Origin of the sequence: Snodgrassella sp. (assembly GCF_024103505.1) — a bacterium.
In the GTDB taxonomy this organism is placed as follows: Bacteria; Pseudomonadota; Gammaproteobacteria; order Burkholderiales; family Neisseriaceae; genus Snodgrassella; species Snodgrassella communis.
This window is the reverse complement of sequence record NZ_JAGGIJ010000001.1, coordinates 173,015-230,685: the sequence shown is the minus strand read 5'-3', so window position 1 is coordinate 230,685 and position 57,671 is coordinate 173,015. Positions and strand designations below refer to the sequence as shown.

The window sequence follows — 57,671 nt, the reverse complement described above, 5'->3', positions numbered from 1 at the left end:
TGGCCCCAGTGCTTCCGGTAAAGGAACAGTGGCTGCACAAGTGGCCGCTATTCTGAACAGGGACTATCTGGATTCCGGTGCACTTTATCGATTAACTGCCTTATATGCTAGTCAACAGAATATTGACTGGGATAATGAACATGAGATTGCTACACTAGCGTATAAATTACCAGTGGTTTTCAGCACAGATTCCATTTTATTGAATGGTATGGATGTAACAGCTGCTATTCGCACGGAAAACATTGGCATGGGCGCTTCGGCTATTGCTGCTTTACCGGCGGTGCGGACGGCGCTATTACAACGCCAAAGAGATTTTTTAGTGCCACGAGGGTTGGTAGCTGATGGGCGGGATATGGCTTCAGTAGTGTTTCCGCAAGCAGAACTCAAAATATTTCTTACTGCCAGTGCACCAATACGGGCTCAACGACGTGCCTTACAACTGGGCTTAGCTACTGATGGAGCAGATTATCAGCGGATACTTACTGATATTGAAAAACGGGATCAGGCTGATCGCTCCCGTGCGGTAGCCCCTCTTAAACCTGCCAATGATGCAATAATCCTCGATACCTCTTCGCTTAACATTAAAGAAAGTGTAGAAAAAGTGCTTGATTGGTATCGAAAAATCTAAAAATAGGTTACAATTCTGGACTTTTGTGTATGGGTGTTCTGTATACTTGCTATGTTTGAAGGATATGAACCCTGTGCCAAATAATTGTTTTCATGTTTTTTTATGCTGATGTGTTGGTAATTTGCATCAGTAGATTTTAGTATTGCTGGCACAGTCAGGGTGTGCCGGTTTTGATTAACTAACTTCCGTATCCCCTGACGATACTTGTTTGAGAATATAAATATATGACTATGGAAAATTTTGCCCAGTTGCTGGAAGAAAGCTTCACCTTGCAAGAGATGAATCCCGGCGAAGTCATTACCGCAGAAGTTGTTGCCATAGACAATAATTTCGTCACTGTGAATGCCGGTCTGAAATCAGAATCTCTGATTGAGGTGAGCGAATTCAAAAATGCAGCGGGCGAGATTGAAGTTAAAGTTGGTGATTTTGTCACTGTAACTATTGAATCTGTGGAAAATGGTTTTGGTGAAACTAAACTGTCACGTGAAAAAGCCAAACGTGCAGCTGACTGGATCAAGCTGGAAGAAGCCATGGAAAATGGTGAAATTCTGTCAGGTGTGATCAATGGTAAGGTTAAAGGCGGCCTGACTGTAATGATCAACAGCATTCGTGCATTCCTGCCTGGTTCACTGGTCGATGTACGTCCGGTCAAAGACACCTCTCACTTTGAAGGCAAGGAAATTGAATTCAAAGTAATCAAACTGGATAAGCGTCGTAATAATGTTGTGGTTTCTCGCCGTGCAGTGCTGGAAGAAACATTAGGCGAAGAACGTAAGGCATTGCTGGAAAACCTGAAAGAAGGTTCAGTAGTGAAAGGTATTGTGAAAAACATTACCGATTATGGTGCCTTCGTTGATCTGGGCGGTATTGATGGTTTACTGCACATCACTGATCTGGCATGGCGTCGCGTTAAACATCCAAGTGAAGTGCTGGAAGTTGGCCAGGAAGTAGAAGCCAAAGTATTGAAATTTGATCAGGAACGCAGCCGTGTTTCTTTAGGTCTGAAACAGTTAGGTGAAGATCCATGGAATGGTCTGGCTCGTCGTTATCCGCAGGGTACCCGTCTGTTTGGTAAAGTAACCAATCTGACTGACTACGGTGCGTTTGTGGAAATCGAACAGGGCATCGAAGGTCTGGTACACGTTTCAGAAATGGACTGGACTAACAAGAATGTTCATCCAAGCAAAGTAGTTCAGATGGGTGATGAAGTAGAAGTGATGATTCTGGAAATTGACGAGGATCGTCGCCGCATTTCACTGGGCATGAAACAGTGTCAAGCCAATCCATGGCAGGAATTCGAATCCAATCATGAAAAAGGCGAAAAAATCAAAGGCGTGGTGAAATCTATCACTGATTTTGGTGTCTTTGTAGGCTTGCCTGGTGGTATTGATGGTCTGGTGCATCTGTCTGATCTGTCATGGAGTGATGGCGGTGAAGAAGCTGTACGTCAGTTCAAGAAAGGTGAAGAGGTTGAAGCCGTAGTCTTGGCCATTGATGTTGATAAAGAACGCATTTCTCTTGGCGTGAAACAGCTGGCTGGTGATCCGTTCAGCAATTATGTCAGCGTGAATGACAAGGGCAGCATTGTAACTGGTAAAGTAAAATCATTGGATGCCAAAGGTGCTGTTATTGCATTGGCTGATGATGTTGAAGGTTATCTGCGTGCATCTGAAGTTTCAAATGATCGTGTTGAGGACATTCGCAATGCCCTGAAAGAAGGCGATGAAGTTGAAGCTGTGATCACAACTGTAGATCGTAAAAACCGGAATATCAATCTGTCTATCAAAGCTAAAGATGCACAGGAAAACAGTGCTGCTTTGCGTTCATTATCTGCTAACAATGCCTCTGCCGGTACTACCAGCTTGGGTGATTTGTTAAAAGCAAAATTATCTGGTGAAAGCGAATAAGCGGTTATGACGAAGTCGGAGTTAATGATTCGCTTGGCGGAACTATATACTGCTAATAATGATAGTACTGTATTAAACGCTAAAGATGTTGAGCAAAGTATCAAAATTCTCGTTGATACCATGACTCGTGCTTTAGCTAAAGGCCAGCGAATTGAAATTCGTGGATTTGGTAGCTTTGATTTGAATCATCGCCCAGCTCGTATTGGCCGTAATCCTAAAACAGGGGAAAAAGTATCGGTACCAGAAAAATATGTACCGCACTTTAAACCTGGTAAGGAGTTACGTGAGCGCGTTGATAAATCACTGCCGTCTGCGGATAAATAATATTGTTTTTTTGAGATAGACGTTAACGCCGCAGTTTCTGCGGCGTATTTTTATTTTAGGATGGTCGAAAGTCTAGCAAATGTGCTAAGGTTACATTTTTTAACTTTTGCTATATACAATCTTGATTTCCGGAAGAAATTCTATAATATGACCACCACTTCCTTTGCTGCTCCCGAATTTAATAATCAAAGTCCTCTGATCTGGTATCAAACTGCACAACAGCAACCCGGTTTCATTCATGATGAGGCTCAGTTACGTGCAATCAAACAATTGGACAGGCTATGGACTGAGTTGATGATGTTTAAGCGTAAACGAAACCGCTTTTTAGGGCGTAGCTTACGCTCTCCACGCGCACCCAAAGGACTATATATGTATGGCGGAGTGGGGCGTGGCAAAAGTTTTTTGATGGATGTGTTTTTTGGCTGTTTGCCTTACCAGCGCAAACGCAGAGTACATTTCCATGCATTTATGGCAGAAGTACAACAACGCCTGAAAGATCATCATAGTCAGACCAATCCATTAAGTGCAGTGGCGCAAGACATTGCAAAAGAAGTCAGGGTATTGTGTTTTGATGAATTCCACGTCAGTGATATTGCTGATGCCATGATACTGGGGCGCTTACTTGATGGCTTATTTGAGCAAGGCGTAGTTATGATTGCCACATCCAATTATGCCCCAGCCGAACTTTATCCCCAAGGTCAGAATCGATCCAGTTTTCTACCTACTATTGCATTAATTGAAAAACAATTGACTATTCTGAATGTGGATGGTGGGCAGGACTATCGTATGCGTGTGCTAAAGCCTGCCGATGTGTTTTATATTCCGGCAGATACAGCCAGCGAAAAGAAGCTTGAACAACTATTTCATAAGATTAATGATCAGCAGCAGATAGTTGGCGGTGAAATTGAAATACTGGGACGAAAGCTGGTATATAAAGCCCTATCTGAAACTACAATCTGGTTTGACTTTAATGAATTATGTTGCGGCCCGCGCTCCCAAAATGACTATCTAGAACTGGCGAAGCGATTTCGCGTATTAATTTTATCTGGTATACCTAAAATGAATGGTGGCCAAATGGCAGAAGCGCGTCGGCTTACGTGGCTGATTGATGTGCTATATGATTACCGTATCAAACTTTGTGTTAGTTGTGAAGTTGCTATAGATGACATTTATACCGATGGTGATTTTGCAAATGAATTTACGCGTACTGCCAGCCGACTTACTGAAATGGGTTCGGAAGAATATTTGACTTTATTACATCAGACATTGGATTTAGATGAAGAAACCAGTAATGCAGGAAAAGATATTAAATAAAGCTGAATTTTGTTAAAATAGATAAAGCTGTTTTTCTGGCAATTTTCTGTGTCAGTATGTAAAACCTATATATTTAACATAATGGAAGAATATGACTATCGAACGCACTTTATCAATTGTTAAACCGGATGCCGTAGCTAAAAACGTTATCGGACAGATTTATAGTCGCTTTGAAAGCAATGGTCTGAAAATTGTTGCTGCTAAAATGAAACATCTTTCCAAAGCAGAGGCAGAAGGCTTTTATGCTGTACATAAAGAACGGCCTTTTTTTGCTGATCTGGTTAATTTCATGATCAGCGGACCTGTGATGATTCAGGTGCTCGAAGGTGAAGGTGCTGTAGCAAAAAACCGTGAACTGATGGGTGCTACTAATCCTAAAGAAGCTGCCGCAGGTACAATTCGTGCTGATTTCGCTGACTCTATTGACGCTAATGCAGTACATGGTTCAGACAGTCTTGAAAATGCCGCTACAGAGATTGCCTATTTCTTTGCTGCTGATGAGTTATGTGCACGCTAAGTCAAAGGTAAGTTTATAGAATTAGTCCACCTGAAGATAGGTGGGCTAATTTACAATTGAAATGAAAATGCAAATGGAATAATTGGAAAGTATGGCTGGATTTTGCATGTGAAATTCAAATGTTTGATTTCTATAATGAAATTTTTCAATAACACTTAAATCTTGGCAAATACATTATTTGTTTGAAGCGGATTGTTGGCAAAACAGGTTCTGAAATCTTACCTCATAGTGAAACAGTTTTGATAAAATTGGCACGCATATTCTCTATTTTAATTACTTCACTTAATTGGAAAATTAAATGGGCGTGTTATATTTAGCACTAAGTTGTAAATAAATAGCCAAAACAAATTCAGATTTTAGTGATTCTGAAACTGTAAAAGCTTAGATATACGTGATGGCAATGATTTTTTATTTAAGAATACAGATAATGGCTGGTATGCTACCAAAGTTCGGATAGACCCGATAATGATTAATGGTGCCAGTTTAACGTTATTATCCAAAAGGAAAAAACGGAGAGAAAACTTAAAAATTTATAGTATTTCCAGTCTGGTATAAATTAAATTATTGTATAAATTGTTGAATAAATTTGAATTATCAGCATAATGACATGTGTAAAAACTAATTGTTACTGCTTTTTCCCAATATTATTGTATTACCCTGATGAAGACCAACTTGCTAAATTTTGATTTACCCGGTTTAACTGCCCTTTTTGCTCAAATGGGAGAAAAACCTTTTCGTGCCAGACAAGTTATGCGCTGGATACATCCGGGAGGTGTAGCCGATTTTACTGATATGACTGATCTGGCCAAATCTTTACGCCATAAATTACTGGATCATGCCGAAATAAAGGTACCGGATTTACTGTTTGAGCAAAAATCTGTTGATGGGACATGCAAATGGTTACTTGATGTTGGTACGGGTAATGGCGTGGAAACAGTTTTTATTCCAGAAAATACACGCGGAACTTTATGTATTTCCTCTCAGATAGGTTGTGCATTGGAGTGTTTGTTTTGTTCTACAGGAAGGCAGGGATTTAATCGTAATCTGACTACTGCGGAAATTATTGGGCAGTTATGGTGGGCAAATAAAGCACTTGGTGTAACGCCTAAAGATGAAAGAGTCATTTCAAATGTGGTCATGATGGGAATGGGTGAACCTCTGGCCAATTTTGACAACGTGGTAACTGCACTGAGTATCATGCTGGATGATCATGGCTACGGTCTGTCGCGTCGTCGCGTAACGGTATCTACTTCAGGCATGGTGCCGCAAATGGATCGACTAAAAGAAGTCATGCCGGTTGCTCTGGCTATTTCGTTGCATGCATCTAATGACAAGGTACGGGATAAACTTATTCCATTGAATAAAAAATACCCACTTGGCCAGCTAATGGCAGCCTGTCAGCGTTATCTCGCTAAGGCACCACGCGATTTTATTACTTTCGAGTATATAATGCTTAAAGATGTCAATGACTCTGCGCAACATGCGCGCGAGTTAATCGAACTAGTTAAGGATGTACCGTGTAAATTTAATCTGATTCCGTTTAATCCATTTCCCAATTCCGGTTTTGAACGTTCAACAAGTGAGCGTATTCGTATATTTCGTGAAATATTGCAGGAAGTCGGTTTTGTTGTTACGGTTAGAAAAACTCGTGGTGATGATATTGATGCAGCATGTGGCCAGCTGGCCGGAAAAGTAAAAGACAAAACACAACGTCAACAGAAATGGCAACTTGTTCAGGGATGATTTGATGAAAAAAATAGGGTTAACTTTATTATTTGCACTGATATTATCTGCTTGTGCGAATCAAAGTATCAATAAAAAACCAACAGCCGCTCAGCGGGCTCGTGATGTTGCCCAGATTAAAACTCAACTGGCAATTGAGTATATGAAAACCAAAAACTATCGTCAGGCTGTAGAAGCTATTGATGAAGCATTAAAAAACAATAGTAGTTCATTTGATGCATGGTTGATACGAGCTCAGATATGGCAATATCTAAAAGAACCGGCTAAAGCTGAAGAAAGTTTTCAGCGCGCGCTGTCGATCGCACCTAATAGTGCTGAAGTAAATAATAATTATGGTTGGTTTTTATGTGATGCTTTAAAGAAGCCAAATGCTTCAATAGCCTATTTTGATAAAGCTTTGACAGATCCAACGTATCCTACACCAGAAACTGCTCAGTTTAATAAAGGTATTTGCAGCAGCCGTATGGGCCAATATCAATTGGCCAATAGTTATTTTGAGCGCGCTTTGGCTGCCAATCCTAATTTTATTGCTGCCAAAAAAGAAATGGCGCGTAACAATTTGCAGTCAGGCAGTGTATCAGAAGCCAATTATATGTTTAAGCAGTATCAAAGTCAGATAAATAAATTATCTGCTGATGATTTATTATTGGGGTGGAGAATTGAAAGATCATTAGGTAATACGCAGGCAGCCTATGAATATGAAGCTCAACTGCGTAATAATTTCCCTTACTCTGCTGAATTAGAGCAGGTTTCTACAGGAAAATTCTGATGAATGAGCAAAGCACAAATCCTGAATCCGGTTCAAATGCCGCAGCCACTTTAGGAACAATACTTTCACAGACACGAAAGCAAAAGGGCTTATCTGTCGGCGAGGTGGCTGAGCGCTTGAAATTACCAGCCAGACAGGTTGAGGCAATGGAAAGTGGCCGCTATAAGGGTTTGCCCGAAGCTGTGTTTATCAAAGGTTTTCTGAGTTCATATGCCCGATTACTTGAACTGGATGAGAAAGAATTAAAGCAATATCTGCAACAAATATTTCCGGCAGGCAATCAGCAATTAACTTCCGAGGTTAGTAAGGTAACACCGGAAGAATTGGATTTTCAGAACAAGTTACAGCGTCGCCATTTTCCACGCTGGCTAATTGTTGTACTTGTGGTCATTTTAATTGGTGCCGTGGTTTATGCTTGGCAACATAAATCAACCTCAGAAAACGCCAGACAGACTGCGACAGCTAGTCAGGAAATATCAGCACAAGCAACTTCTATCGGTGATATCGCAGCCAGTAATATCCGGATTGTACCGATGACAGCCAGTGAGCAAACCAGTACACGCGCCGCTTCCACTGGAGCAAATGCCAGCCAGACTGATGCTGGCCGTACTGGTAGAGAGGCTTCGCAATCTCTTGCAGAGAGTACAGAGGCACTGGTTATTAAACTTGAAAACAACACATGGTTACAAGTAAGTGACAGAAGTGGCAAAGTGTTAATCAAAGAGACTGTTGACGCGGGGAGTACACATCAGTTCAGTGGTGCTGCACCATATAAAATTATTCTGGGTAAAACACTGGGTGCCAGTATCCAGTTTGCAGGCAAAGATGTTGCTATCCCACAAAATAAAAAAAGAACAGCTGTAATAACGGTAGGTGGAAATTGAAATGACGCTGGCTGGAACACGCAGGAAAACACATCAGGTAAAAATTGACCACGTTGTAATTGGTTCTGATGAACCAGTACTGGTACAGTCTATGACCAATACCGACACGGCAGATGCTGAACAGACTGCCAGCCAGATTAAAGCTTTAGCTGATGCCGGTTCAGAGCTGGTACGGATTACAGTAAATTCACCTCAGGCTGCTGCCAAAGTACCGGAAATTCGACAACGTCTTGATGATATCGGCTGTAATGTTCCTTTGGTAGGGGATTTTCATTTTAATGGTGATCGTCTGCTCAAGGACTATCCGGATTGTGCGCGGGCACTATCCAAATATCGGATTAACCCCGGTAATGTGGGTAAAGGTGTGAAGGGAGATGAAAAATTTGCCTACATGATTCACACTGCTGCTGAATATGATAAAGCTGTTCGTATTGGCGTAAACTGGGGCTCTCTGGATCAGGCTCTGGCCAAACGCATGATGGACAGCAATCTGGCTTTATCAGATCCACAGCCCGCTGAAGCTGTCATGAAAGAAGCATTAATTGTTTCTGCACTGGAATCTGCACAGAAGGCAGAAGATCTGGGTTTGCCGGCTAACCGAATAATCTTGTCGTGCAAAGTATCCAATGTGCAGGATTTAATTGAGGTTTATCATAATCTGGCAGCACGTTGCTTGTATCCCTTGCATCTTGGTCTAACTGAGGCAGGTATGGGCAGTAAAGGCATTGTGGCTTCTACTGCAGCTCTGGCGATTTTATTGCAACAGGGCATTGGTGATACTATTCGGGTATCGCTTACACCAGAACCGGGCAGTGCACGCACACAGGAAGTAGTCGTGGCGCAGGAAATCCTGCAAACCATGGGACTGCGCTCTTTTACACCTCTGGTAACGGCCTGTCCGGGCTGTGGACGTACTACTAGTACGGTATTTCAGGAGCTAGCGCGTGATATACAGCAATATTTGCGTAAGCAAATGCCTGTCTGGAGACTGCGATATCCGGGGGTTGAAAATCTGAATGTAGCCGTTATGGGCTGTGTAGTTAACGGTCCGGGTGAAAGCAAACTTGCTGATATTGGTATTTCTTTGCCGGGAACTGGTGAAACTCCAGTGGCTCCCGTTTATGTGGATGGCGAACGGAAAACCACTTTAAAAGGGGAGCATATGGCCGAAGAATTTCTGGCATTGGTAGAAGAATATATCCATATCAATTATGGTGAGCAGGGAAAAAAACGGCAAACGGCAAAAGTTATTCCGATTACAGCTTTATAATTAGCATTACTGTGATGGCTATTAGTCGCTATACAGTTTCTTATGGACAATTAATTTAATTAATATGGGTCAGAAAATCCAAGCCGTTAAAGGCATGAATGATTTATTACCAGTGGCGCAGAAAGATTTCAAGCTGACTTCTGCGCTCTGGCAGGCATTTGAAGATGTGGTTGTCGCATGGACACGTAGTTTTGGCTACCATCAGATTCGGACACCAATTGTGGAGCAAACTGGCCTGTTTGTGCGCTCAATTGGTGAAGAAACAGATGTGATTGGCAAAGAGATGTATACTTTTGCTGATTCTAACGATAAGCTAAGTCTCAGCCTGCGGCCGGAAGGTACGGCATCTTGTCTGCGTGCGGTAGTTGAGCATAATTTACTTTATAATAATCCGCAGAAATTATGGTATATGGGACCGATGTTCCGGCGGGAGCGGCCACAAAAAGGGCGGTATCGCCAGTTTCATCAGGTAGGTGTTGAAGCACTCGGCTTTAATGGGCCAGATGTGGATGCCGAGCTGATTGCCATGAGTGCCAATCTGTGGGAGCGACTGGGTATTCGAGAGCATCTGACTCTGGAACTAAATACACTGGGTAATCAGCAGGAGCGGGCTGCTCACCGTACGGCGCTGATTGCCTATCTGCAACAGCATGAGGCTATACTGGACGAAGACAGCCGGCGCCGTATGCATACCAATCCGCTGCGGGTGCTTGATACCAAAAATCCGGATTTGCAGGCAATGGCCAATGCTGCGCCACGTCTGACAGAATATCTGGGAACTGAATCTCTGGCACATTATGATGCTCTGAAAAATATGCTGGATGGTCTGGGCATTCGCTATGTAGAAAACCCGCGTCTGGTACGTGGTCTGGACTACTATAATCTGACAGTATTTGAGTGGACAACAGACAAGCTCGGGGCGCAGGCTACTGTGTGTGGTGGTGGGCGCTATAACGGGCTGATTGAAGAATTAGGCGGTAAACCTGCTTCAGCAATTGGTTTTGCTCTGGGCATTGAACGTTTATTATTACTGGTACAGGAATTCGGACAGCTGGCTATTAATAATGCCCCCGATGTATATATTCTACATCAGGGTGAAGGCAGCAATCTGGTAGCCATGCAGCATGCTGCATTACTGCGTGCTGAAGGACTGAATGTTTACCTGCATTGTGGTGAACAAAGCTTGAAGGCACAACTCAAGAAAGCTGATGCCAGCGGTGCAGCAATCGCTGTTATCGTGGCGCAGGAAGAACAATTAAACAATACGCTGACAATTAAAAATCTGCGTACTCATGAACAACAAACTGTCGCTGCCAGCGCAGCCTTACAGTTAATCCAACAATGGAAGAAGGCATAATGGTTGTACATATTCAGGATGAACAGGAAGTAGCGAATTTCAAATATTTTTGGCGTCGCTGGGGGCGTTGGATTTTTGCGGTTTTGGTTGTTTTAGCTTTGGCCTATCTGGGCTATGTCCTCTACCAAAGCCATATACGCAGTAATAATGAAAAAGCGGCAGCAGTATTTGAGACGTTTGTGACGCAGGCAAAGACCAATAATATAGCTGAAAGTAAAAAAGCGTTGCGGCAATTACAGGAAGAATATCCCGATACCATGAATGCAACTCAGGCCACATTGATGATGGCAGGATCGGCTTTTGATGACGGTAAATATGATGAGGCTATTCGTCACTTACAATGGGTTAAAAATAAGCAGCATAATGATTTGTTGCAGGCAATCGTTGCCCAACGACTGGCTACCGTTTATTTACAACAGGGTAAATATAATGATGCTTTGCAGGCACTGGATATCAAAGTAACCGGCCAGTTTAAGCCAGTTTTACTGGAAACTAAGGGTGATATTCTACAGGCTCAGAAGAAAAATGCTGAGGCAGTTGCCGCCTATCAGCAGGCACTAAATCTGTTATCAAAGGACTCAGTACAACGTGAAGTACTTCAGATGAAAATCAGCAGTTTGAGCTAATCTGTTTAATGAAACCTGAAATCTCGGCCAGATCAATCTGGCTGGAATTTCAGGTTTATAGTTGTACTGAAAGCTTGCCGCTGGCAGGCTGTTGCTGTTTTACAGCAAGGCAAAATTATCTGAAAGAATCAATTATGAAACCAACGATTGTTCTGGTTGGTCGCCCGAATGTAGGCAAATCAACATTATTTAACCGTTTGACCCGTAGCAAGGATGCACTGGTTGCTGATTTGCCCGGCTTAACCCGTGACCGTCATTATGGGCATGGCCGGGTAGGCAGTAAACCTTATCTGGTAGTAGACACAGGGGGCTTTGAACCAGTCGTAGACAGTGGCATTTTGTATGAAATGGCTCGACATACACTACAGGCTATTGATGAGGCTGATGCTGTTATTTTTCTGGTGGATGGCCGTACTGGTTTAACACCACAAGATCAGATTATCGCTAATCGTCTGCGCCAGAGTACACGCCCGGTGTATCTGGCTGTAAATAAAGGCGAAGGCAGTAACCGGCCGGTTCTGGCAGCTGAATTTTATGAGCTGAGCCTTGGTGAACCTGTTGTGATCTCTGGGGCGCATGGTGACGGCGTCTATGAACTGATAGAAACTGTTTTGGAAACATTTCCTGATGAAGAAGAGGAAACTGAAAACCATCATCCGGTTTTTGCAGTCATTGGCCGGCCGAATGTGGGCAAATCAACTCTTGTGAATGCCATTCTGGGCGAGGAAAGGGTAATTGCTTTTGATATGGCCGGTACTACCCGAGATTCAATTCATATTGACTTTGAACGAGGTGACAAGCCATTTACCATTATTGATACTGCCGGCGTACGCCGGCGCGGCAAGGTTGATAATGCAATAGAAAAGTTTTCTGTTATTAAGGCGATGCAGGCAATTGAAGCCGCTAATGTTGCTGTACTGGTACTGGATGCCCAGCAAGATATAGCTGATCAGGATGCCACCATTGCGGGCTTTGCTTTAGAGGCAGGGCGCGCTCTGGTAGTGGCGGTAAATAAATGGGATGGACTGAGTGCTGAGCGCAAGCAGCAGGTAAAAAGAGACATTGCGCGTAAATTATATTTTCTGGATTTTGCCAAATTCCATTTTATTTCTGCATTGAAAGAAAAAGGAATTGATGGATTGTTCAGCTCCATTCAGGCTGCTTATGATGCGGCAATGATTAAGTTACCAACCCCGAAAATAACCCGTGTGCTACAAACTGCGCTGGAGCGGCAGCAACCTCCCCGTGCAGGGCTGATTCGTCCCAAGATGCGCTATGCCCATCAGGGTGGCATGAATCCGCCGGTCATTGTTATACATGGTAATGCCTTGCAACACATCAGTGATGCTTATACCCGTTATCTGACGCAAACATTTCGTAAAGCATTTCATTTACAGGGGACACCTTTACGTATTCAATACAATGTAAATAAAAATCCTTATGACGAAAAAGACGATAAACCTGCCAGACCCCTGCGGCGGGTAAAACTGAGTAACCGTATAGCCAAGCGTGAACAGGTTAAACAATCGAAAAAGCAGGTAAAGCGTAAAAATAAAGTCAGTTCAAAGAAAACAAATGCCCTGTAATGTGATAGGATTGGCTACGCTTTTCTAATCGCTGTACGCGGGTGCAGCTTAGCGACAACATAATCAAAAAAACGGAGTATCCAAATGAGCGCCAAAGGACAAATGTTACAAGATCCTTTCTTGAATGCACTGCGGAAAGAGTATGTGCCAGTATCCATTTATCTGGTTAACGGTATCAAACTACAAGGTCAGGTGGAATCGTTTGACCAGTATGTTGTGTTATTGCGTAACACTTCAGTAACACAAATGGTATATAAACATGCAATTTCTACAATTGTGCCTGCACGAGCAGTAAGTTTGCAGCATGAACCAAAACCTGCATCTGCAGAGTAATGTAGTTATTTTGTTTTAGTCAAAAGCCGTGGGAAACCACGGCTTTTGACTAATGGGTCATTGATTTGGAAAAAAGATTAATAACTATTACACCAACCAGTATCAAGCCAATACCCAGAATAGCAGGCATATCCAGCTTTTGCCCGAACTTCACCCAGGCTATCAGAGATACACATACAATGCCTACGCCAGACCATACTGCATAGGCAATACCCACCGGCATGGTTTTCAAAGTTTGTGCCAGACAATAGAATGAAATTATGTAACCCACAATTGAACAGATGCTGGGCATTAGCCGTGTAAAACCATTACTTAGTTTAAGCATACTGGTTGCAAATATTTCCGCCAGTATGGCTACCGCTAGAAAAAGCCATTGATTCATAGTGATCCTTTTTTGCTGCTTATGCGCTTAAGCATGGCAGAACATAGCTAAAAAAAGCCACTGTTCAGTCATATTGTATATAGCGCGCTGTAGTGTGGTTTAGTCAGTGTGGTTATCAGGCTGAAATATTGACAGCGTTGCCCGATAATAGAAAATTCGATTATCAGCACCCAAACAATGGATTACTGATAATTTCATTTCTGTGCTGCTATTTTTTACCAAAGAAAAAGCGGATTTATACCAGAATCCGCTTGCAAGCTAAACTGTTTTTGATGAGCCGTTGGCGCAAGCAGTTGTATACTATTGTATTCAGGCTGATCGCTTATGCTTCGTCTTCAACACCGTAGTATTTGGTACCAATTTTAATTGTTTCCCTGCCATGCTCACGGCGCCATGCATTGCTATCACGCAATGAGTAGGCACAGCCACAATACTCTTGCTGGTAAAACTGCTCACGTTTACTGATTTCAATCATGCGCTGGCTGCCACCACCTTTACGCCAGTTATAGTCCCAGTATGTAAGGTCGGGATATTTTTCTGCTGCGCGTTTGCCACAGTCGTTAATCTGCTGCATATTTTTCCAGCGGGAAATACCTAATGAGCTGGTAATAACCGGAAAGCCGTTTTCGTGTGCATATAAAGCTGTGCGTTCGAAGCGCATATCAAAGCACATAGTGCAGCGGATACCGCGTTCAGGTTCAAACTCCATGCCCTTGGCGCGTTCAAACCAATTATCCATATCATAATCAGCATCGATAAAGGGAATATTGAATTTTTCGGCAAAGGCTTTGTTTTCATCTTTGCGAATCTCATACTCTTTTTTCGGATGAATATTAGGATTATAAAAATAAATGGTGTAATCAATACCGGCGGCCAGCATGGCTTCCATGACTTCACCGGAGCAGGGGGCGCAGCATGAGTGTAGCAATACCTTATTTGCGCCATTGGGAGGAGTTAATTTGGGGCGCTGTACCGCTGTGGTAACTGGTTGTGGATTCATTGATGTGATTTCCTGTTATTCGATATTTTTCTGAAGAGATTTTAACAAAGCTGCCAGCACAACAACATAGCCGGAAAGAAAAAAAGCGTTCAGATATCTGAACGCTTGTATGAGAGGGCTGTTTTACAGCGCAGCTAATGCCTGCTCATAATCTGGTTCAGTGGTGATTTCAGCCACTAGCTGGCTATGTAATACCTGATTGTTTTCATCCAGCACAATGACAGCGCGGGCACATAAACCAGCCAAAGGACCAGTGCTGAGCTTAACGCCGTATTGATCTTGAAATTCAGGATGGCGGAATGTAGATAAAGTTTTTACCTGATCCAGCCCTTCAGCACCACAAAAACGTGCCTGAGCAAAAGGTAAATCAGCAGAAATACACAATACAACAGTATTGGACAGCTTGGCTGCGGCCGCATTGAAATGGCGTACTGACGCAGCACAAACACCTGTATCCACACTGGGGAAAATATTCAGCACTTTGCGTTTGCCGGCGAAATCTGCAAGTGATACTTCGTTCAGGCTGGCATCGGTAAGGCTGAATGCCGGAGCGGTGTTGCCTGCTTGTAGAAACTGGCCGCCTACTTCTACGGGTGTACCTTTCAGGGTAACTGTACTCATGATTGTATCCTTTGATGTTTAATCTGGTTAATAAGGTGTAGGCTTATTGTGGGCGATTGGCGGGTAACTGTCAAAGTTTATCTATGTTGATTATAGTTGTTAAAAAGCCGGCGCATAAGCAAAGTTAATTAATGCAACCAGCCAGTCAGCATGGCTGTTACAGATATTGCTGTATTCAGGCTGAATCAAACTGGCTATCAAGAAAAATCTTTAGATAGAAGCTCAGCGCCGTACAAAATGCTGCAAATCATAAGCAATACTATTTTTACTGCTGATATGACTGCTGCTTTCTATTTGCTGCCATTCATTGGTGTCAATTGCAGGGAAAAAGGCATCACCCATAACGCTCACATGAATTCTGGTTAAGCGCAAATCAGTGGCCAACGGCATCGCCTGAGCGTAAATTTGCGCTCCACCCATAATAATAATTTCCGGGCAATCCGCCAGTTGCTGAATCGCCTCTTCGATATTGTGACACAAAATAGCCCCGCTGAATTGCTGCTCTTGCTGCCGGCTAATAACATAGTTTGGCCGCCCCTGCAGCGGTTTCTTCGGCAGTGATTCCCAGGTTTTGCGCCCCATCACCACGGGCTTACCCATGGTGTAATTTTTAAAAAATTCAAAATCTTCAGGTACGTGCCAAGGTATACGGTTGTTTTCACCGATACAGTTGTTATCATCAGCCAATGCGGCAACTAAGGTAATTTTGTTGTGTTTATTCATACTGCTACTGGGGCTTTAATATGGGCATCTGGATGATAATCAGAAAGTGTGAAATCTTCAAACTGGAATGAAAACAGGTCTTTAATCTCGGGATTAAGGTGCATTTGTGGCAGCTTTTTCGGGCTGCGGCTTAATTGCAGCTTTGCCTGTTCGAAGTGATTGCTGTACAGATGAGCATCGCCCAGTGTATGAATGAACTCACCTACCTTTAAATCACATACCTGAGCAATCATCATCGTCAGCAAAGCATAGCTGGCAATATTAAATGGTACGCCCAGAAAAATATCCGCACTACGCTGATAAAGCTGGCACGACAGTTTGCCTTCGGCGACATAAAACTGAAACAGCGCATGGCAGGGAGGCAAAGCCATTTCATCTACTAAAGCCGGATTCCACGCTGAAACAATCAGGCGGCGGCTGTCCGGATTGGTTTTAATCTGTTGCAGCAGATTGCTTATCTGGTCGATATGGCGGCCATCCGGCGCAGGCCAGCTACGCCACTGATACCCATATACTGGGCCCAGATTGCCATCGGCATCGGCCCACTCATCCCAGATGGAAACATTGTGCTCATGCAAGTAGCGGATATTGGTATCCCCACGTAAAAACCACAGTAGTTCGTAAATAATGGAACGTAAGTGCAGCTTTTTGGTGGTGAGTACAGGAAAGCCATCAGCCAGATTAAAGCGCATCTGATAGCCGAATACCGAGCGGGTACCAGTGCCGGTACGGTCTGCCTTATCTACACCGTGGTCGAGCACGTGTTGCATTAAATCAAGATACTGTTGCATGCGGATTATCCAATACAAAATAGGGCAATTGTAACTTAAATTGATACAGGCTGGCTGATGCTGCTGTTTTTCACTGCCTGCCATGCTGCGGCAATCAGGCTGGCATTGTTATCTTTTAACAATGCAGCATCGGATAACATGCGCCGCCACTGGCGTGCACCTTGCAGGCCGTGCATCAGCCCCAGATAATGCCGTGCCATATGGCGTAAAGAATGATCTGGCTTGGCCAGTTGCTGCTGCGTATAGTCGATTAACTGTTCAACCAGCGCCTCATATTCAACGGCAGGCTGCCTGCTGCCATAGAATTCAGCATCCCAACTGCGCATTAGCATCGGATTATGATAAGCCTCGCGCCCAACCATCACCCCATCCACATATTGCAGATGCTGGCTGATTTGTTCATTGGTGGTAACGCCACCATTAAGAATAATTTCCAGATCAGGAAATTCCTGTTTCAGACGATAAACGTAATCATAACGCAGCGGCGGAATATCACGATTATCTTTGGGAGATAAACCCTCCAGCCATGCATTGCGCGCATGCACAATAAAAATACGGCAGGCTGTTTGCTCGCGTAATGTACCCACAAAATCAGCCAGTGGCTGGTAGGCTGTTTCTTTATCCAGTCCAATGCGGTGCTTGATGGATACCGGAATGGATACAGCTTCCTGCATCGCATTCAGACATTGCGCTACCAGCGCAACTTCGCGCATCAGACAGGCTCCAAAAGCACCTTGCTGTACCCGCGGGCTGGGGCAGCCACAGTTCAGATTGATTTCATTGTAAGCATAACCGGCGGCAATTTTTGCTGCCTGCGCCAAAGCTGTGGGGTCACTGCCGCCTAGCTGCAAGGCAACAGGCTGCTCCTGCGGGTGATAAGCCAGTAATTTATCGCTATTACCATGAATGATTGCATTGGCATTAATCATTTCCGTATACAGCCATGCGTTTCTGGTAATCAGTCTGGCCATGTAGCGGTAGTGCTTGTCTGTCCAGTCCAGCATGGGCGCCACAGACAAGGTTCTTTTCGGCTGAGGGCTGTTATCAGGCTGACAACCACTACCTTGCACAGAATCATCTGTACCGCTTAACCGTTTATTTTCTTGCATAATCCAGCATTCTTAAAACATCAGTGAAATCAAGCTGAGCCAGAAACTCAGCTCAGCCATTCCCCCGTATTTATTTTCTCATAAAGCTAGATTATACATGGCTTAACTAAGCAGCTTGCCTTTACTGCGTGCTAAAAATGAATCTTTGCATCAATCTCTAATTATTTAAGTAGTTTAACGCAGTGGCACTTGAGACTTAATCAACCTGATTTGTTTCCCTTGCTGTTTTTTCTTGAAATGATTTTGCAGCCATAATTTATGCTGTAATTTACACTGCGGGCCTAAATAAATATTATCAATATGATTTTCTACATTAGTGTATTCAACGTATAGACTAGTAGTGGACTGGTAGCCTTGAGGTTCTACAATATTTTTGTCACCAATATGAGTGATATAAATCATACGACATTCATCTTCATCTTCAAAAGCAGCATGTTTTATCAGGCAAGAAATAGGTAAAACAGTCAAACTAAGCAATTGCTTTAGATTTGGTATATCTTTTAGGTGTTTATTATTTAAAAGTTTACCCATTGATTTTCTTATTTCGTTCAATCTGGTGCGAATATCTTTGATCTTTGTCTTTTCATTTAATTCTTTAGTATATTTTAACCATTCTTTATCGATGGTAGCAGTTCCTTTTTTTTCGCCACACATTTCCAGATAAAACGATTGTTTATTGCGTTTGGCTAAAGCCATATATTCAGTTTTTGGGTCAAAATACAGGCAACGATATAAAGGCAGAGGATGAAGTGTATCGTTACTTTTATTTTCTGTTTGTATAGTCTCAAGTTCTATTTGTTCATTATTGACGGGTATAATAGGCTTAATGCTGTCTACTGGTGCTATTTCATTACTGATACTGCGTTCAGTATCCAGACCAAAAAAATTCTGATTAAAAGCAATACTTACGCCGGAGCCAGAGATATTATCTTCATTACCGTATAAACGGAACTGGTTTAAAGAATTATGATTAAAAGAAAAACTGGCTAAAAAACTTTTGATTTCATTATCCGAATTATTTGTAATATTTAGCCAGTTGGTTAATACCTGATTTTCACTGGGGTCATTCATAAAATCGACGATATTCAGCCGAAACTTACTGGGATTGTCTCCTTTAAGCAGATTAAATAAGACTGCCGGCTTGGTATAATGGGCAACGCGCCGTTCCGGCTCCTTTACCTCTGTGTCAGCATCAGGTGAGTTGTTTAGATTGAAAGAAACTAATAATCTATCTTTTATGTCATTAACTGACGTACAAATATTTTTAGTATTCACAAGAATTAAATCTTTTAAATTCTCTTTAATTGAATTAGAGCTAGGATTAATATCCATTAGTTCTAATATAACTCTGGCGGAAACATAAATATAAGACTCAGAAATGAAATATTTGATTTTATTATAATAATCTCGGGCTTTATCGCTGTCGTTTTTTTGAAAAAAATAAATGTTAGCCAGATTAAGCTGAGCTATAGAGTATAATTGCTGAGCATCACTTTTTAAAATTTCTGAAAAACAGGTTGCAGCATCTTTATAATTTTTTGTTTTATTTAGATAAAGACATCCTAAATTAAATTGTGCTCGAGGATAAAATACAGGAGAGTTTTTTTTAGTGATATTTGAATAGCAGCCTATAGCCTTAGTATAATTATGTTTTATATTGTTATAGATAACTCCTAAATTGAATTGAGCTAGAGGATAAAGTTCTGGAGAATTTTCTTTAGTGATCTTTAAGTAGCATTTCTCAGCCTTATCATAGTTGGTTTTTTTATTTAGATAAAGACCTCCTAAATTAAATTGAGCTGCTGAATAAAATTCAGGGGAGTCTGCTTTGGTGATATCTGACCAGCAGGCTTCACTCTGATCATAATCGTGTTTTATATTTCTATACAATTGTCCTAAATTAAATTTAGCCCGTGCATATTTTTCATTCCCATCGTCACGTGTAATTTGACGGTATTGCTCAATTAACGCATCAATATCATTATTTTCCATTACTAATCCTGTTTTAGCGGGTTTTAGGTTTTTGTTACTGTACTTTGGGTTATTGACTTATCTTGTTTAAATTTAACGAATAATTATATTTAAAAACCGTCTTAAATAAAACTGTATATGACTATTGTTGAGGTAGCAGGTTTTATCTTGCCTGAGAAAAAGCACTGTAGCGCGGCGATTATTAATATGTAATTATGGATAAGTGTTTGTTTAGGTTAATTAATTGTATGATTTGCTTATTTTGCAATGATATTTGTAATTAGCTGCAAAAGTGGGCTTTAACCATTGCAGGCGATTGATTGTCTCTCTATGATAAGTTTTTGAAGGATAAGAATTTAGCAGTAGTTTAATTTAATGCTGTTGTAAACAGTAAACAAACAGAATGGAGATGGTTATGAGTGACAATGGATTCGTTGATAAAGCTAAAGGCGAAGTAAAAGAAAACGTTGGTAAGGTAGTTGGTGATACTAAAACTCAGTCTGAGGGTATGGTAGACAAGGCTGTTGGTGGTGTAAAAGACGCCGTTCACGATATGTCTAATGCGATAGATGGCGCTGTTGATTCGATTAAGAAAAAACTTCAGGATTAATATCTGAAATGATAAATAAGCCGCTCAATAAGAGCGGCTTTTTGGTGATGGGCTTAAATATTTTAATTGATGGTTTATCGTCAATTTATTTCTGCTCCTCCAGATCTAATCCTTTTATTAAATCTGGATATTGATTAATGATTTTTTCAGTGGCATCCATAACAATTCGATTACGATACAGGATTAAGCTGATAAAAATCAGATCGATTCCAATCATAGTACCAAAAGCATAAGAAAATATTGATGGACCGATACTTGAACTCAAAATAGATAGCATTAGTGTTAGCAATATGGCCAGAATGAATATAAAAATAATTGACCATGCTGTGCTGCTCATAAGTCTTTTTAGCCGTAATTTTTTTTTCTTGCTTTTGTTTTTCAGTGAAAAGGGATTATGATAACAATAATTTAAATCGTTTTTATTCCATATAACTCGTCTGAGGCCTTTATGGTGAACTCCTTGTGCCACATAAAGATTGAATAAAAGCTCTATATCATCACTATGATTTTCTTCCCAAAAATCTATTTGGCTTAAATCCAGATACTTTAAATAGGGTATTGACATTAATGCCAGCTTTCTTTCCATGGGGCTGGCATTTTTATCATTAAGCTCTTTTCTGGTTGTTTTTAAGTACTCTGAAATTTTTTTCATATCGTCTTCAGACGGAAGAAATTGTTGTGAGAAAAATTCACGGATACAACTCAAAGAAAATATAAATATTAAAGATTTGATTATTGAAATAATATCCATTTTCAAATTTACGCTTAGTTAGAGATTGATTTATGTTTACGTGATTTAACTTTAAAATAAGAAGTTATTTTTGTCAAAGGTTATATTGATTTAGAGTGGGATTTATTTTGAAATTTGTGTGCATTGATTAACAGATTGCCAATCACACCAACGACTGTAAATGCCAACCGATAAATGGCAATCTGGTTGGTAGTGATGGCTATTTGTTTGGCCAAAAAACTTCTATATGAGTAAGGTTGCAAAATGGGTGATGATGGCCGCAGAAGCAATCATATGTACGAATTTTAAGTGTTTAAGGTGAATAATTGTTGCAAACTGCTTTTGTCCCAATCAGGCAGTGCCGTATGGCGGGCGGGATAAAGGCCAGAATAAATGCAGCAATGAAACCCAATAATCCCAGTAGTAAAAAAATAAGCATCCGTCTATGGCGCTGCTGATTTAGTTAAGAAGTATGCTGTATGTTTTGTACGGGATATTATCAATATTTGGTGCTTAGGCGTACTTGGGTTTGGTCTGTATGCAGTTGCAAGCCATCTGCAAGGCAAATTGGCGGGCAGGGAAGGTGCTAAGTTGATAGAGGCTGAATTTTATTAGTTAGCCTGCAACGCATCGGTACCTGCTGGCAATACAATGGCTAGAAAAAACTGTTGTAAATGATTCTGCTTAGTCGCCAGTAGTCTGTCTACGCTTAGTTGTGCTGTTAAAGCTGGTGTTGGGCGCATTTTATTGCTCTGGCTAAAAATCGGGCTTGTATCGGCGATGAAATTAGCTGTAATTAATCTATTTGGCTGGTTATTTATGCTGGTTTTGTTTGTTTGCGAAGAATAAGGGTTGTGGCTGGTTTTCTTTGTAAAGTGGTGATTGAGAATGGGAAATGGCTTTGCTGAATCATTTTTTCAGGATAGTCAGGTTTGATTTTAAGCTGATGTGGTTGCAATGTGATTATGTGGTAGGCTGATTTTTGATAGATAAGATTGATTGCTGGTTAAATATTAGGTTAATACCGGGTAGTTATGCTGAATTAGATATTTTGTCCAGACGGCGTATTTTGGCTGTCTGGTTGGGAGGGGTAAACGGGTGGATATTAAGGTTTTACGTTATTTTCTGGCGCTGGCCAGACAGGAAACTGTGACTGCTGCGGCCGATTATTTGCATATTACTCAGCCAACGCTGTCGCGCCAGCTTATGGAGCTGGAAGAGGAGCTGGGAAGTAAGCTGTTTATCCGGGGCAGCCGGAAGATTATGCTGACAGAAGAAGGTATGCATTTGCGCCAGCGTGCTGAGGAAATTCTTGATCTGGTACACAAAACTGAAGCTGAATTTCATCAGTCTGATAAAACGCTTAGTGGTGATATTTATATTGGCTGTGGTGAAACAGACGCTTTAAGGCCGGTAGTAAAGGTGATTAAGGCGATGCAGTTGGATTATCCGCATGTTCGTATTCATATTTATAGTGGTAATGCGAATGATGTGACGGAACGGATTGATAAGGGTTTACTGGATTTCGGGGTATTGATTGATCCTGTTCATCTGGAGAATTATGAATCTTTGTGTTTGCCGCAGAAAGATAAATGGGGGGTATTGATGAGAAAGGATGATGAGCTGGCTGAGCGTGATTTTATCCGACCGGAAGATTTATGGGATTTGCCACTGATTATGTCGAGACAGAAGTATGTGAGTGACGGTATCGCCAGATGGATCAAAAGGGATTATAACAAGCTTGATGTGGTTGCTACGTATAATCTGATTTTTAATGCGGCGTTGCTGGTGGAGCAGAATGTGGGCTATGCGCTGTGTCTGGACAAGCTGGTTAATACTAGTGGGGAAAGTAGGCTCTGTTTCAGGCCGTTGGAACCGCTACTGGAAGTTGATGTGAATGTTGTCTGGAAAAGGTATCAGTTATTTTCGCGGGTTTCTACTCTGTTTTTACAACGCTTGAAAGCAGGTATTTTGTAAGGCTATACCTGCACTTATAAGCGATGCTTAATGTGCAGGTTATAAATATTTATGAGGTGGTTTTAGTGCAGATTTGCCTTGAAGAATGAGGTAAGTTTGTTAAATGGTATCAGGTCAACGCGGTCGTATAGATCAACATGGCCGGCATTTTTGACATAGTAAAGCTCTTTAGGCTCGGCTGCACGGCGGTAAGCATCTTCGCTGAATTCTTTGGAATGGGCTTTATCACCGGTGATAAATAATAATGGCCGCGGAGAGATGGTTTCTATGTCGTTGAAGGGGTAGAAGTTCATGAATTTGGGGCTGCTGGTCAGGGTGGGATGGGTGGTTAATTCCGGTTGAGAGCCTGCCGGGGTAAATTCGCCACGTGCGGTGCGGTAAAAATCATAAAATTCATGGGCAATCGGGCTGTCTTTGGCGGTAATTTGCCCTTTATTAATGGTACCGCCGGTATATAAGGTTTGTCCGCCGGTAAATTCTATGTCACGCTGTTGTGCTGCCTGCTGTATGATTTGTTTTCTTTGTTGCAGGGTGAGTGAATGATTGAGGCCATTGCGACTTGCGGCCCCCATGTCGTACATGCTGACTGTGGCAATGGCTTTGAAACGTGGGTCGATTTTGGCGGCGCTGATTGCAAAACTGCCGCTGCCACAAATGCCGATTACGCCTATGTTGTTGCGGTCAACAAAAGGCTGGGTACTTAAAAAATCGACAGCGGCACTGAAATCCTCGCTGTACATGTCGGGCAATACGGCATTGCGTGGTTGTCCTTCGCTTTCTCCCCAGTATGATAAGTCGATTGCCAGTGTGACAAAGCCCTGTTCGGCCATTTTGGTGGCGTATAAATTGGCGCTTTGTTCTTTTACTGCGCCCATGGGATGGCCGACAATGATGGCCGGGTATTTGGTGTTTGCTGCTAATGTTTTCGGTGTAAACAGGTTGCCAGCCACTTTCATTTTATACTGATTGAGAAAGCTGACTTTGTGCATGGTTACTTGTTTGCTTTGATAAAAGTTATCTGCGTGGTTTGACATATTGGCTCCGATTGACAGTGGGGAAAACAGTCCGAAAAAACTGAGACATATGGTTATGAAAATTTTCTTTTTGAGATAAAGGCAGATGTTTTGCATGATTTGCAACTTTCTTTGTTGAATAGGGTGAAAAATAATTTATGAAAAGGGTTTGGCTGTTGTGCGGGTATGTTGTGCAAAGCTGGTTTTGATGAGTAGTAGTGCTGCGATAAAAATTAGTGCTGAACTTAAGAAAATTCCTTGTATGCCCTGATGGTCATAGATGATGCCGCCTATGGCCGCAGCTAAACCGATTGCAAATTGTATGGCGGCCACAGACAGGCCACCCATTATTTCGGCTTTGTTGGCCAATGTAATGGCTATCCATGTTGACCAGCCGACAGGTAGAAAACCAAACATGAACCCCCATGCAACAATAAGTGCTGAATCGGTAGCCAGATTGTTGTGGCTGAACAGTAATGTAACGGCCAGAATGAATAAAATGATGTGGCTGATTATCATGGCCAGTTTAAAGTGTTTATGCATTATCCATCCGGCGAAAATGGTGCCGGCAAAATTGCCGCTTCCGAAAATCAGTAACAATATGGATAAGGTATTAGCTGGCAGGGCTAGGGTATGTTGCAGAAAGGGTCTTAGGTAGGTGAAGAAAATATGGTAGCCGCCATAGCTGAAGATGGTGGCCAGCATTCCGGTGGCAACCCATGGCTGTTTTAAGAGTAAGAGCATTTGTTTGAAGTTGCTATCTGCTTGTGCCGGCAGGGCGGGTAATGTGAGGAGTTGGCAGATAAATGCGGCAACGCCTAGAAGTGCGGTGAGCAGGAAGATGCTTCTCCAGCCGATGATGTTGCCCAGATAACTGGCCAATGGCAGGGAAATGATGGTAGCCACGGATACGCCGGCGTAGACAATGCTGAGTGCGCGCGAAATATCCTTTTCCGGTACCAGTTGTATGGTGACGGCGGATGCTAATGACCAGAAACTGCCGACACATAATCCCAATATGCAGCGTCCGATAAGCAGCAGTATATAGTTCGGGGCAAAGGCAATTAATGTATTTGCTCCTATGAGCATGGCCGACATGATTAATAAAACTGTGCGTCTGTTGGTGGTTTTGGCTACGGATGAAAGGAAGAGGCTGGCTATTACGGCAAAAATACCTACTGCGCTAACTGTTTGCCCAGCCATGCCTTCGGTGATGTTCAGGGATTTAGCTATTGGTGTAAGCAGGCTAATTGGGACAAATTCGGCGCTGATGAGGCTGGTAACGCCCATAAATAATGAGAAAACGGCAAACCAGTGTGCTGTTGCTGGTGGCTGATGGGTTTGCTGCTGCATTATTGCTCAATCTCCGTTATTTGCTTTGTGCAATTGATGTGGTATTGGTTTTTTGGCAATTGTGTAGGCATTCACGCTGTTTTATTGTCTGTTTTATTCTACGATTGCTACTTTTACGCTGTTTTAAACAGTATAAGTAGCTAGAATTACTATGTAAAATACTTATATTTTATGGCTATTGATGCCTGAAAAGCATGGTTAGATAATTTTTTAGGGATGATTTGTACTGAAATTTGCTTGGGAGAGAGGAGTAAATGCTGGCGTTAGCTGGCTAAGATAAGTAAGTGAAGGTGTGAAAGATATTTCAATCAGTTTGTGGTTGGAAGTAAGGTTAAGAATGGAAATATTGCTGTTATTTTTCTGAATATGTGTTTTTTATTGCTGGTGGCTGGAATAAGCAGGGTTTTGGGACGATAGGATGCTGAAAAAGAAAAAGCCTTGTATGAACAAGGCTTTTGGGGGTTACGTTAATGTTGTGTGTGGCGCGTTATTCCCACTCAATGGTAGCGGGTGGTTTGCCGCTGACATCGTAAACCACTCGGTTGATGCCGCGAACTTCGTTGATGATGCGGTTGGAAACGCGGCCGAGTAAGTCGTAAGGCAGGTGTGCCCAGTGGGCAGTCATGAAATCGCTGGTAATCACGGCGCGTAATGCCACTACATATTCATAGGTGCGGCCGTCGCCCATAACGCCTACGGATTTTACCGGCAGGAAAACGGCAAATGCCTGACTGGTTTTGTCGTACCAGGATAGACCATCTTCATCACAGGTGTTACGCAGTTCTTCGATAAAGATGTGGTCGGCACGGCGCAGTAAGTCGGCATATTCGCGTTTAACTTCGCCCAGAATACGCACGCCCAGACCGGGACCGGGGAAGGGATGGCGATATACCATGTCTCGTGGTAGTCCCAGTGCGACGCCTAGTTCGCGTACTTCGTCTTTGAAGAGGTCGCGCAGTGGTTCCAGTAGTTGCAGGTTTAGAGTTTCCGGCAGGCCGCCTACGTTGTGATGGCTTTTGATGGCATGTGCTTTTTTGGTTTTGGCACCGGCGCTTTCAATTACGTCAGGGTAGATGGTGCCTTGTGCCAGCCATTTGGCGTTTTGCCGTTTGCCGGCTTCGCGCTGGAAGACTTCGACAAATTCGGCACCGATGATTTTGCGTTTGCGTTCGGGATCGGTTTCGCCGGCGAGTTTTTCGAGGAAATCGACAGAAGCATCGACGTGAATTACGTTTACGCCAAGGTTTTTGCCGAACATGTCCATAACCATTTGCGCTTCCTGATAGCGCAACAGGCCATGATCAACGAAAACGCAGGTGAGCTGGTCACCGATGGCGCGGTGAATCAGGGCAGCGGCTACGGAAGAATCCACGCCACCGGAAAGGCCGAGGATAACTTCATCGGTGCCAACCTGTTCGCGAATTTTGGTAATGGCTTCTTCGATGTAGTTAGGCATTGTCCAGCTTGGTTTAGCCTGACAGATGTCCAGTACAAAGCGGTTGATTAATTCGCGTCCCTGTTTGGTATGGGTAACTTCGGGGTGAAACTGTACGCCATAGAAGTGTTTTTGTGGGTTTTCGATGATGGCGTAAGGACAGCTAGGGGTGTGGCCAATGCTTTTGAAGCCTGCTGGCAGTTTGCTTACTTTGTCGCCGTGGCTCATCCATACATCCAGTGTGTTGGGCTGGTTGTCGAAAATACCATTGGTAAACTGGCTGTCTTCTGTATGCACCTGAGCATAACCGAATTCGCGCTGGTCGCCACCGCTGACTTCACCACCCATGGTGTGTGCCAGCCATTGCATGCCATAGCAGATGCCAAGAATGGGGATACCCAGATTAAGGATTTCCGGATTGGCCTGATAGTCTGATTCGTATACTGAATTGGGGCCACCAGACAGGATAATGCCTTTGGGGGCGAATGCCTTGATGTCGGCAATGGGCATATCGAATGAATGTAATTCACAGTAAACATGAGCTTCACGTACGCGCCGGGCGATAAGCTGGGTTACTTGTGAACCAAAATCGAGAATTAAAATTTTATCCTGATTCATGCTAGGCTCTTGACAGGTGTTTGAGTATGAAGCGAGTTATTTTAACACTTTTCTGCTTTTATTTCTGCAAGTGCTCTGTATGTGGAAGATTAGTATTGTGAAGAATAGGCTGTCTGGCTGGATAATATGATTTATGTGTTTATTTTATAGATGCTGTTTTTGCTGTTTTGTGAGTTGAATACTATTATGGCTTTTATCAGTTTCTCTTTTCGGTTTTGTGCCAGAGATTTCAGAATGTTGATAAACTGGCTATGATGGTTGTAACATTTTGTATCAAATAATTTTTTTCAAAATTGATAGAGGGATGAGCTTTTGGGTTTATGATGGGGTTGGTGGTAAAGTTTGTGCTGAACTCAATGGCTATGGTGTTGCGATACCTGTTGTGAATTTTTTGAATATAGGTAACTGATTCTAGATAGCAGATATTTATTTTGGTGTTTCTACGTAAATAGCCTTGGGCGTGAAATGAATTGGTTTGATACTGCGCCGTTTGTTTTTATATAGTTTGAAAGATATGATGGTACCTATTGCTGCTAATAAAAAATTACTACGCTGCAATCACTATCATTGATTGGGATTGGTAGTCTGCAAAGTAGGGATGTTAAGGCACTCTCGCTGGCCAAAACGGATAATTTTTTGCATATGCTTTAGAATTGCATTGCTATTTCTATATGATTTTCAAGTTTTTTGGTTGATAGCTTATGCTTTTGCTGGGTGTTATTTTTTCAATTAAAGTCTAGCTATTAGTTGTTGAAGAGGAAATATTTCTCTAGTGCATTGCTAATGAAGCCGGATTTATCGGCATTTGCGTGGACTTTCGCCCTTTAGTTCTTGGTTGGTGTGAAGATCGTAAATACGAATAGTGGCTTTGGGAAAGGATGCACATAGGGAATTTTTAACGGTGTAGATGCCTGTGCCATGTGCCAGCAATTTCATTTTAGGTAATAAATCTTTACCATTTTCATCCTGAGCAATGAGGCGGTAATCTCCGTTGACTGTTATGCAGCCGTTTAATATTAGCAGTCCTAAAAGAAAAGCAGTTTTTTCATCGCTAATTTCTCTTTTTTGTTTTTGAAAACAATGGTTATGTTGTACTTTTAAGTTTTATGTATAATATATTTTAACAGGTTTTGTGTAGTTATATATTGAAAAGATGTACTTTTTAATTTTGTTTTGAGTTGGGTATGTTTTCTATGTGGCTGTTATTTTATGCATAGGTGGATTAACAGGTATCTGAATTCTATTAAAAAGGGAAATTGAAAAACATCAATTTCCCTTTTTAATATTTTTTGATTTGGCATGAGTTAGCGAGCCTGTTTCATTAGCCGTTGTTTTTCGCGGTTCCAGTCTTTTTCTTTGCTGCTCTGGCGTTTGTCGTGCTGTTTTTTCCCTTTGGCTAAGCCCATGTCGATTTTGACATAGCCATGGCTGTAATGCATGTTGACGGGAACGAGGGTATAGCCACTGCGTTCTACTTTACCAATCAGTTTGTTGATTTCGGACTGTTTCAGTAGAAGTTTCCGCTGACGTACTGGATCAGGTTTAACGTGATTGGAGGCGGTGGGTAATGCGGTGATGTGGCTGCCAACTAGGTAGAAAGCACCTTTTTTCCACTGGATATAGCTTTCTTTGATTTGCACCCGGCCTGCACGAATGGCTTTGACTTCCCAGCCTTCCAGCACGATGCCGGCTTCTATCTGTTCTTCAATAAAGTAATCGTGAAAGGCTTTTTTATTGTTGATGATGCTCATATTAGTTTTCTGCTACGCTGTATTTTTGTGTCTATTTTAGCAGAAAGAATGGGTAATGGAGACAGATTACGGTTGAATGTGGCGAATAAATAAAAAACCGATTGGATTAATCGGTTTCTTATTTGCTTCAGTTGTCAATTTCCTGACGGTGGGTTTCAGGCAATAGTAGGACGGCTAGCATGCTGAGCACGCAGGAGGCGATCAAAAACCAGCCAACGTACACGGTGCCTTGTAAGCTGTATTCTTTAACTAGCCATGCGGCGGTAAAGGGTGTGAGTGAACCGCCCAAGATGCCGCCAAAGCTGAATGATATGGCCGCACCGGTATAACGTACGTTGGTAGGAAATATTTCCGGTAAATACGCTGCCAGTGGTGTCCATAGAATGCCCATAACGAATAAGGAAAAGGACAGAAAGATGGCTGCGACAGTTGTGCTGTTACAATTGATTAAATCACCGTAGAAATAACCGATTATGACGGTTAGGATGCCACCAATTAAAAATATTGGACGGCGACCGATTTTATCGGAAAGCCATGCTGAGACAGGCGAACCTAAAGCCATAAATACTATGGCACTCATCAGGATGAATAGGTAATCAATTTTGTTAAACAATGGTGCGCTTTGCCATGGATGCTGTGTGGTGGCATATTGCAGGGAAAATACTGTAGACAGAAAAAACAGGGTAAAGCATGACATGGCCGCCAGTGAACCAAGGATAAGCTGTTTGTAATGCTTACGGACGGTATCAGCCAGTGGCACTTTTACTGCATTCTGTTTGGCAACCATGCTGCGAAAGGCATTGCTTTCAATGATGGACATGCGTACATACATGCCGAGGCCAACTAGTACTATGCTCAGCAGAAAGGGAATACGCCAGCCCCAAGCCATCATTTGTTCGTTGCTCAGGCTTTTAGACAGGATAATAAATATCAGGCTCGCGGTAATAAAGCCGATAGGAGGCCCGATTTGTGGAAACATGGCGAAGAGGGCGCGTTTGCCTTTGGGTGCATTTTCGGTAGCCAGTAAGGCGGCACCACCCCATTCGCCACCCAACCCAAGTCCCTGACAGAAGCGCAGGATGCATAAACAGACTGGTGCAAAGATGCCAGCTTGTTGGTAGGTTGGCAGAAAGCCAATCAGGGTAGTGCTTATACCCATTATCAGTAAGGATGCAATCAGGGTGGTTTTGCGGCCGACTTTATCGCCAAAATGGCCGAATAGTGCTGCTCCAATGGGGCGGGCGATAAAGGCGATGCCGAAGGTCAGAAATGAGTGCATGACGGCAAGTGCCGGATCCTTGTTTGTAAAAAACAGGGTATCCAGTACCAGTGCAGCGGCCAAGCCATATATATAGAAGTCGTAAAATTCTACGGCTGTACCCACCAAGCTGGCAACGGCAACTTTAGTAGGGGAATTTTGGGTGATTTGAGGTGCAGATTCGGACTGCGATGCGGGTGTGTTTGTCATAATTATTTTGAGTTCGTGGTTGAAAAAGCTTGTATATGAAGTTGCATACACAAGCTTTTCTGGTACAAGCAAACTTAGGTAGTTAAACTAGTTTTTATCCTGATCAACCAGTTTGTTTTTGGCAATCCATGGCATCATGCTGCGTAACTGGTTACCGATGATTTCGATCGGATGCTCAGCATTCTGACGACGACGGGCAGTCATGGACGGGTAGTTGGTAGCACCTTCCACGATAAAGGATTTGGCATAATCGCCGTTTTGAATGCGTTTTAATGCTTCGCGCATTGCCTGACGTGAATGTTCATTCACTACTTGCGGGCCGGTGAAGTATTCGCCATATTCTGCATTGTTGGAAATGGAGTAGTTCATGTTGGCAATGCCACCTTCGTAAATTAAGTCTACGATTAATTTCATTTCATGCAGACATTCAAAGTAAGCCATTTCGGGAGCATAGCCGGCTTCTACTAGTGTTTCAAAACCGGTTTTGATTAATTCAACCAGCCCGCCACATAATACGGCCTGTTCGCCGAAAAGGTCGGTTTCGGTTTCTTCTTTGAATGTGGTCTGGATAACGCCGCCTTTGGTACCACCGTTGGCTGCTGCGTAGGATAGGGCAATGTCACGGGCACGGCCGCTTGCATCCTGATGCACGGCAATCAGGCTAGGTACACCGCCACCTTTGAGAAATTCACTGCGTACGGTATGGCCGGGGCCTTTGGGCGCAATCATGACTACGTCCAGATTTTTGGCGGGAATAATCTGGTTGTAATGAATATTGAAGCCATGGGCAAAAGCTACGGTGGCATTGTCTTTCAGATTGGGGGCAATTTCGTTTACATATACTGCCGGCTGAAATTCATCCGGGGTAAGAATCATGACTACATCAGCTGCTTTGGTTGCTTCAGCAACTTCGCGTACGTCATGGCCGGCATTTTCTGCTTTGTGCCATGAGTTACCATTTTTGCGTAAGCCTACAATTACGTTAACACCTGAATCTTTCAGGTTGGCGGCATGAGCATGGCCTTGTGAACCATAACCAATAATGGCTACGGTTTTGCCTTTGATTAATGACAGGTCGGCGTCTTTATCATAATAAACTTGCATGGTTATTCCTTTGGTTTAATACTTTGATTTTAAAATCAGGTTTTTGGTATGGCGTGAAGCCAGTTATGTTGTCAGAATGTCTGATTAAATACGCAACATGCGCTCACCACGGCCTATGCCGGCGGCTCCAGTGCGAACGGTTTCCAGAATCAGTGTTTTTCCTACGGTATCCAGAAATGCGTCGAGTTTGTTACTGGTGCCGGTGATTTCTACGGTGTAGGTTTTATCGGTAACATCGATAATATGACCGCGGAAAATATCAACCAGACGCAATATTTCATCGCGATCTTTGCCGGTGGCACGCAGTTTAACGAGCATTAATTCGCGTTCGACGTATTGGCTGTCATTGAGGTCGATTACTTTGATAACTTCAATCAGTTTGTTCAGCTGTTTGGTTATCTGTTCCATGACTAGATCGCTACCGCTGGTAACGATTGTCATACGTGAAAGGGTTTTGTCTTCTGTGGGCGATACAGACAGGGAATCGATGTTGTAGGCTCGAGCTGAAAATAGCCCTACGATACGACTCATGGCTCCGGATTGATTTTCCATCAGAATAGATAAAATGTGTCTCATGATGCACTCCGGCTATTCTGTTCACGGTCGCTGCCAGCGGCAGCTTGGGTTGTATTCATATGTGGTGGTAAAACCATTTCATCCAGACCTTTGCCATTGCCAACCATTGGATAGACATTCTGGGTACGATCGGTAATGAAATCCATAAATACTAGCCGGTCTTTGAGGGCAATGGCTTCTTTGAGGGCACTTTCTATATCGGCTGTTTTTTCAACTCGAATGCCTACGTGGCCATAGGCTTCTGCCAGTTTGACGAAGTCGGGCAGTGAATCCATATAGGTTTCGGAGTAGCGGTTGTCGTAGTATAACTCCTGCCACTGGCGAACCATGCCGAGAAAACCGTTATTCAGGTTGATTATTTTGATGGGCAGGCGATACTGATAACAGGTAGACAGTTCCTGTATGTTCATTTGGATGGAACCTTCACCGGTAATGCAGAATACGTCTTCCTCTGGTCTGGCTAATTTGGCACCCATGGCATAAGGCAAACCGACGCCCATTGTGCCCAGTCCGCCAGAGTTGAGCCATTGGCGAGGCCGCTGAAAGGGGTAATACTGTGCAGTAAACATCTGGTGCTGGCCGACATCGGAGGTAATGAGGGCATTATTGTTGGTAATTTTGGCCAGTGCCTGTATTACTTGCTGCGGCTTGATGTATTCGTCGGTGTTTTCAAACCACAAGCTGTTATGGCTGCGCCAGTTTTCAATGGTTTTCCACCATCTTTCCAGTGCGTTGCTGTTGAAAGCCAGATTTTGCTTCTGCCACAGGGCGAGTAAATCAGCAAGGACGTTTTTTACATCTCCAACAATCGGTACGTCTACTTTCACGCGTTTGGCAATGCTGGACGGGTCAATATCGATATGGATGATTTTTTTGCCATCATCGGTAAATTTATCTGCTACAGAGATAACGCGGTCGTCAAAGCGTGCGCCCACGGCCAGTACGACATCTGCATTTTGTAAGGCCAGATTGCCTTCGTAGCAGCCATGCATACCTACCATACCCAGAAACTGACGATTAGTGCTGGGGAATGCGCCCAGTCCCATCAGGGTAGATACACAGGGGATGCCTGTAGACTGGATTAAATCGGTGAGGATATTGCTGGCGTTACCCAGTACTACACCGCCGCCAAACAGGATAATCGGGCGTTTTGCCGCGGCCATTACCTGTGCTGCTTTTTTAATCTGGCCAGTATGTCCGTGGATAACCGGCTGATAGGAGCGGATGTTGATGTCTTCCTGCGGATAGCTGAATTTTGCCATTGCTTGAGTAACATCTTTGGGTACATCGATAACCACTACTCCGGGTCTTCCGGTACGGGCTAGCTGGAATGCTTTTTTTACGGTCTCGGCCAGTTCGCTGATGTGTGTTACCAGAAAATTATGTTTAACGCACGGGCGGGAAATGCCAACGGTATCTACTTCCTGAAAGGCATCGGAACCTATGGCCGGTGTGCCAACCTGACCGGAAATGACTACGAGGGGTACTGAATCGGAGTTGGCGGTGGCAATGCCGGTAATGGCATTGGTGGCGCCCGGGCCGGAAGTAACCAGTGCTACACCGATTTTTTCACCATTGCTGGCACGTGAATAGGCATCGGCAGCGTGTACTGCGGCCTGTTCGTGTCTGACAAGTATATGGCGAAATTTTTTTAATTGAAAAATGGCGTCGTAAATTTCGAGAACTGCTCCGCCGGGATAACCGAAAACATATTCTACATTTTCGGCCTTGAGACTCTGCACGAGTATTTGTGCACCTGAAAGTTGCATATCAACCTCTTATGTTCTAGTAGTCCGACTGACACGTTACCAATGCATCTTCATCCGGTAAGATTTAATAAATGTAAACAGCGATTTAAGGTACGCGAATGCACTTATTGTGATGAACTCTTGGTTCTGTGTCCGGTAGTCGGATTAGCAAGTTTGGGTTAGCTAAATGAGTCTTTACAATAAAGCAGGTATAGATGTTAAGCAAGTGCTAATTTCAGAAAAAATGTTACTTTTATACTTGCTTTGATTTATTTTATGCTCTTTTTTTTCGTATTTGGGAAATAAAATGCTAAATTTAGACAAATTTTGATGCTTTTCTGTGCTTATTTGTCTAAATTTGAATAAATTATATGTTTTTGATAATTATAGGATTTTAGACTTATTGTCCAGTTAATAGATGACAATGTGTGCTCCTGCTGCCTGTGCCAGTTGCATAAGTGTTGCGCTATTCATATAAGCATGGGCAAGGTGGGAAATATTAGCAACAATGGGCAGATGGGTAATTTGTCTGGCTTTAACAATGGCTTCGACGTCGAGCCGGTATGGGGCGTTTCGCTCCAGACTTAATGTTCCGGCTTCGCCAAGCATCAGATGGTGGTTGCCCTTAAGGGCGATGTGCTCCGCTGCAATCAGCCAGTCATCAACTTGATGATGTTTGTCTTTACACAGTACTACTGGGATGTTCAGACAGCCCACTTCGTTGAGTAAGGTACGGTTAGACATTAATTCTCCCCCCAGATAGATAATATCTGCTTCTGCCTGTAAGGCCGGTTCGAGCTGGCGTACATCTCTGATTCGTAACCAAACAGATTTATTAGCCTGATGTGCCTGTTTAATCTGTTGCTGCATGTTGATGCTGTGCTGTAATGGTGGTGTATAGGGTGATGCTGCTTGATAGAAGGGGTCGATAAATATGTTGGTGCTTTCTGGCAGTTGTGAACTGGTCATTGTGGCAACTAGCTGACATTGCTGTCCGCCAAACTGCTGGCCGCGAACGGTGATGATGGTGTCCTGTTGTTGTGTTTCGCGGCTGATGATGCGCCAGTCCTGTAGGATGCGTAATGCTTTTTCTACGCCGGCTAGGGCTTCAAGCTCACGGGGTTCGAATACTCTTTCATCACCGACTGCACCGATAATGGTACGTTCTTCGCCGTGTGATATGTGTTCATGCAATCCGCGCTGGCGGATAAAGGTAATAACGTTGTTGATTTGGGCTGCTGTTGCCTGACGCTGCATTACGATAATCATGTCGGTAATCCTTGAAAGCGGTTTGCTGATTGTCAGAAAAAATCAGGATGCTGACAAGTACTGCTTGATATGGATCAGGAATCAGTCTTTCAATTTAAGCTGTCGGTGATTATGGTAACTGTACAACAGTGATAGTAAACTATTGTTATCGATAAATAGGGTATATATTTTATGTGTTAACTTGGGTGAGAAAGGTTTGGCGAATTTCGTGACGCGGAATCAGTAAAAACAGTTCACTCAGGGACGGATAAATGAAAACAAGAAGACTGTTGTTTGTGTTGGTGGTGCTGGCATTGGTGGGGTTGGCGGTGTGGGTTAATATGCGCAGCCATACATCTTTACCAGATGGTTTTGCTGGCGGCAATGGTCGCATGGAGTTAAAACGGCTGGATGTGGCTACTTTATATTCTGGCCGAGTAGTGGAAATGAAAGTGGATGAGGGGGATATGGTAGCCAAAAATCAGGTTTTGGCTGAACTTTCATCTGATCAGACCAGTAGTAAGCTGGCGGCTGCGCGTGCGGATAAACAACGCGCACAGGAAAATGTAGCTAAAGCAGAGGCGGAAATTGCTGCTCAGCAACAGGCACATAAAGTTGCGCAGATGGATCTGGATAATACGCGCCAGCTCAGATCAGATGAGCTGGTATCTTCGCCGGAATTACGCCGGCGTTTGGCTGACCGCGATGCGGCTATTGCTAAAGTTAAAGCGGCGCAGGCGGCGCGCGCTGAGGCACAGGCCGCGGTGAAACAGGCGCAGGCGCAAATTGATGCTACTTCTTCCGCAAACAACGATATGCTGATTCGGGCGCCTAAAGCCGGCAGGGTTGAGTACCGTATTGCTGAAGCCGGTAATGTGCTGGGCGAAGGCAGTAAGGTTGTGTCGCTGCTGGACCCAACTGATGTAACGCTGTCAGTGTATTTGCCTACGGATACTATTGGTAAGCTTAAGCTTGGCGATGAAGCACGGATTGTTCTGGACGGGATGAATGCTGTCTGGCCGGCAAAAGTTGATTTTATTGATTCCAATGCCCAATTCACGCCCAAGTTTGTGGAAACGCTGAATGAGCGGCAAAAGCTGATGTATAAGGTTAAGCTGAAAATTCCACCACAGGTTGCGTTGCAATATAGTGGTTTGCTTAAGGGCGGCTTAACGGGTAATGGCTATATCCGTTTTGATAATAGTAAGGCGTGGCCGCAGCAGTGGCAGGTTAATCTACCCAGTGTGAAACAACCCGCCAAAGGTGTCTGAGATGGATAGTACTGCCAAAGCGCAGGCTGGCACAGGAGAAAACTGGGCTGTTGATTTACGCCATGTGTCCCATCAGTACCGGCAGACGGAAGCTTTGCGCGATGTGTCGCTGCAAATCCGGCGCTGTGCGACTGTGGGTTTGATTGGACCGGACGGAGTAGGTAAGTCGACGCTATTGTCGCTGATTGCTGGTGTGAAGATTATTCAGCAGGGCGAGGTGCTGGTTTTTGGTGACAATATGGCGAATAAGCACAGCCGTCAGTTGTTAAGTCACCGTATTGCATTTATGCCGCAGGGTCTTGGGCAGAATCTGTATCCGACTTTATCGGTTAATGAAAATGTTGATTTCCATGCACGTTTATTCGGTTTGCGCGGAGCGATGCGGCATGAGCGTATTACACGGTTATTGCAGGCTACGGGGCTGACACCCTTTGCCGACCGGCAGGCTGGTAAGCTGTCGGGCGGGATGAAGCAGAAATTAAGTTTGTGTTGTGCGCTGGTTCATAATCCTGAATTGTTGATTTTGGATGAACCAACTACTGGAGTTGATCCTTTATCTCGACGGCAGTTCTGGCAGCTGATTGATGAATTGCGGCAGGAAAATCCGGATATGACGGTTATTGTGGCCACTGCCTATTTTGATGAAGCCAAGCGCTTTGAATATTTGCTGGCGATGGATGATGGCCGCCTGATTGTTAATGCACCAACGCAGCAGGTTCTGGAAGAGACGCATACGGATACGCTGGAACAGGCTTATGTGAAAATGCTGCCGGAGTCAAAACAGGATAAGGCCGGCAGCTTAAAGTTGACGCCGTTTGTACCCGATAAGGATTCGCCACCGGCAATTGAGGCAAGAGATTTAACTAAGCGTTTCGGGGATTTTGTTGCAGTAAATAATGTGAGTTTTACGATTGAGCGTGGCGAAATTTTTGGCTTTTTGGGCTCGAATGGTTGCGGTAAATCAACCACCATGAAAATGCTCACTGGTCTGCTCGACGCTAGCTCGGGTACGGCTCAGCTGCTTGGACACACGGTTAATGCCGATGATATGACGACGCGCATGAAAATTGGATACATGTCGCAGTCGTTTTCTTTATATGAGGAATTAACTGTTCGGCAGAATCTGGTTTTGTCTGCCCGTTTATATCGCATGGATGCGGCGCAGATTGAGCATTCGGTGCAGCAATCTTTACAACAGTTTGATCTGGTTGAGTTTGCTGATATTCAGCCAAGTGAGCTGCCTTTGGGTATCCGGCAGCGTTTGCAACTGGCTGCGGCCTGTCTGCATCATCCTCAGGTATTGATACTGGACGAGCCTACATCAGGGGTTGATCCGGTGGCCAGAGATATGTTCTGGCATCATCTGCTTGATTTATCAAGGAATAATCTCACCACGATTTTTGTGTCCACGCATTTTATGAATGAGGCACAACGCTGCGACCGGATATCGTTTATGCATCAGGGACGGGTGTTGGCTATTGGTTCACCAGCAGAGCTATGTGCCAACAAGAATACAGATGATCTGGAAACTGCATTTATTGATTATTTGCAGGAGGCAGTAGATAAAAATCAATCTAATCAGCCAGCAGCAGCTAAGGATAATCAGCCACAGGAAGCGGGATTGACGCAGTCTGCTGCTAAAGCAATGAATGTTGATGGTCTGAATTATTGGCTACAGACGGTATGGACTTTTGCTGTACGTGAAGGTAAGGAATTGTTGCGCGATAAAATCCGCCTGTTTTTTGCTTTGTTCGGACCGGTTGTTTTGATGATGATGGCTGCGTGGTCAGTGTCTTTTGATGTGGAGCATGTCAAGTTTGCGGTATTAGATCGTGATCAGACGGTGGAAAGCCGTGCTTTAATCGAACATTTTCGTGGTTCGCGTTATTTTACTTTTACTGGCAATCTGCACAATGCCAGTGAAGTTGATCAAACGTTGAAAATTTCGCAAGCCAGACTGGTTATTGATATTCCACCGCATTTTGGCCGCGATTTAATGCGTGGTGATAAGCCGGAAGTGGGGTTTTATGTAGATGGTACCATGCCGTTTATGGCGGAGAATATTAAAAGTTTTATTCTGGTGATATTGAATCGCTATGCTACGGTTCAGTGGGCGCAAAAAGGCTTGCCGATTTCACTTCAGCCTAATGCGCAGATTGCACCGCGCTATTTATACAATCAGGATTTTAAAAGTATTTTTGCGATAACACCCGGTATGATTATGATGGCAATGATGCTGATACCCGTTATGATGACAGCGCTGGGTGTGGTGCGTGAGCGGGAAATTGGCTCAATTACCAATCTGTATACATCTCCGGCTTCGGTAAGGCAGTTTCTGATTGGCAAGCAGATACCCTATGTTTTTGTTTCCTTTATCAGCTATCTGATTCTGGTGTGGCTGGCTGTAGTGGTACTGGGTGTACCGGTACGTGGCAGTTTCTTTGCCATGAGTCTGGGGGCACTGGCGCTGATTTGTGCAGCCACAGCGTTTGGTTTACTTATTTCCAGTTTTGTTAAGTCTCAGGTAGCTGCGATTTTTGGCTCCGCTATTTTGTCATTGATTCCGGCACTGAATTTTTCCGGTTTGCTTTATCCTTTATCTACGCTAACTGGTGTGAATTACTGGTTTGGCTGGAGTTTTCCCACTGCATGGTATCAGTTAATCAGTCTGGGCGGTTTTACCAAAGGTTTGGGTTTTCTGGATTTTATTAACTACTATCTGATACTGCTGGCATTTTGTCTGGTGTATGTATTTCTGGCCGGCTGCTTGTTGAAAAAGCAGGAGGTATAAATGCTGCAATGGTTTAAAAATGTATGGGTACTGAGCATTAAAGAACTGAAAAGTCTGCTGAGCGATGTGGTACTGATTGCCTTAATGGTGGTGGTATTGTCTGTAGCGATATATTCAGTGGCCACCAGTATTTCTACGGAAGTACGTCATGCTTCTGTGGCGGTAATGGATGCTGACCACAGTGTTCTGTCTTACCGAATCCGTGATTCTTTGCTGGAACCGTACTTCAAGCCTCCGGTCGAGGTGAAGCGCGAGGAAATTGATGCGGCTATGGATAAGGGTGATTATGTATTTGTATTGGATATTCCGGCTAATTTTGAACGTGATGTAGTGGCAGGGCGTTCACCTACCATTCAGGTACTGGCTGATGCTACTTCGGTAACGCAGGCTGGTATTGGCTTTAATTATTTAAGCCAGATTATTGATACTGAGACACGTGGGTTTTTACGTCAGCCTGTGGCAACTGAGTTTTCGCCGGTTACGCCGGTGCTGAATATCCAGTTTAATCCCAATGGTGAATCCTCATGGTTTATCGCTACGATGAATGTGGTATCGAATCTAACTTTACTGGCGATTATTCTGGTTGGAGCAGCGGTAATCCGTGAACGTGAACACGGAACGATTGAGCAGCTGCTGGTGATGCCGGTACATCCCAGTGAAATTGTGATGGCCAAGATTTTTGCCAATGGCGCGGTGATTTCGGTTGCTTCGCTGCTTTCGCTATGGCTGGTAATAGAGGGCTGGCTGAATATTCCGATTAATGGTTCAGTGTCTTTGTTTAGTCTGGGGATGCTGATTTATCTGTTTTCGGTGGCTTCGCTGGGAATCTGGTTTGCAACGCTGGCACCAACCATGCCGCAATTCGGTTTGCTGTGTTTGCCGATATATGTGGTAATGCGTTTGCTTTCTGGTTCAGAATCACCACTGGAAAGTATGCCGGCTTTTTTTCAATATATAACTTGGCTATCACCAGAAACTCAGTTTACTCAGTTTAGTCAGGATGTGCTGTTTCGCCAAGCTGGGCTGAATATTGTCTGGCCGAAAATTATTATGATGACAATCATGGGTGCGTTGTTTCTGGCTCTGGCTTTGTCGCGCTTTCGTGGCATGCTGGCGCAGCATTCATAATGATTGTGCCAAACTTTCGGGAAGTAAGGTAATGAATAAAAAATGGTTGCCGCTATTACTGGCTATGGGCTTAATGGCAGGCTGTAGCAGAACTGATATTCAGGTGAAATCCACTGTAGCTGTCGCGCCTCAATTTGATCACAATGCTGCTGCCCGTGGCACGGTTGATATCAGCCACTGGTGGCAGAGCTGGCCAGATCCGGTATTGAATGACTTAATTAATTCAGGTTTAAAAAATAACCGCGATTTAGCCAAGATGAAGGCCAATATGCTTTCAGCCCGTGCCAGTGCGGCCATGGTGGAGTCGGATCTCAGCCCGCAGGCCGGAGTAGAAAGCAGTGGCAGCTTCCACCGCTACAACGGTGCCAATGCGCTTAAAGATCTTGATCTGCCGGGAATCGGTAATACCAAAGATTATTTACAGGCGGCCGGTTCGCCTTTGGGTGCCAATCGCAGTCGCTTGCATGGCAATACAGTGCAGGCGGGTTTTACAGCCAGCTGGGAGCCGGATGTATTTGGCCAGAAGCGTAGTGATGCAGATGAAATGTATTATCTGAGCCTGAGTGAAACGGAGCGCTGGCATGGTGCTCAGATGGTTCTCAGTAGTGAGATTGCTGATAATTATCTGAAAATGCGTGCTATGCAGCAGCGGGCGAAAGTAGGTGAGCACAGTGTAGCCACGCTGAAACAGTTGCAACGCTATACAGTAGGCCGTTTTCGCGCCGGTCAGGTTACAGCTTATGATGTCAGGGAAGTTACTGCCAAACTGGCTGGTATGCAGGCACAGATTGCCACTTATCAGGCGCAGGCAGATGTCTATCAGCGCAATATAGCGGTATTAATCGGCCAATCACCGCAAGGATTTACAATTGCCCCTGCAACTTTAGACATTTTTCAGCATATTCCTGCTGCACCAGCCGGGCAACTGCCACTGGACGTCATTACCCGCCGGCCGGATATCCGTACTCAGGAAAATATAGTGAAAGCAATGAGTGCGGGTCTGGCCAGTGCCAAAGCTGATCGATTACCTCGTTTTTTTCTTAATTTTTTGTGGCAAACTGGTCAGATACATTTAAATAACAATACATCATATTTAAAAAATGTTGGTGGTCTGCTTGATGCCGGAATGACGATTCCAGTATTTACTGCCGGCCGGATTAAACACAATATAGAACGAGCGGATGCGCAGTTACAGGCCACCATTGCCAAATATGATAATATGATTTTGCAGGCACTTGCCGAAGTGGATAATACCTATCAGATGCAGTTTAGCCTGTATAAACAAACTCAGTTAATGCATCAGGCGCAAACGCAGGCCGCCAGCCAGGCCAGTGCTGCTGAAAAATTATTTCGTTATGGCAATATGACGCTGGATCAAAGTCTGCGCGCACGTCTGAATGCAGAAGATTTGGACGATAAGCAGATTCAGGGTAGGCTGGAAATGGCACGTAATCTGGTGAATCTGTATAAAGCACTTGGAGGCGGCTGGCAGGTTAATGATGCACAATAGCAAGTATCCGCAACAGGATTTTATTTACGGAGTGCATTGATAATTTAGTAGAATAGATAGTGGAATTGCAAAGTAAGATTGATAAGGTTAAATAGTGGCAATAAGTTACACTGGTACTTTAATCAATAAACATTTGTATTATTGACAATTGCATGAAATATCTTGATACGCGTTTTAGATCTGGGAGCCATGAATGCCACTATGTATTACTCGATCCACAGTATGGCTGATGTTAACTTTAATTGCTATATTCGGATTGAATGCCTGTGCTACTTTGCAATATCAGCCTGTGGCTACGATTGATCACGTTGATGAACACAAGGGCTATCGTCTGCAAAACGCTTTACTAAACGATAAAACAGATAAAAAAGATAGTGTAATCGGTATTGTTATGTTTTCTGGTGGCGGTACCCGCGCAGCAGCCTTTGGCTATGGTGTTCTTGAATCGCTGAAAAAACAGCAGGTCAAAATAGATAACAGGCAAACCAGTTTACTGGATACAGTGGATGTGGCCTATGGCATTTCCGGTGGTTCGGTACTGGCTACTTACTTTGGTCTACATGGTGCTGAAACGATTCCCAGATTTGAGAAAAAATTTCTCAATCAGAATTTGCAGAAAATGTTAATCGGGCAGGTTTTTTCGATGGCAAACTGGTCGCGGCTGGCTTCTCCGGAGTTTGGCCGTGGAGATTTGCTACAAGAACAACTGGATTTACATTTATATCATGGTGCTACCTATGCCGATTTAAAGAATAAACGTCAAGGGCCGTTTATAGTAATTAGTGCTACGGATATGAGTCTGGGCAGTCGGCTGGATTTTACTCAAGAATATTTTGATTTACTTTGTCTGGATTTAACCAAGGTGCCTATTGCGCGGGCTGTGGCTGCTTCCAGTGCAGTACCTCTGGTATTTGCTCCGGTTACGTTCAACAACAATGGTGGCAACTGTCACTACCAGTTACCAAATGATATAGCGGACAGCAATAATGTGGATGCTACTGGTACAACAGAATTTCGTGCTAAGATGCGCGCGGCTTACCGCGCCAATCTGAAACAGTATCAGGACAGTCAGAAGAGGCCTTATATTCATTTACTGGATGGTGGGCTGACTGATAATCTTGGCTTGCGCAGTTTGCTGGATACAACCGAACTATATAGTAATAAAACGCTCTACGACCGTCTGGAATCAGCGAATATTCATAAAATCTTTATCATCAATGTCAATGCACAGTCACAGCGAAAAAGTGAAATTGACGGTAGTGCTAGTGTTCCGGGCACGGCGGATGTGGTTAAGGCATTAACCAGTATTCCTATTGAAAAGTATTCGGAAGATACGCAGAATCAGTTTCAGAAATATGCCGAATGGTGGAATGATAACCGTAGTGAAAAAACGCCGCGTCTCTATTATATTAGTGTGAACTTGCTGGATTTGCCACCTTCACCTTTACGGGAAAAGGTTATTCATATTCCAACTACATTTTATCTGGCTCATAGCGAAGTCAATAATCTGCGCAAAGCTGCTAAACAGTTGCTGGAACAATCTTCTGAGTATCAGCAGTTAATTAAAGACATTGGTGTGCCTGCTTCAGCAACTGCGACGGAATCAGATACGCCAGATGATGAAGTATCTGGTGAAGATGCAGATTCTGCAACGGATACGAGAGACACTGATATAGTTAATAAACCACAAAATGATCTGAATAATGTAGTCAATTTTATTAACACTGAATCGCTGCCGGTATTACGCTGATTTGCCGGCCAAAGCAATTAAACAGGCCGATATCGAAGCAGTTTGCATTTTGTGGTTGTCTTTGGCCAGAATTCAATAATTTTCTGCACAAAACATCATTACTAAAAAGCCTGAAACTTTTCTTTCAGGCTTTTTTAATTTCTTTTTGCCGGTAAGTATTAATGAGCTGGTCAGATTCACGACATGGTTATACTGCGTGAACAATAAAAATCAGAACCTGATCTAATCAATGTATGAATTATTTGATTAGTCTTGTATTGCCTGTTATTGATCAGTTCTACTGATAGATTTTACAGATCATTATGAAATTACATTGTGTAAACTTTATGTAGTAAATTGGAATCAATTGCTTACAAGCCAGTATGAATTGTTTAATCTACAATTTGTGTTAATTTTATTAGCATTTTCCTTTGAAAAAAACCAGATTTTGTTGTGATATGGACACAGAAACAAGAAAAAAAGACCAGCTTTTTAATTGAAATTCTTGTTTTGATTTCAATTTATTATGGCGTTTTTCTGGGTTGCGGAAACGTTTATATAGCTTAATATTTATTTATGCTAGGTATATAAATATATTTAAAAAAAAATGAATTATATGTTTGTATGCTTAAGCTACCATTAATAAGTTAATTTTTAAATTTTTATATTCATAGCATGTTTTTTTATCATCTTTATTTATATATTAATAAATTTTTCTAAACAAAGTCTTAACTTTTCTATTTTAAATCAATGCCAAAATCTCCAAATGCGTCTGTTGGAACAAGTGTGAAATTATTCTTACATATGAATTAAAAGTTACTGTTTTAATTAAATATATGCTTTTGGTTTTAACAAAATACTAAAGTTATCATTTATTTTCATACCTATGAAAATAAAGACAAAAATTAAAATCTCACAAGCGCAGACTAATCTACGTTCATTCAGGAGAAGGTAGACATATGTTGAATTGGGTTTTGACTAATATTCAGGAATCGCCGGTCATTCTGCTGTTTCTGTCGTTAAGTCTGGGTTATTTACTGGGCAGTATCCGCTTCGGTAAATTCCAGCTCGGTGGGGTTGCTGGTTCTCTATTGGTGGCTGTGTGTTTAAGTCTGCTCAATGTTCACATTGATTCTGGTCTTAAAGCATTGCTGTTCACTTTATTTATTTATGCAGTAGGTTATGAGAGTGGTCCTCAGTTTTTCCGTTCTCTGGGCGTAAAAACCCTGCGTGAAATTTTTCTGGCACTCTTTATTGCCATTACCGGTTTCATTACCGTCATGATTATGGCGCGTTTGTTCCATCTAGATAAAGGTCTGGCTGCCGGTCTGGCTGCCGGTGGCTTAACCCAGTCAGCTATTCTGGGTACAGCAGCTGATGCCTTAACCCATATGGGGCTGCCCGCAGACCAGTTACAGCAATTGCAGGCCAATGTAGCCATTGGTTATGCAGTGACTTATATATTTGGTTCATTGGGTGCAATCATTATCTGTATGAATGTGCTCCCGAAAATCATGGGGCGCGACATTCGCGATGATGCGGTAGCCGCTGAAGCTGAGCAACTGAAAGGTGCTATGGCACTTGAAGGTAATCAGGGGATGGCGATTACACAGATGGTTGGTCGTATTTATGTGGTTGAGCGTGATATTCACAAAACCATCAAAGATATAGAGCTGGAAAATCTGGGTATTACTATCGAGCGCATCAAACGTCATGGCAATCTGATTGATTGTACGCCGTCTACACTACTGAAACAGGATGACATTATTCTGATTGTCGGTCGTCGTGAAGCGGTTACCTCTGTCAGCAGCTTGTTTGGTCGTGAGCTGGATTCAGAACATGGTCTGGAAGTTATTGTTGAAACTAGAAATGTCGTATTCCGTAACCCTGAGTATGCCAACAAAACCATGGCTGAAATCCGCTCTAAAGTACATCTGAGTGACGCTGACTTTGAAATTCAGCATGGTATCTATTTGGTTGCCTTGCATCGTAATGGTGAAAAGCTGGATATCACGCCAGACACCGAATTCAAGCTGGGCGATGTAATGACCATTTATGGTGCTACCAGCGATATCAATCGTGTTGTTCATATCATTGGCGCACCGATTACTGTTAACAGTAAAACTGATTGGGCTTATCACGGTTTAGGTGTGGTACTTGGTCTGATTATCGGCTGGATAGTGGTTCGTGTCGGCAATATTCCGATTACTTTAGGTGCCGGTGGTGGTGCATTGTTATCTGGTTTGTTTTTTGGCTGGTTACGTGCCCGCAAACAGACATTTGGCAATATGCCGGCTGCGGCATCGCAGTTCATGAAAGACTTTGGTCTGGCTGGATTTGTGTCTGTAGTAGGTTTGCAGTCTGGATTACAGGCGATTACGACTATCAAAGAACATGGGTTAACTCTGTTTTTGATTGGGGTCGTGGTTACTCTGGTTCCAATGATTCTGGCTATCTTCTTTGGTCGCTATGTGCTCCGTTACGATAATGCAGCAGTATTTGCAGGTGCATTGTCTGGTTCACGTAGTGCCAATCCTGCATTTGGTGAAGTTCTGGATAAAGCAGGTAATGCCATTCCAACTACACCATTTGCTGTTACATATGCATTAGCCAATGTGTTCCTGACATTGTTAGGACCATTGATTGTGGCTCTTGTTTGATATGTGCTTTTAATTTCTTGAGGAAACTATTATGAATTCAAAACATGATTTTGAAAAATATGCTAATTTAAGTCCATTTGAGTTGAAAAACCATCTGATTGACTTGGCACAGAGCCGCAATGATCGCATGATGCTGAATGCTGGTCGTGGTAATCCTAATTTTCTGGCTACATTGCCTCGCAATGCGTTTTTCGAATTAGGTTTGTTTGCTGCTGAAGAATCTGAAATTTCTTTCTCCTTTCTGGATCAGAATATTGGCGGCATGCCTTTTAAAGATGATTTAATGGCACGCTTTGACGATTTTATCCGTCGCAACCGCCACAAACCAGGTGTAGATTTTCTGAGCAAAGCCATGTCTTATGTGCGTGACCAGCTTGGTTACAACCAGCATCAGTTTTTGTTGGAAATGACCGAAGGCATTTTAGGCTGTAATTACCCGGTACCAGACCGTATGCTGCGTCTGTCTGAAGAAATTGTTAAAACCTATATTCTTAATGAAATGGGTGCAAAAACAATGAGTAATGACGATATTGACCTGTTTGCAACTGAAGGCGGTACTGCTGCGATGGCATACATTTTCAGTTCACTGAAACAAAACGGTCTGATTCGTCACGGTGACAAAATTGCTTTGGGTGCGCCGATTTTCACCCCTTATCTGGAAATCCCCGAACTGAATGATTACGAACTGGAAGAAGTACTGATCAACGCAGATCCGAAATTAGACTGGCAGTATCCTGAAAGCGAATTGCGCAAACTGGAAGATCCCTCAATCAAGGCATTCTATCTGGTTAATCCCTCTAATCCGCCTTCAGTGAAGATGGATGATCGCAGCTTGCAGATTATTGCTGACATCGTGAAGAAACGTCCAGATCTGATTATTCTGACTGATGACGTATACGGTACATTTGCTGAAAACTTTGAATCCCTCTTCACATTGTGTCCATACAATACTATTCTGGTTTACTCATTCTCCAAATACTTTGGTGCAACTGGCTGGCGTCTGGGCGTCATCGCGACAGCAAAAGAAAATGTACTGGACAAGAAAATTGCTGAATTGCCTGAAGAAGAACGTCAGGTATTGCATAAACGTTATCTGTCCATTACACCAGAACCGGAAAAACTGAAACTGATCGACCGTATGGTTGCCGATAGCCGCGCCGTTGCCCTGAACCATACTGCTGGTTTGTCTACGCCACAACAGGTACAAATGGTGCTGTTCTCTCTGGCTGAAATGATGGATACCAAGAAACAGTACAAAGATGCGCTGATGGCGTTGATTCGCAACCGCAGTGCTGCCATGTACAAACAGCTTGGCATTAAACATGAGTTTAATGAAAACAGCGTAGATTACTATACTCTGGTAGATATGGAAGATACGGCTCGTCAGTTATATGGCGATGAGTTTGCAGAGTGGGTTGTTAAAACCAAAAATCCTAATGAACTATTGTTCAGAATTGCAGATGAGTCCGGAGTAGTATTGTTGCCGGGTAAAGGCTTTGCTGTTCGCCACCCATCTGGCCGCGTGTCTTTAGCCAATCTGAATGAATACCAGTATAAAGCCATTGGTACCTCACTACATAAATTGGCTTGTGAGTATTATGAAGAATTTAAGGCTAACAAATAATTAATTTTATTTAGCCTGAATCAGCGCCGTACTTTTGAAAGTACGGCGTTATTATTATATCTTTATCAGCATATAAAACTGTCTGATTCGAAATCTCACCGTTAAACTGGTATGATTCCCTCTGTTAAACCCGATTTGAATTTATAAAGGAGCGTAAAAATGCGTGTACATTTTATTATTCATGAGGATTTTGAAGGCCCTGCGGCTTGCGAAGAGTGGGCGAAAAACAGAAATCATCAGATCTCATATTCTCGTCTGTATCTTGGCGAGAAACTGCCGGATTCTGCCGCCAATTTGGATATGCTGATTATTATGGGTGGCCCGCAATCACCATTAACTTCAATTCAAGAATGCAGCTATTTTGATAGTAACGCAGAACAAAAACTGATTATTAATGCTGCTGAACAAGGTAAAGCAGTACTGGGTATCTGTCTGGGCGCACAGTTAATAGGGCAGGCACTGGGAGGAATGGTAGAAACAAGTCCCAATAAGGAAATAGGCTATTTTCCGATACATCTGACACCAGCCGGCTTGGCTGATGAACTCATTATGCATTTTGGTAAAGTGCTAACTGTGGGGCACTGGCATGGTGACATGCCAGGGTTAACACCGCAGGCAGAAGTTCTGGCTTACAGTACCGGCTGTCCGCGACAAATTATCCGTTATGCGCCCTTAGTATATGCCTTTCAATGTCATTTAGAGCTGAATACAGCAGCGATTGATGCATTAATTGCGCATTCCAGTGCTGATTTGAGTAATGCGGGCAAATTGCCTTTTATACAATCTGAGCAAGAAATCCAATCATTTGATTACTCAGCCATGAATCAGGAATTATTTATTTTTCTGGATAAATTTGTGCAGCGTTACCAGATGCTGCATGGATGATAAATCAGCATTCTCTGATTTCGGTTTAACTGCTTATTCGAATATTACTGTTGCTTACTGAGAAAAGAATCGCGCCATAGCTGCTTGAGCCTGCGCTTTCAGAGAAGGTGTAATGGTTGCTTGCAATTGTCTGCATACCATGGTGATAACAGCTATGTCGTCGGTAAACCCGAATGGTCCTAGAAAATCAGGAATGAGGTCTATTGGACTGATAAAATACACCAATGCACCCAGTATCAGCATTTTACTGCGTAAAGGTGTCTCGGGTGATTTAAACAGCAGATATAAAGTATATAACTGAACAGCAACCGGTTTGCCCAGACGCAAGGCATTTCTGGCCAGCTTGGACAGAAAGTTCTGCTCATTAAACCAGTGACGGCGTCTATTTACACTTTTGGGTAATAAATTCATAGTACTAATGCTTTCGTGTCAATTGGTTGCTTGCTCAAACTTATTTAAGTACAGAAGGAAGTAGGGCTACTTTTAACCGAGCCTGATGGCGTTGCTGGTAAAAGCGAACATCAAACCACCAGAAAGCCGATTTTTTTACCGACCAGAATTGTTCAGGTAACCAAGAACCATTAAGTAAATAGGCGCAAAACTGGCCAATCCACGGCTGATGACCAATCCATACCTGAGTGGTGGCTGGAGACTGCTGTTGCAGAAATGTAGCCAAAGCGAGTGGGTGACTGTCCGGATTAAGTAACTTATGAATAGATACAGGCTGTTTAAGATAACTTGCCGTTTGCTGTGTCCGTACTGCTTCGGAGCAATATACCTGATAATTGTCTGGCAGATGTTGCTGTAGCCACTGAGCGCTAAGCTTAGCCTGTTGCTGGCCTTTATTGGTTAATTTGCGAGCCAGATCATCCGAATTGTTCTCAGCTTCGGCATGACGCCATAAAATTAAATCCATATCTTACTCCTTTGGATAATAGTATCTGTGTGCAGAGAGCTGTTATGCTTATGTTACAATTGTTTGGTTTGCAGACAGTTATCTGATAGTAGTGGCATTATGATGGTTCTGGCAACGTTATACAGACTATCTTTGTATTTTTTAATCATGCATTAACATTGAAAGACTGGTGTGAATCGAATTTCTGCTCAAGAAGAGCTGGCGCATAAAAAGAGCTGGCAGCTTGTGGATCGCCTTCAAACTTATATGCAGCTAATGCGTATAGATCGCCCAATCGGCACTTTGCTGCTGCTGTGGCCAACCTGGTGGGCGCTATGGATTGCTGCTGATGGGCACCCAGACGCGCTTCTGGTATTGCTGTTTGGGCTAGGTACATTTCTAATGCGCAGTGCTGGATGCGTAATTAATGATTATGCAGACCGCCATTTTGATGGTGCCGTTGAACGTACCTGTCAGCGGCCGTTTGCCTTAAATAAGGTTAGCAAAAAAGAGGCACTTACCTTAACTTTAGTATTGTGTATTCTGGCGGCATTGTGTTTACTGCCCATGAACCGGCTAACTTGGATGATGAGTATTCCGGCATTGTTTCTCGCCATTACCTATCCCTTTACCAAGCGTTTTTTCCCTCTGCCGCAGCTGTATCTTGGTCTGGCATTTTCGTTTGGTATTCCTATGGCATTTGCTGCTGTCAGCAATCATGTACCGTTGATTGCGTGGGTGTTGCTGGCAGCCAATACTTTATGGACATTAGCCTATGATACTATTTATGCCATGGCCGACAAAGAAGATGACCTGAAAATTGGTATTCATACTTCTGCGATTACTTTCGGTGAACATGATATTACTGCGGCTATGCTGTGCCATGCAGGCTTCGATATTTTGATGATTCTGGCTGGCTGGCTGATTCATGCCAGTTTCTGGTACTGGCTTGCCCTGCCTTTAGTGCTTGGTTTGCAATACTGGCAGTGGCTCAAAATCCGTACTCGTGACCGTAAAGTATGCTTTACTGTTTTTGTGCGCAATAACCGGATCGGACTTATCTGGTTTGCCGGATTGTTACTGCATTACTGGCTGGGTAAGCCATAAATAATTAGCGCAGTACCAAGCAGACAAGAGATTAAATTTTTTGTACTTTGATTGTATTTAAATAAATTGCACATTAATCGGGCGGTAAATATCCTTACTCGGATGCTTACGGCTTAGCGTGCAATTTGATAGGAATTGAAAATGAGCATGAGCTTAATTGGGGATATTTTACCGGCTTCACATGTGATTCTGGATTTGAATGTAAGCAGTAAAAAACGTCTGTTCGAAGAGGCTGGTCTTTTATTGGCCGAAGTAGCAGGACTGTCGCAGGAGGATGTGTTTAATTGCCTGTTTGCGCGTGAAAAACTAGGTTCTACAGCATTAGGTAAAGGTGTAGCTATTCCTCATGGCCGTATTAGTGCAGTAACCGATACCGTAGGAGCTTTTTTTCGATTGCAGACACCCATCGCATTTGATGCACCGGATGAACAGCCGGTTAGTATGGTATTTGTGTTACTGGTACCGGAAAATGCTTCCACCAAACATCTGAATGTCTTATCAGAACTGGCCGGAAAATTTTCACAAAAATCTGTACGCAATGCCTTATTATCCGCAAACAGTGCCGAAAGTGTGCGCGAAATACTGCTCGCAGATCAGATTTAAGGACAAATTATCATGCCCAGTATATCGGTACGGCGCTTATATCATGACAACCAGACCAAACTGAAACTTGCGTGGTCGGCTGGTACGGCTGGTGCAGATAATCGCATCAGTATTGATGCCGATAAGCCAGTGCTGGCACTAGTCGGCCACCTGAACTTCATTCACCCCAATCAAGTACAGGTGATCGGCATAGCAGAAGTGGAATATCTGAATAAAATTGAGGCTGGTGAAATTACCACCACACTCAATGAATTATTCGATTTAACCATGTCGCTGATTATTGTTGCCAACGATTTACCCGTACCCTACATGTTGCGTGATTATTGTCATACGCATAATGTACCATTGCTAACTTCGAAGGCTGAAAGTCCTTTTCTGATGGATGTATTACGCATCTATCTGCAACGGGTGCTGGCAGCCTCCACCGTTAAATATGGCGTATTTCTGGACGTTTTTGAAGTTGGCGTATTAATTACCGGTCAGTCTGGACTGGGAAAAAGCGAGCTGGCGCTGGAACTCATATCGCGCGGACATGGTCTGGTAGCTGATGATGCAGTTGAATTGTACCGTATCGGGCCGGAAACACTTGAAGGGCGCTGTCCAGCCATGCTGAAAGATTTTCTTGAAGTTCGCGGTTTGGGCGTATTGAATATCCGGGCAATTTTTGGTGAAACGGCTGTGCGACCCAAAAAGCAATTACAGCTCATAATCAATCTGGCACTGGCCGATGACAGTCATATGCAGCGAATAGATCGCCTAAGTATAAAAAGCGAAACCGAAAGTATCCTGAACGTATCCATTCGCAGCGTGACCTTGCCTGTAGCAGTTGGGCGCAATCTGGCCGTATTAGTAGAAGCAGCTGTTAGTAATTTTATTTTACAAATGCGAGGACAAGACAGTACAAAGCAATTTCTGGATCGTCATAACTCAATGCTGAAAGAGGATGCTGTGATTCATGAGGATAATATTGATTAGTGGATTGTCCGGTTCTGGAAAATCTATTGCTTTGCGTTTACTGGAAGATGTTGGTTTTGTCTGTGTCGATAATTTGCCGGTAAAGCTTTTACCGGGTCTAATTGAACACTATGCAGCCAGCCATGTAGCACAGCTGGGTGTAAGTGTGGATATACGTTCTCGCTTTAATCCGGCTGAAGTACTGGAGCTGGTAACCCGCCTGCGTGCTCAGGGACATCAGGTTGATTTATTGTTTTTAACTTCTTCAGTGGCCGTATTGCTCCGCCGGTTTTCTGAAACTCGGCGCAGTCATCCGCTTTCACAGGAGCACAAAACCCTAAATGAAAGTGTTGCGGCTGAACAGCAATACATGTCAACTTTACAAAGCTATGCTTATGTAATTGATACCTCACTGCTGAATGTACCGCAATTGCGCCGGCAGATACAGCAATGGCTGCATTTGCCCGTGGCACCTATGCGCGTAGTGCTGGAATCCTTTGGCTACAAATTTGGTGTACCTGCTGGGCTGGATTTCGTCTTTGATGTACGCTTTCTGCCCAATCCTTATTATGATTTCCACCTGCGTCCCTTTAGCGGGCTGGATGAACCCGTCAGGGCTTTTTTTGCCCAGCAGACTGTGATGGCTGAAATGATTAAAGATTTAGCTGATTTTCTACTGCGCTGGTTACCGCAAATGGAAAAGGAAAGTCGCAGCTATGTTAATATTGGTATCGGCTGTACAGGTGGTCAGCATCGTTCAGTTTATATCGTAGAAGCTCTGGCGCAGCAGCTGAATGTATATAGCGTACTGGTACGGCACCGGCAGTTAGAGTTAAGTAAAAATTCTGAAAAAACGGTATAATAAGAAAAGTGAGTTATTCAGGCAGCCCGTATTTAGGCTGCCTGTGTGTTTTTTTGTATAAGAGTTTTGTGTATCAGACAAGGACAGTTTATGGCTATTCAATGGTATCCCGGGCATATGAACAAAGCCAAAAAAGCCATTGCCGAGCGGATTAAAAGTGTGGATATGGTTATCGAAGTACTCGATGCCCGTTTACCGGCTTCCAGTGCCAATCCGTTGCTGGCAAAACTGTCTGGCGACAAGCCCAAACTGAAAATTCTGAATAAACAAGATTTAGCTGATCCCAAGCGCACTGAATTATGGCTGGCAGATTATCGTTCTCAGCCCAATACCAACGTACTGGCACTGGATGCATCGGAAAAACAGGCGGCCAGCAAAATTATTGCAACCAGCCGCGCACTGATGCCAAACCGTCATGGTTTAGATCATCCATTAAGAGTGCTTATCTGTGGCATTCCTAATGTCGGTAAATCTACACTGATAAATGGCATGCTGGGTAAACGCAGCGCCAAAACAGGCAATGAACCGGGTATCACCAAGGCCGAGCAGCGGTTGATACTGGCTGATGATTTCTGGTTATATGATACACCGGGAATGTTATGGCCAAAAATTATTGTAGAAGAAGCCGGTTATAATCTCGCTGCCAGTGGGGCGGTAGGTCGTAATGCACTGGATGAAGAAATTGTTGCGCTGGAATTACTGGACTACCTGCGCAGGCACTATCTGCCTTTACTACAGCAACGGTATCAGGCTGATCTGAGTGAAAGCCCGCACTGGCTTGATGACAACTGGTTAGAATGGATTGGTCGTAAGCGTGGTGCATTGTTAAGTGGAGGCCGCATTGATTACCAGAAAGCCGCTGAACGTCTGCTCACAGATTTCCGTGACGGACTGATTGGCCGTATCACACTGGAAACACCCAATCAATGGGCAGTATGGCTGAAAAAAGGACAGCAGCACGAAGCACAGCTTAAAATGGAACGGGCAGCCAGAAAAGCAGCACGCAAAGGTTAATTCCTCATGGACAATTTAAATCAGCATTTAACGCATACAGATACATAATTATGAATCATTCTGTTTCCATCGAAGCATTGATTGAAGCTGCACTACTAACCCAAAGCGAGGCATTAAGCGAGCAAGTATTAGCATCCTTGAGAGAACCGCCGTTATCAGCAGAGGAATTAGAAGGCATACTGTCTGCACTGCGCGAGCGCTGGCAGGAGCGGGCATTAAATCTGGTACACACCGCACAAGGCTGGCGTTTTCAGGTAAACAGTGCAGCCTATCCGCAACTGGCCAGTCTGGATGTACAGCGTACACCACGTTATTCGCGCGCGGTACTGGAAACACTGGCTATCATTGCTTATCAGCAACCAGTAACACGCAGCGATATTGAAGCTATCCGAGGAGTAGCTGTTTCAAGCAATGTTTTACAAACCTTACAGGATCGGGGCTGGATAGAAATTATTGGCCAGCGCGATAGCGTGGGACGGCCAAATCTGTGGGCCACCACAACAGCTTTTTTAAGTGATTTACAGCTGGAAAACTTAAATCAACTACCACCTTTAACAGAATTGGGTGAACTGGTTTTACCCGATTTAAATGAACCTGCCGTGGCACCGGCTACCGCAGAAGAACCGTCTGATGACGGATTAGGAGTATAAACATGAGTCAAGCCAATAGAAAATTAACCAAACGCCAGATACGTGATGGCGTAACCAATAAAAGCACTAAACCTACAGTGGGCAAACATATCGCAGGTAAAGTTAAATCTGCTTTTAAACAGCAGAAAGAAACTGCCCGACAGTCCTTGTCCTCACAGCCTGAGACAAAAATTGCTGCCAAAGTCAAAGTTCAGCGCGCCCGAAAACTGATTCAGCGTACCCCGAATCAGGAAATTTTACAGCGTGCCCGGGTGCTGAAAAAACAGCGTATCAATCTGGAAAAAATGGAACCTGTGCGTCTGCAAAAAGCACTTGCTGCCTCGGGTGTAGGTTCACGGCGAGAAATGGAACAGTGGATCAGTCAGGGCATGGTACGGATTAACGGTAAAGTAGCTCAGCTAGGCGACAGAATAACACCAGATGATGAGATTAGTGTGCGCGGATCAGCCATTAACATTAAATGGCCCGACCGCTTGCCACGTATCATGGTGTATTACAAACAGGAAGGCGAGATAGTCAGTCGCGACGATCCACAAGGACGTACCAGCATATTTGACCGACTGCCACAAACAGTCAGCAGCCGCTGGGTAGCAATAGGCCGTCTCGATATTAATACATGTGGTTTATTGATACTCACCACCTCTGGTGAACTGGTAAATCGTTTTGCACATCCGAGTTTTGAAGTAGAGCGGGAGTATGCCGTACGCGTTCTGGGTGAACTAAGCATTGAACAGAAACAAAAACTGCTTGATGGTGTTGAACTGGAAGATGGTACCGCCCAAGTACAATATCTATCCGAACAAGGAGGAGAAGGGGCTAACAAGTGGTATAAAATTGTCATCAAAGAAGGGCGCAACCGTGAAGTAAGACGTCTGTTCGAAAGTCAGGGACTTACTGTGAGCCGTCTGGTTCGGGTACGCTTCGGACCGATTGCATTGCCCAAAAGACTCAAACGGGGGCAGTATTATGAATTCAATGAGTTTGAAGTGGCCAATATCATGAAATGGGCAGGGCTTTATCATTCAGATTCGGTAGGAAAAAGATAGCATTTTAGTGTGAAATTTTGACAAACAAAAATCCTATTATATTTTATATCAGATTAATCAATGTAGTAAAACATTTACATTATATCTGGCATATATTGATTTTCATCAAAATAAATAGTTTTTTTGTATACGGATTAATTAAATACTTTGTATTCTTTTGCTAATTGGCGCAATATATATACCTTAATTTCGACTTATGTATTATTTGCTTGGTTGTCCACATTCAAGAAAATGGAGTCATAATGATTTCACCAATGCAGGTGCCTGAAACTGAACACCGTACATTTGAATTGACACATTACGATGGGGTAACGCGCACCGTATATTGTACTGATGTAGAAACAGAATTTCCTGATGGCTGTCTGATTACCTCAAGAACAGATCTGAAAGGTATCATTACACATGCCAACGAAGTATTTGTGCATATGAGTGGGTGGTCACTTGATGAATTAATGGGTGCTGAGCACTATATTCTGCGCCATCCCGATATGCCAAAAGTAGCTTATAAAGACTTGTGGGACACAGTGCAACAAGGAAAAAAATGGCACGGCTATGTAAAAAATCTGCGCAAGGACGGTGGTTTTTACTGGGTTTATGCCACTATTATTCCCAATATCCGTGATGGAGTCATTCAGGGTTATACATCAGTGCGTCGCAAGCCATCACGCAGCAAGATAGTGGAAATGCAGGGTCTCTATGAGGGACTGATAAAAGAAGAACGGGGTAATTCATGACTATTAATTTTTTAATTGCGCCCGATTTTTCTCCAGAATTCTATGCAGGCTGGCATTTTCTCAATACCCGTCTGCAACGGCTGATAGATGCTCCTGTGCATTTGTTTATGGCTACCAATGCAGAAGAACAGCGGAAGGCTATAGACAGCGATACAGTTGATATTATCTATGCCAATCCATTTGATGCTGCCAAGTTGATGCGCGAGTTGGGCTATTTACCCGTAGTCCGTCCGGTAAACCGTTTTGATGAAATGGTAATTAGCAGCTCAGCAGAGAGTGAGATAAAATCACTGCAAGACATCAAACCGGGTATGTCGGTTCTGTGTACAGAAAATTACGATGTTAAGTTAATCGCGCTACGCTTATTAGAAGCGGTCGATATAGAAGAAAAAGACTTAACATGGATTAGCAGTGAATCATTTTCAGCAGTTGCGCGTGGATTGATTCAAGGGGAGGGTGATATTGGTTTATTTATGTCTTCAGCATACTATAAACTGACCTCACTTACCCGCAGTCGCTTAAATTTATTGATTGAAAGTAAGATCAATGATTTATATCATGTCGTGCTGTTGCATCCGCGTCATGCCAGTATGCTTGAAACATTGCAGAAAGCATTTAGCACTATGCATGAAACAGTGGCAGGCGAAATGTTGCTGGAAGACATAGGTCTGAGCGAAGGTTTTTCTATCTTAGAGAATGAAGAAGTAGAATTACTGATTGAC

The 57,671-nt window shown here is 43.3% G+C and carries 52 protein-coding genes (2 of these 52 running past the window's edge); 32 read left to right on the top strand and 20 right to left on the bottom strand.

All coding sequences use genetic code 11. The annotated features are described in order from the left end of the window. From cmk to hfq, 13 genes are all read left to right on the top strand, one after another. On the top strand, window positions 1–628 hold the 3' portion of the coding sequence (gene cmk / locus J6578_RS01055) for a (d)CMP kinase (RefSeq protein ID WP_287953685.1). 47 nt of this gene lie to the left of the window's left edge; only the last 628 of its 675 coding nucleotides appear in the window; its start codon lies beyond the left edge, outside the window; its stop codon occupies window positions 626–628. A gap of 224 nt (window positions 629–852) precedes the next feature. Then, the gene (gene rpsA, locus J6578_RS01050) at window positions 853–2,535 is read left to right on the top strand and encodes a 30S ribosomal protein S1 (protein ID WP_093090643.1); all 1,683 of its coding nucleotides are present in this window, start codon (window positions 853–855) and stop codon (window positions 2,533–2,535) included. 6 nt (window positions 2,536–2,541) lie between these two features. Next, on the top strand, window positions 2,542–2,859 hold the full coding sequence (locus J6578_RS01045) for an integration host factor subunit beta (RefSeq protein WP_037405699.1): 318 nt from the start codon (window positions 2,542–2,544) through the stop codon (window positions 2,857–2,859). Between the two features lie 147 nt (window positions 2,860–3,006). Next, entirely contained in the window at window positions 3,007–4,173 is a 1,167-nt protein-coding gene (gene zapE, locus J6578_RS01040) for a cell division protein ZapE (protein WP_287953683.1), read from the top strand. A 91-nt stretch (window positions 4,174–4,264) separates the two neighbouring features. Further along, window positions 4,265–4,690 carry a nucleoside-diphosphate kinase gene (gene ndk, locus J6578_RS01035; protein WP_239348630.1) on the top strand — a complete coding sequence of 142 codons (426 nt, stop codon included), beginning with the start codon at window positions 4,265–4,267 and terminating at the stop codon, window positions 4,688–4,690. A gap of 660 nt (window positions 4,691–5,350) precedes the next feature. After that, entirely contained in the window at window positions 5,351–6,433 is a 1,083-nt protein-coding gene (gene rlmN, locus J6578_RS01030; protein WP_239428081.1) for a dual-specificity RNA methyltransferase RlmN, read from the top strand. 4 nt (window positions 6,434–6,437) lie between these two features. After that, window positions 6,438–7,202, top strand: a complete 765-nt coding sequence (pilW, locus tag J6578_RS01025) for a type IV pilus biogenesis/stability protein PilW (protein WP_093090636.1) — start codon at window positions 6,438–6,440, stop codon at window positions 7,200–7,202. Continuing rightward, window positions 7,202–8,086, top strand: a complete 885-nt coding sequence (locus tag J6578_RS01020; RefSeq protein ID WP_287952514.1) for a RodZ domain-containing protein — start codon at window positions 7,202–7,204, stop codon at window positions 8,084–8,086. Before pilW ends, J6578_RS01020 begins: the two co-directional genes overlap by 1 nt. 1 nt (window position 8,087) lies before the next feature. Further along, window positions 8,088–9,356, top strand: coding sequence for a flavodoxin-dependent (E)-4-hydroxy-3-methylbut-2-enyl-diphosphate synthase (ispG, locus tag J6578_RS01015; RefSeq protein WP_287953681.1), 1,269 nt, complete (start codon window positions 8,088–8,090; stop codon window positions 9,354–9,356). A 64-nt stretch (window positions 9,357–9,420) separates the two neighbouring features. After that, window positions 9,421–10,713: a histidine--tRNA ligase gene (gene hisS, locus J6578_RS01010; RefSeq protein ID WP_093090630.1), complete on the top strand. Its 1,293-nt coding sequence runs from the start codon at window positions 9,421–9,423 to the stop codon at window positions 10,711–10,713. Beyond that, window positions 10,713–11,339, top strand: coding sequence for a YfgM family protein (locus J6578_RS01005; protein ID WP_093090628.1), 627 nt, complete (start codon window positions 10,713–10,715; stop codon window positions 11,337–11,339). Before hisS ends, J6578_RS01005 begins: the two co-directional genes overlap by 1 nt. 134 nt (window positions 11,340–11,473) lie before the next feature. Beyond that, the gene (der, locus tag J6578_RS01000; protein WP_287953679.1) at window positions 11,474–12,925 is read left to right on the top strand and encodes a ribosome biogenesis GTPase Der; all 1,452 of its coding nucleotides are present in this window, start codon (window positions 11,474–11,476) and stop codon (window positions 12,923–12,925) included. An 84-nt stretch (window positions 12,926–13,009) separates the two neighbouring features. Further along, a complete protein-coding gene (gene hfq / locus J6578_RS00995; protein ID WP_025330801.1) occupies window positions 13,010–13,258 on the top strand; it encodes an RNA chaperone Hfq in 249 nt (82 codons plus the stop codon). A gap of 49 nt (window positions 13,259–13,307) precedes the next feature. Here the strand turns inward: hfq and J6578_RS00990 are convergent, their stop codons facing one another. From J6578_RS00990 to J6578_RS00960, 7 genes are all read right to left on the bottom strand, one after another. Next, on the bottom strand, window positions 13,308–13,640 hold the full coding sequence (locus tag J6578_RS00990; protein ID WP_093090623.1) for a DMT family transporter: 333 nt from the start codon (window positions 13,638–13,640) through the stop codon (window positions 13,308–13,310). A gap of 322 nt (window positions 13,641–13,962) precedes the next feature. After that, window positions 13,963–14,640 (bottom strand): epoxyqueuosine reductase QueH, encoded by a 678-nt coding sequence (locus J6578_RS00985; RefSeq protein ID WP_093090621.1) that lies wholly within the window; start codon window positions 14,638–14,640, stop codon window positions 13,963–13,965. A 123-nt stretch (window positions 14,641–14,763) separates the two neighbouring features. Continuing rightward, window positions 14,764–15,261 carry a thiol peroxidase gene (tpx, locus tag J6578_RS00980; RefSeq protein ID WP_287953677.1) on the bottom strand — a complete coding sequence of 166 codons (498 nt, stop codon included), beginning with the start codon at window positions 15,259–15,261 and terminating at the stop codon, window positions 14,764–14,766. Window positions 15,262–15,483: 222 nt separating this feature from the next. Next, window positions 15,484–15,984: a dihydrofolate reductase gene (locus J6578_RS00975; protein ID WP_287953675.1), complete on the bottom strand. Its 501-nt coding sequence runs from the start codon at window positions 15,982–15,984 to the stop codon at window positions 15,484–15,486. Then, the gene (locus J6578_RS00970) at window positions 15,981–16,775 is read right to left on the bottom strand and encodes a thymidylate synthase (RefSeq protein ID WP_100112928.1); all 795 of its coding nucleotides are present in this window, start codon (window positions 16,773–16,775) and stop codon (window positions 15,981–15,983) included. The genes J6578_RS00975 and J6578_RS00970 overlap by 4 nt, the downstream gene beginning before the upstream one ends. A 35-nt stretch (window positions 16,776–16,810) precedes the next feature. Beyond that, window positions 16,811–17,884 (bottom strand): tRNA dihydrouridine(20/20a) synthase DusA, encoded by a 1,074-nt coding sequence (gene dusA / locus J6578_RS00965; RefSeq protein ID WP_287953674.1) that lies wholly within the window; start codon window positions 17,882–17,884, stop codon window positions 16,811–16,813. Window positions 17,885–18,058: 174 nt separating this feature from the next. Beyond that, window positions 18,059–19,876: a tetratricopeptide repeat protein gene (locus J6578_RS00960; protein WP_287953672.1), complete on the bottom strand. Its 1,818-nt coding sequence runs from the start codon at window positions 19,874–19,876 to the stop codon at window positions 18,059–18,061. A 394-nt stretch (window positions 19,877–20,270) separates the two neighbouring features. Here J6578_RS00960 and J6578_RS00955 point away from each other — a divergent pair, with 394 nt between their 5' ends. Further along, window positions 20,271–20,465, top strand: coding sequence for a CsbD family protein (locus J6578_RS00955; protein ID WP_037405673.1), 195 nt, complete (start codon window positions 20,271–20,273; stop codon window positions 20,463–20,465). Between the two features lie 85 nt (window positions 20,466–20,550). Here J6578_RS00955 and J6578_RS00950 read toward each other — a convergent pair whose 3' ends face one another. Together J6578_RS00950 and J6578_RS00945 are read right to left on the bottom strand one after the other, a co-directional pair. Further along, window positions 20,551–21,216: a hypothetical protein gene (locus J6578_RS00950; protein ID WP_287953670.1), complete on the bottom strand. Its 666-nt coding sequence runs from the start codon at window positions 21,214–21,216 to the stop codon at window positions 20,551–20,553. 590 nt (window positions 21,217–21,806) lie between these two features. After that, entirely contained in the window at window positions 21,807–21,938 is a 132-nt protein-coding gene (locus tag J6578_RS00945) for a hypothetical protein (RefSeq protein WP_255356333.1), read from the bottom strand. 355 nt (window positions 21,939–22,293) lie between these two features. Between J6578_RS00945 and J6578_RS00940 the strand changes: the two genes are divergently transcribed. After that, window positions 22,294–23,172 (top strand): LysR family transcriptional regulator, encoded by an 879-nt coding sequence (locus J6578_RS00940; RefSeq protein WP_287953668.1) that lies wholly within the window; start codon window positions 22,294–22,296, stop codon window positions 23,170–23,172. 62 nt (window positions 23,173–23,234) lie between these two features. On the opposite strand, the gene J6578_RS00935 is transcribed toward J6578_RS00940, so the two are convergent. From J6578_RS00935 to J6578_RS00895, 9 genes are all read right to left on the bottom strand, one after another. Continuing rightward, window positions 23,235–24,206: an alpha/beta hydrolase gene (locus J6578_RS00935; RefSeq protein ID WP_202806157.1), complete on the bottom strand. Its 972-nt coding sequence runs from the start codon at window positions 24,204–24,206 to the stop codon at window positions 23,235–23,237. 135 nt (window positions 24,207–24,341) lie between these two features. Then, window positions 24,342–25,538 carry an MFS transporter gene (locus tag J6578_RS00930; RefSeq protein WP_287953667.1) on the bottom strand — a complete coding sequence of 399 codons (1,197 nt, stop codon included), beginning with the start codon at window positions 25,536–25,538 and terminating at the stop codon, window positions 24,342–24,344. Window positions 25,539–26,025: 487 nt separating this feature from the next. Further along, a complete protein-coding gene (guaA, locus tag J6578_RS00925) occupies window positions 26,026–27,591 on the bottom strand; it encodes a glutamine-hydrolyzing GMP synthase (RefSeq protein ID WP_093090603.1) in 1,566 nt (521 codons plus the stop codon). Between the two features lie 1,304 nt (window positions 27,592–28,895). Further along, a complete protein-coding gene (gene smpB / locus J6578_RS00920) occupies window positions 28,896–29,342 on the bottom strand; it encodes an SsrA-binding protein SmpB (protein ID WP_037405662.1) in 447 nt (148 codons plus the stop codon). Window positions 29,343–29,469: 127 nt separating this feature from the next. Further along, window positions 29,470–30,810 carry an MFS transporter gene (locus J6578_RS00915; protein WP_239428070.1) on the bottom strand — a complete coding sequence of 447 codons (1,341 nt, stop codon included), beginning with the start codon at window positions 30,808–30,810 and terminating at the stop codon, window positions 29,470–29,472. 87 nt (window positions 30,811–30,897) lie between these two features. Then, on the bottom strand, window positions 30,898–31,914 hold the full coding sequence (ilvC, locus tag J6578_RS00910; RefSeq protein WP_037490844.1) for a ketol-acid reductoisomerase: 1,017 nt from the start codon (window positions 31,912–31,914) through the stop codon (window positions 30,898–30,900). Window positions 31,915–31,998: 84 nt separating this feature from the next. After that, window positions 31,999–32,490 carry an acetolactate synthase small subunit gene (ilvN, locus tag J6578_RS00905; protein WP_093090597.1) on the bottom strand — a complete coding sequence of 164 codons (492 nt, stop codon included), beginning with the start codon at window positions 32,488–32,490 and terminating at the stop codon, window positions 31,999–32,001. After that, window positions 32,487–34,259: a biosynthetic-type acetolactate synthase large subunit gene (gene ilvB, locus J6578_RS00900; RefSeq protein ID WP_239364980.1), complete on the bottom strand. Its 1,773-nt coding sequence runs from the start codon at window positions 34,257–34,259 to the stop codon at window positions 32,487–32,489. The genes ilvN and ilvB overlap by 4 nt, the downstream gene beginning before the upstream one ends. A 390-nt stretch (window positions 34,260–34,649) precedes the next feature. Further along, complete coding sequence (locus J6578_RS00895) at window positions 34,650–35,507, bottom strand: chorismate mutase (RefSeq protein WP_093090593.1); 858 nt, start codon at window positions 35,505–35,507, stop codon at window positions 34,650–34,652. A 251-nt stretch (window positions 35,508–35,758) separates the two neighbouring features. Between J6578_RS00895 and J6578_RS00890 the strand changes: the two genes are divergently transcribed. The 8 genes from J6578_RS00890 (at window position 35,759) to J6578_RS00855 (ending at window position 49,084) form a co-directional block, all read left to right on the top strand. After that, on the top strand, window positions 35,759–36,757 hold the full coding sequence (locus J6578_RS00890) for an HlyD family secretion protein (RefSeq protein ID WP_093090591.1): 999 nt from the start codon (window positions 35,759–35,761) through the stop codon (window positions 36,755–36,757). Window position 36,758: 1 nt separating this feature from the next. Next, a complete protein-coding gene (gene rbbA, locus J6578_RS00885) occupies window positions 36,759–39,548 on the top strand; it encodes a ribosome-associated ATPase/putative transporter RbbA (RefSeq protein ID WP_287953665.1) in 2,790 nt (929 codons plus the stop codon). Next, window positions 39,549–40,676 carry an ABC transporter permease gene (locus tag J6578_RS00880; protein ID WP_287953663.1) on the top strand — a complete coding sequence of 376 codons (1,128 nt, stop codon included), beginning with the start codon at window positions 39,549–39,551 and terminating at the stop codon, window positions 40,674–40,676. Window positions 40,677–40,707: 31 nt separating this feature from the next. Then, a complete protein-coding gene (locus J6578_RS00875) occupies window positions 40,708–42,186 on the top strand; it encodes an efflux transporter outer membrane subunit (protein WP_287953661.1) in 1,479 nt (492 codons plus the stop codon). Window positions 42,187–42,415: 229 nt separating this feature from the next. After that, window positions 42,416–43,936 (top strand): patatin-like phospholipase family protein, encoded by a 1,521-nt coding sequence (locus J6578_RS00870; RefSeq protein ID WP_287953659.1) that lies wholly within the window; start codon window positions 42,416–42,418, stop codon window positions 43,934–43,936. 938 nt (window positions 43,937–44,874) lie between these two features. Further along, on the top strand, window positions 44,875–46,575 hold the full coding sequence (aspT, locus tag J6578_RS00865) for an aspartate-alanine antiporter (RefSeq protein ID WP_037405644.1): 1,701 nt from the start codon (window positions 44,875–44,877) through the stop codon (window positions 46,573–46,575). Between the two features lie 31 nt (window positions 46,576–46,606). After that, window positions 46,607–48,199, top strand: coding sequence for a bifunctional aspartate transaminase/aspartate 4-decarboxylase (locus J6578_RS00860; RefSeq protein ID WP_037405641.1), 1,593 nt, complete (start codon window positions 46,607–46,609; stop codon window positions 48,197–48,199). Window positions 48,200–48,358: 159 nt separating this feature from the next. Then, entirely contained in the window at window positions 48,359–49,084 is a 726-nt protein-coding gene (locus tag J6578_RS00855) for a type 1 glutamine amidotransferase (RefSeq protein WP_287953657.1), read from the top strand. Window positions 49,085–49,138: 54 nt separating this feature from the next. Here J6578_RS00855 and J6578_RS00850 read toward each other — a convergent pair whose 3' ends face one another. Both J6578_RS00850 and J6578_RS00845 read right to left on the bottom strand, forming a co-directional pair. After that, window positions 49,139–49,495, bottom strand: coding sequence for a YkvA family protein (locus J6578_RS00850; protein WP_100138832.1), 357 nt, complete (start codon window positions 49,493–49,495; stop codon window positions 49,139–49,141). Window positions 49,496–49,535: 40 nt separating this feature from the next. After that, the gene (locus tag J6578_RS00845; protein ID WP_093090575.1) at window positions 49,536–50,000 is read right to left on the bottom strand and encodes a SixA phosphatase family protein; all 465 of its coding nucleotides are present in this window, start codon (window positions 49,998–50,000) and stop codon (window positions 49,536–49,538) included. A 246-nt stretch (window positions 50,001–50,246) separates the two neighbouring features. On the opposite strand from J6578_RS00845, the gene ubiA reads away from it, so the two are divergent. The 9 genes from ubiA to J6578_RS00800 form a co-directional block, all read left to right on the top strand. Continuing rightward, the gene (gene ubiA / locus J6578_RS00840) at window positions 50,247–51,086 is read left to right on the top strand and encodes a 4-hydroxybenzoate octaprenyltransferase (protein WP_093090832.1); all 840 of its coding nucleotides are present in this window, start codon (window positions 50,247–50,249) and stop codon (window positions 51,084–51,086) included. Window positions 51,087–51,233: 147 nt separating this feature from the next. Continuing rightward, a complete protein-coding gene (ptsN, locus tag J6578_RS00835) occupies window positions 51,234–51,689 on the top strand; it encodes a PTS IIA-like nitrogen regulatory protein PtsN (protein ID WP_037406051.1) in 456 nt (151 codons plus the stop codon). Between the two features lie 12 nt (window positions 51,690–51,701). Continuing rightward, the gene (gene hprK, locus J6578_RS00830) at window positions 51,702–52,664 is read left to right on the top strand and encodes an HPr(Ser) kinase/phosphatase (protein WP_037405632.1); all 963 of its coding nucleotides are present in this window, start codon (window positions 51,702–51,704) and stop codon (window positions 52,662–52,664) included. Beyond that, entirely contained in the window at window positions 52,645–53,505 is an 861-nt protein-coding gene (gene rapZ, locus J6578_RS00825; protein ID WP_287953655.1) for an RNase adapter RapZ, read from the top strand. The genes hprK and rapZ overlap by 20 nt, the downstream gene beginning before the upstream one ends. Before the next feature lie 90 nt (window positions 53,506–53,595). After that, the gene (gene ylqF / locus J6578_RS00820; RefSeq protein WP_239348686.1) at window positions 53,596–54,519 is read left to right on the top strand and encodes a ribosome biogenesis GTPase YlqF; all 924 of its coding nucleotides are present in this window, start codon (window positions 53,596–53,598) and stop codon (window positions 54,517–54,519) included. Between the two features lie 50 nt (window positions 54,520–54,569). Further along, window positions 54,570–55,169 carry an SMC-Scp complex subunit ScpB gene (gene scpB, locus J6578_RS00815; RefSeq protein WP_287951376.1) on the top strand — a complete coding sequence of 200 codons (600 nt, stop codon included), beginning with the start codon at window positions 54,570–54,572 and terminating at the stop codon, window positions 55,167–55,169. A gap of 2 nt (window positions 55,170–55,171) precedes the next feature. Further along, window positions 55,172–56,215, top strand: a complete 1,044-nt coding sequence (locus tag J6578_RS00810; protein ID WP_239364966.1) for a pseudouridine synthase — start codon at window positions 55,172–55,174, stop codon at window positions 56,213–56,215. 242 nt (window positions 56,216–56,457) lie between these two features. Next, window positions 56,458–56,949 (top strand): PAS domain-containing protein, encoded by a 492-nt coding sequence (locus J6578_RS00805; RefSeq protein ID WP_239348691.1) that lies wholly within the window; start codon window positions 56,458–56,460, stop codon window positions 56,947–56,949. Next, window positions 56,946–57,671, top strand: partial view of a PhnD/SsuA/transferrin family substrate-binding protein gene (locus tag J6578_RS00800; protein WP_093090565.1) — the 5' portion only. The gene runs 24 nt beyond the window's last position; only the first 726 of its 750 coding nucleotides appear in the window; it begins with the start codon at window positions 56,946–56,948; the stop codon falls past the right edge of the window. The genes J6578_RS00805 and J6578_RS00800 overlap by 4 nt, the downstream gene beginning before the upstream one ends.

Excerpts from the sequence above, each read along its gene's own strand:
- rpsA (WP_093090643.1), top strand. The coding sequence starts at position 853 with ATGACTATGGAAAATTTTGCCCAGTTGCTGGAAGAAAGCTTCACCTTG.
- J6578_RS01045 (WP_037405699.1), top strand. The coding sequence starts at position 2,542 with ATGACGAAGTCGGAGTTAATGATTCGCTTGGCGGAACTATATACTGCT.
- zapE (WP_287953683.1), top strand. The coding sequence starts at position 3,007 with ATGACCACCACTTCCTTTGCTGCTCCCGAATTTAATAATCAAAGTCCT.
- ndk (WP_239348630.1), top strand. The coding sequence starts at position 4,265 with ATGACTATCGAACGCACTTTATCAATTGTTAAACCGGATGCCGTAGCT.
- rlmN (WP_239428081.1), top strand. The coding sequence starts at position 5,351 with ATGAAGACCAACTTGCTAAATTTTGATTTACCCGGTTTAACTGCCCTT.
- pilW (WP_093090636.1), top strand. The coding sequence starts at position 6,438 with ATGAAAAAAATAGGGTTAACTTTATTATTTGCACTGATATTATCTGCT.
- J6578_RS01020 (WP_287952514.1), top strand. The coding sequence starts at position 7,202 with ATGAATGAGCAAAGCACAAATCCTGAATCCGGTTCAAATGCCGCAGCC.
- ispG (WP_287953681.1), top strand. The coding sequence starts at position 8,088 with ATGACGCTGGCTGGAACACGCAGGAAAACACATCAGGTAAAAATTGAC.
- hisS (WP_093090630.1), top strand. The coding sequence starts at position 9,421 with ATGGGTCAGAAAATCCAAGCCGTTAAAGGCATGAATGATTTATTACCA.
- J6578_RS01005 (WP_093090628.1), top strand. The coding sequence starts at position 10,713 with ATGGTTGTACATATTCAGGATGAACAGGAAGTAGCGAATTTCAAATAT.
- der (WP_287953679.1), top strand. The coding sequence starts at position 11,474 with ATGAAACCAACGATTGTTCTGGTTGGTCGCCCGAATGTAGGCAAATCA.
- hfq (WP_025330801.1), top strand. The coding sequence starts at position 13,010 with ATGAGCGCCAAAGGACAAATGTTACAAGATCCTTTCTTGAATGCACTG.
- J6578_RS00990 (WP_093090623.1), bottom strand. The coding sequence starts at position 13,640 with ATGAATCAATGGCTTTTTCTAGCGGTAGCCATACTGGCGGAAATATTT.
- J6578_RS00985 (WP_093090621.1), bottom strand. The coding sequence starts at position 14,640 with ATGAATCCACAACCAGTTACCACAGCGGTACAGCGCCCCAAATTAACT.
- tpx (WP_287953677.1), bottom strand. The coding sequence starts at position 15,261 with ATGAGTACAGTTACCCTGAAAGGTACACCCGTAGAAGTAGGCGGCCAG.
- J6578_RS00975 (WP_287953675.1), bottom strand. The coding sequence starts at position 15,984 with ATGAATAAACACAACAAAATTACCTTAGTTGCCGCATTGGCTGATGAT.
- J6578_RS00970 (WP_100112928.1), bottom strand. The coding sequence starts at position 16,775 with ATGCAACAGTATCTTGATTTAATGCAACACGTGCTCGACCACGGTGTA.
- dusA (WP_287953674.1), bottom strand. The coding sequence starts at position 17,884 with ATGCAAGAAAATAAACGGTTAAGCGGTACAGATGATTCTGTGCAAGGT.
- J6578_RS00960 (WP_287953672.1), bottom strand. The coding sequence starts at position 19,876 with ATGGAAAATAATGATATTGATGCGTTAATTGAGCAATACCGTCAAATT.
- J6578_RS00955 (WP_037405673.1), top strand. The coding sequence starts at position 20,271 with ATGAGTGACAATGGATTCGTTGATAAAGCTAAAGGCGAAGTAAAAGAA.
- J6578_RS00950 (WP_287953670.1), bottom strand. The coding sequence starts at position 21,216 with ATGGATATTATTTCAATAATCAAATCTTTAATATTTATATTTTCTTTG.
- J6578_RS00945 (WP_255356333.1), bottom strand. The coding sequence starts at position 21,938 with ATGCGCCCAACACCAGCTTTAACAGCACAACTAAGCGTAGACAGACTA.
- J6578_RS00935 (WP_202806157.1), bottom strand. The coding sequence starts at position 24,206 with ATGTCAAACCACGCAGATAACTTTTATCAAAGCAAACAAGTAACCATG.
- J6578_RS00930 (WP_287953667.1), bottom strand. The coding sequence starts at position 25,538 with ATGCAGCAGCAAACCCATCAGCCACCAGCAACAGCACACTGGTTTGCC.
- guaA (WP_093090603.1), bottom strand. The coding sequence starts at position 27,591 with ATGAATCAGGATAAAATTTTAATTCTCGATTTTGGTTCACAAGTAACC.
- smpB (WP_037405662.1), bottom strand. The coding sequence starts at position 29,342 with ATGAGCATCATCAACAATAAAAAAGCCTTTCACGATTACTTTATTGAA.
- J6578_RS00915 (WP_239428070.1), bottom strand. The coding sequence starts at position 30,810 with ATGACAAACACACCCGCATCGCAGTCCGAATCTGCACCTCAAATCACC.
- ilvC (WP_037490844.1), bottom strand. The coding sequence starts at position 31,914 with ATGCAAGTTTATTATGATAAAGACGCCGACCTGTCATTAATCAAAGGC.
- ilvN (WP_093090597.1), bottom strand. The coding sequence starts at position 32,490 with ATGAGACACATTTTATCTATTCTGATGGAAAATCAATCCGGAGCCATG.
- ilvB (WP_239364980.1), bottom strand. The coding sequence starts at position 34,259 with ATGCAACTTTCAGGTGCACAAATACTCGTGCAGAGTCTCAAGGCCGAA.
- J6578_RS00895 (WP_093090593.1), bottom strand. The coding sequence starts at position 35,507 with ATGATTATCGTAATGCAGCGTCAGGCAACAGCAGCCCAAATCAACAAC.
- J6578_RS00890 (WP_093090591.1), top strand. The coding sequence starts at position 35,759 with ATGAAAACAAGAAGACTGTTGTTTGTGTTGGTGGTGCTGGCATTGGTG.
- rbbA (WP_287953665.1), top strand. The coding sequence starts at position 36,759 with ATGGATAGTACTGCCAAAGCGCAGGCTGGCACAGGAGAAAACTGGGCT.
- J6578_RS00880 (WP_287953663.1), top strand. The coding sequence starts at position 39,549 with ATGCTGCAATGGTTTAAAAATGTATGGGTACTGAGCATTAAAGAACTG.
- J6578_RS00875 (WP_287953661.1), top strand. The coding sequence starts at position 40,708 with ATGAATAAAAAATGGTTGCCGCTATTACTGGCTATGGGCTTAATGGCA.
- J6578_RS00870 (WP_287953659.1), top strand. The coding sequence starts at position 42,416 with ATGTTAACTTTAATTGCTATATTCGGATTGAATGCCTGTGCTACTTTG.
- aspT (WP_037405644.1), top strand. The coding sequence starts at position 44,875 with ATGTTGAATTGGGTTTTGACTAATATTCAGGAATCGCCGGTCATTCTG.
- J6578_RS00860 (WP_037405641.1), top strand. The coding sequence starts at position 46,607 with ATGAATTCAAAACATGATTTTGAAAAATATGCTAATTTAAGTCCATTT.
- J6578_RS00855 (WP_287953657.1), top strand. The coding sequence starts at position 48,359 with ATGCGTGTACATTTTATTATTCATGAGGATTTTGAAGGCCCTGCGGCT.
- J6578_RS00850 (WP_100138832.1), bottom strand. The coding sequence starts at position 49,495 with ATGAATTTATTACCCAAAAGTGTAAATAGACGCCGTCACTGGTTTAAT.
- J6578_RS00845 (WP_093090575.1), bottom strand. The coding sequence starts at position 50,000 with ATGGATTTAATTTTATGGCGTCATGCCGAAGCTGAGAACAATTCGGAT.
- ubiA (WP_093090832.1), top strand. The coding sequence starts at position 50,247 with ATGCAGCTAATGCGTATAGATCGCCCAATCGGCACTTTGCTGCTGCTG.
- ptsN (WP_037406051.1), top strand. The coding sequence starts at position 51,234 with ATGAGCTTAATTGGGGATATTTTACCGGCTTCACATGTGATTCTGGAT.
- hprK (WP_037405632.1), top strand. The coding sequence starts at position 51,702 with ATGCCCAGTATATCGGTACGGCGCTTATATCATGACAACCAGACCAAA.
- rapZ (WP_287953655.1), top strand. The coding sequence starts at position 52,645 with ATGAGGATAATATTGATTAGTGGATTGTCCGGTTCTGGAAAATCTATT.
- ylqF (WP_239348686.1), top strand. The coding sequence starts at position 53,596 with ATGGCTATTCAATGGTATCCCGGGCATATGAACAAAGCCAAAAAAGCC.
- scpB (WP_287951376.1), top strand. The coding sequence starts at position 54,570 with ATGAATCATTCTGTTTCCATCGAAGCATTGATTGAAGCTGCACTACTA.
- J6578_RS00810 (WP_239364966.1), top strand. The coding sequence starts at position 55,172 with ATGAGTCAAGCCAATAGAAAATTAACCAAACGCCAGATACGTGATGGC.
- J6578_RS00805 (WP_239348691.1), top strand. The coding sequence starts at position 56,458 with ATGATTTCACCAATGCAGGTGCCTGAAACTGAACACCGTACATTTGAA.